This window comes from Neolewinella persica DSM 23188 (genome assembly GCF_000373105.1).
GTDB classification, from domain to species: domain Bacteria; phylum Bacteroidota; class Bacteroidia; order Chitinophagales; family Saprospiraceae; genus Neolewinella; species Neolewinella persica.
The window spans coordinates 115,343-173,013 of the sequence record NZ_KB890416.1 but is presented as its reverse complement, the minus strand read 5'-3'; the positions used below and the strand labels follow the sequence as shown (position 1 = coordinate 173,013).

Sequence of the window (57,671 nt, the reverse complement as noted above, 5' to 3'; positions counted from 1 at the left end):
TTGTCTACAGCAGATACGTCGTCAAGACGGAGGTAAGCAGCACAGATGTTGCCAGCGTTGGTTCCGTATACGAGGTCACCNGCTTCGTTACGCTCTACGCTAGGACCAGTGAATACCGGTGCAGTAGTGTCGCCAACTTTCACTACCTGAGTGAAGGTGCGAACGTCGCTTGGGTCACACCAGTCGATGACGGTGTAAGTACGAACGAATTTGTAAGTGAATGGGCAAGTAACGATTGGATCGCCATCGGAGAAAGTAACACCGATGTTACATACTGCCTGTCCGTCCATAAGTGGGAAGTTGCGACCGCCAATTGCGAGGAATGGGAAATCGTTAACCCGTGGTGCTGGGTAGTTAGCACGTGTTGGGTTAGCAGTACCACACTGCTCGTAGTTTACTACCTCTTCGATGTTATCAGCATCAAGGTCAGCAAGCGATGGACGCTCGAAAGTAAGCTCGTAAGAAGCAACGGCCGGAGCGTTTTCCTCACCTGAAGCAGATGGGCAAATAGCGATTTCAGTAGCCGTGAACGTGCGTGTGATAAGAATGTCATCACAGCTAGGATCTTCACCGTAAGTAACGATGTCGTTTACACAAACTTCAAGCTGATTTACACAACCGTCAGTAAAGATCGGAACAACGGGGTTGAGGGTACGAGCCAACAGGCGTGCACGAAGTGCAGATGCCATGGAACCGAAGACGGTAGAACCATCCTGAGCGTTAACAAGGTAGCAACGATCAACAGAAGTAGGCAGCGTAGAAACGTTGTTACCGTCGAAGTCGACACAAAGAAGGTCGATATCATCAGGAGTAACGTCAGCTACTGGAGAAGTCTTGTCTTCGCCACGTACAGTACCCCAGGTGGTAGTGAAACCAACTACTGGTGTAACGATATCGATTGGATCGAAAGAACTGTTGCTGATAGAGAAGGTATTGATACCTCCCTGGCCAAAGAAGCCGTCGTCAATGATACCAACACGAAGAACAGAACCTGCCTGTACTGGAAGGTCAGTGATCGAGCCCATGGCGTTTTCGTCGGTGAAATCGAGAATCGTTTCATCGAGGGGGAAACCTTCAAAGTCATACAGGATGAAACCGAAGTCAAAGCCTGGATCAATGCCCATGAAGTTGTAGTCAACGGAGTAAGCACCGTTAGCACTAAAGGTCATGTCAATAGAAATACCGTAAGCGTCAGTATTACCACCGAATGGGTCATTACCGTTACTTGCGATCTCCTTAATAAGATCAGTGTTTTGCGTAATGCCAGCGTTAGTATTTCCGGTAGCAGTACCACCCAGAAAGAAGAATCCGATGTCAACACCAGAAGCCTCAAGGGCATCAAAACCAACGATAGGTGCTGTAACCTGGACCTGGTCCATGGCGTCAACACGGTAAGTAAACTCACCACAACCGTCCACGATAGGACCATTTGCAGTGTTACCATCCATTACAGTGATGGTGAACAGTTCGTTTCCTGGACGGAAACCGTCGCCATCAACGTCGTAGTCCCCTGCGAGGACCATTTCAGGAATGACGAGACCTTGACACTCGTCGTTGAGTGTAAGGTTAAGGTTGGATATGCCAGCCAGATTGACTTCATACACCTGTGCTGTCAGCGCAAGGCTGCTAAGGCAGCAAATGGCCAACAGAAATAAATGTTTTACTTGCTTCATAAGATTACGATTAAAAAAGATTAAAAAGGTCGCCTCTTATAAGAGGCTTTAATATGGTTAAACTTCGCCAATCCTAGAGGATTGACTAATACTTGGGTCGCTTTTACCGCGTAAAGCTACTAAGATCAATTGGTTCCCACCAAACATACAGAAGATTTTAAGACAAAAAACCTGATAAATAGTAAACAAGTAGCGGCATAAAGACTTCAAAATAATCATAACTAACTTGTTTTCAGTGTTAACGGCTCCTCTAACCTTTTTTTTGCACCTGCGGCCCCGCCTGAAAGGAATTCAAAATTCAGTAATCAGGAGGCAGGTTCAATGATCAGTGCTCAGGAAGGAAGAAACCTGAATCCTAATCGTTAAATACTTAACCCTGACCGCTGGTCCCTGAGAACTAAATACTGACTACTACCCCCTATCCATATTTCCACCAACGCAAAGCGGCCCGTCCGGAAATCATCCGAACGGGCCGCTAAAGGGTCAGTCAGTACTTAGAGGCAGAGCTTAGAACCGTAGCGTCACCGTTTCACCGATACCACATCCTACTTTGATCTTGTCTCCTTCGTTATGGCCACGCTGGAAGGCCTCACTCTTAATGGGCATAGAGCCACGGTAGTTGGCGATACGCCTGTTGGCATCACCAGACACCTCGCTATCGACACGCTTGGCGTAGTTGTACTTATCCATTGCGGCAAGTACGGCCAGGCGCTGCTGGTAGGAGTCGCCACAGCTGCTGCCCAGGCGGGCGTAGATGTCACCGATCATGAGGTAAGGCTTACCCCAGTTAGGATTCAGTTCCGCAGCTTTATTGGCATTAGTACGGGCAGAACCGTACTGCTTTAACTTGCCAGATTGTACGGAAGCGATCTGGTAGTAGGCCTGTGCTTTCTTTTCGTTGGACTCCGCACTCTCAATGGCATCTTCGTAGCGCTTGATCGCCCCGGAGTAATCGCCCTCATCCATAAGGATACTGGCGTCGTAAAGCGGGTTGAGTCGACGACGCTCTACTTCCTGCTCATCTTTAAGGTTAGCATACATCGCATCGTAGGTAGCCTGTACCATCTGCACATCGGTGTCGGTATCTTCGCAGCCTTGTTCTTTCAGCTTACTAAGGATATACTTCACAATATCGTAGTCTGTCTTATTCTCCTCGAATTTCGGCATCAACTCTCCCTTGAAGTAGTCACAGTCGAAGATTTGATCGGCGAATTCCAGAACACTTGCATCGAGATTAGCTTTCGCATCCTCAAAGTACTGTTTGTAAGTGCCACCTTTCTCGATGTTGGCGTCGGCAAATTTGCTGGCCTGATCATACAATTCCCGAACCCGGGCATTGTCGATCTTCTCCGTCTTGAAGTAGTAGTTCAACAGCTGGCCAAGGGGAGCAAGTACAATGTACTCCGTATCGTCTCCACCTTTATCCATGGCCATCTTTAGCACGTCCAGGGCTTCCATGCTGTACCCCTGGAGGTAGAACATGTCGTAGCCTTTACGACCAAGGAGATAGGCCTCAGCATCCGGATAGCAGTTTAACTCCTCGTCATAAAAGGAAAGTAGCTTTTCCTGATACTCCTTCTTTTTCGCCGCATCAGTTTCCTTACTGGCTAAAGCACGGTAAAACAGGCGTCCGTCCCGGTAATGGAAGGGGCGCTGACCATCAGCTGCAGGAGCAATGGTGTAAGCGATCTCCCAATTAGAGAAAGCATTGTCGAATTCTTCGGCAGACATGGTGGAGAGGTCGGTCTTGCCTTTTACGAAGTTGCGGTAAGCAACGTGGGCATTTTCAGCCTTCTCCTTTTCGGAAGAATCGTTCCAGTTGGCACACTGAGCATTCAGTACGCTGGCGGAGGCACAGAGAACCAGCAGCAGAGCGATGGTGCGAATGAAGGTTTGCATGTTGGTTAATTTATTAGTTGAGTTTACGTTTGAAGAACCACGAGTTGTCGTTAAGCGAGAAGCCCATGGTGAATTGTATGTAGTTTTCGTCCAGGATGTTTGGAACCCCAAACTTACCAAATTCCACAGCAAGGTCAACAAAAGAGATTTGTTGGCGTGGTAAACGGAAAGGAAGACCTACTCCAAGCGAAACGGCGTTTCGTCTTGCCTGGACATCAGCCCCGTCTCCTCCCTGGATGGATCGGCCATCTTGCTCGAGCCGAAAACCGGCCCGGTAGCGGATGCGTTGCGCAAATTTATTGTAAGAATTGGCATTCGGTATATACTGGATGCCAAATGCAATCCTATTGGCGTCTACGAGCTCATCAGGTTGTGCATCATTGCGGTAATCACTAAAGGCACGATTGCCGTATTCGACGCCGACAAAGAATTTGTTAATGTCCTCAAAAGCGACACCTAAAGAATAGGTAGAAGGCAACCTGAGCGTACCTTTTTGTCCTGATTCGAAAATCAGGGTGTCACGGACGAACAGCTGGTTGTTCGGGCTGAAGCGGCGAAACAGTGTACTGGCATCGGTATTCAGATCATTGCCCAGGTTTCCGTTAAGGCCAACGATGATCCGTTTGCCATTAGGCAGCAATTCTCCCTTCTCGTTCTCTGACTTGAAGTTGTGCGTATACTGGAAGCCGTAGCCAAGGCTGGTTCCGGTAACGGCAAAGTCTTCAACGAACTCACTTGCCAGCGACTCGGTGATGTCCTCGAAAGTCACAATCCGGCTATTGGTGATCTTGCCAAAATTATAGTTGACGTTGACCCCGGCAGAGAAGGCTTTCCAGCGGAAAGCCGTCGACCAGGAAAAGCGGTAGGTTCCTCCGGTACCCTTGAGGGTATTGGAAGTCCGGCCAAAGTCCGTACTGTTTTCCCGTATCGCAAGATCGTAGCCAACATCATTTGTTGGCCGAAGCGTAAAGGCCATACCTGCATTCCAGATATTTTGCTGGCGATCCAGGTTCAGACTGATGGGATTACGAAGTGGGAAACCTAAAGACAGGTACCGCATGTTACCCTGCCAGGTATTGGCACTTCCGTTGCTGTCAGACAATTGGGCCGAACGGCCATAGCCGCCAACTTCGAAACTCGTCGACTGCAAGCTTGCCAGCGTGGCCGGATTTTCAATATTGAGGTGAAAAGCATCCTGGTAGGTACTTTCCAGGCCTCCCATACCGCTTTGAGCGGCAAAGAACTGATCAACGGGGTTACCGAGGCCGAAACGGCTGAGTGGACTGTTCAGCTTAGGCCGAATGTCAACAAAGTCCGTCACCTGACTATGGGCCACATTGCCGGAGACCCCGCACAGTAGCAGGAGCAGCAAAGGGAGCAGACTTGGTTTACGATTCGTTTTGAACATAGTATGACAATATTTGATTGAGTCCGCGCAGGACCAGATTGGGGTAAACACTAAAGGGAACACTAAGCTTTTCGGCCAGCCAATCCGCATCTCCTCCGGTCAGGAGTAGTTGCAGTTCGGGAAAATCGATCGACAAACGATGGTACAGTCCTTCTACTTCATAGACCAGGCCCATTTGCCCGCCATGACGAAGTGCCTTGTTGGTAGAGGTACCTACCCATCCCGGCGTTTCCGCAGGTTCGGGAAAAGGTAACCTTGCCGTAAAGTGATGCATTGCTTGCAGCCGCATGCGCATTCCCGGGCTGATGTTTCCACCAAGATAGGTTTGCGTTCCGTCGATCAGATCGAGGGTCATACAGGTGCCGGCGTCAACAATCAGTCTGGCCGAAGCCTTTTCAGGCGCGGACGCAGGTGCAGAAGAAGGTTGCAGGGCAATGCTGCCCGCTACCACTGCTATACGATCCTGCCCCAGTGTCTCCATCGTTTCATAGTTGGAGGCGAAAGGAAGCGCCAGGTTGGGACCGAGCGCCAGGACCGTAAGTTGGTCGGTGTTCCATTTATCCGTCCACTTAGTGGGTGGCACGTTTGCCACCGTGGAATAGATGATGTTTTTAACCCCATGGTTGGTTACCAGCCGGTCCGCCACTTCCCATTCCTGGTCCGTAAAGCGGGTTACCGGCCCGATCAGCTCCCCGTTGAGGAAGACTGCGGCCTTTACCGCAGAATTGCCAATATCGATGGCGAGTTGGTGATCAGTGGTTGTTCCCATCACATGATAGTCGGCCATAAGACGTACGGGCGGGTGCCTTAGGTTCTTAAGCCAACGTTAAAAATTTTGTTTAATGCTTAAAATGGCGAATTCCAGTGGTCACCATCGCCATATTTCTTTCATTACATGCGGCAATCGAGTCTTTATCCCGAATTGAACCTCCAGGTTGAACTACTGCCGTCACGCCAGCATCGTGGGCGATTTCCACACAATCACTGAAAGGGAAGAAGGCGTCTGAGGCCATTACTGAGCCAGCCACGTCAAATCCAAAGGCCTTAGCTTTAACGATGGCTTGTTTGAGCGAATCAACTCTGCTCGTCTGACCACACCCCATGGAGATCATCTGCCCGTCTTTTACTAAAGCAATGGTATTACTCTTAAGGTGCTTTGCGCACTTATTAGCGAATACAAGGTCGGTCACCTCTTCAGTGGTTGGTTTACGATCGGTAACGACGGTAAAGTCTTCGGCTCCTTCTGTCTTAAGGTCAGTGTCTTGAACAACTACACCATTAAGTAAGGTCTTGAAGCTACGGGTCTGTTGATCCAGGTGATGGTACTGTAACAGAATCCGCTTGCCTTTTTTGCTGAGTAATTCAAGCGCCGCATCGGTATAATCTGGAGCGATGAGTACTTCGTAGAAAAGTTTGTCTATTTCTTGTGCCGTAGACAGCTCTACGGGCTTGTTGGTGATCAGGATACCGCCAAATGCTGAAACATTGTCGGAAGCCAGAGCGGCTTCCCAGGCTTCCAGCTGACTCTTGCGTACCGCCATGCCACAGGCATTAGTATGCTTGAGGATAGCAAAAGCAGGGTCGCCACTTTCAAATTCCCGCATAATCCCTACTGCCGCATCGATGTCCACCAGATTATTGTAGCTGATGTCTTTGCCGTTCAGCTTCGTGAACATTCCTTCCAGACTACCGAAGAACGAAGCCTTCTGGTGCGGGTTTTCTCCGTACCGTAATGGCGTGGCGTGCATTTCGCTCACCTTAAAGGCAGGTAAGCCTCCGTCTTCGTTGAAGTAATTAAAGATGGCGGTGTCATAATGACTACTTACCGCAAAAGCCCGGCGTGCCAGGTTCCGACGATCCATCAAGTTCGTTACTCCGCCTTTCTGGTCCAGGACATTCTGAATCGTAGCATAGTCGTCCCGGCTCGGAACGATGACCACATCGCGGTAGTTTTTTGCAGCCGCACGAATCAGCGCGATACCGCCGATATCAATTTTCTCGATAATCAGTTCTTCTTCCTCCGTATTAGCAACCGTTTCTTCGAAAGGATAAAGATCAACGATGATCAGATCAATTTCGGGAATATCGTACTTATCAAGTTGCCCCAGGTGCTCTGGCTCGCGGCGGGCAAGAATGCCACCATGCACTTTAGGATGCAAGGTTTTTACGCGTCCGTCAAGAATTGAGGGATATCCAGTTAAGTCTTCTACCGGAACTACTCCGATTCCACGGTCCCGAATAAAGGTTTCCGTACCTCCAGTGCTGTAGATGGTAACCCCTTGCTGGTGCAGTGAATCGACGATGGGTCCCAGTCCATCTTTATGGTAAACGGAGACCAGGGCCGATTTTATTTTCCTTTCACTCATAGAAGGCTTGCGGTTTTGAGGCGCAAAGGTAATTAAATAGTCTTGTAGTCTTGTAGTTTGGTAGTCTTGTAGTGGGGCAAACACCAGCTCAGTTAGTAAAGCTTTCGCTTGTTAGTCAGCAGTCTCCTGGCGCAGGCGCTATTAGTACCAGTCAACAAGCCACCATTTGATCGTTCTGATCTTACGGGCCTGCAAGACTGCCGGAGTCCCTGACTACTTTACTCCCAACACCCATCCCTCATGCCGAAGCACCCGTTTTCGTTGTTGCTTCGTCAGCCCTGCTGGCCCCGACAACCAATCTGCGAGGCTTCCAGAAGCTTGTTCAGACTGCAGCCACTTGACGTAAGTCCTCACTTGGGCCCGGTCCGTTATCTTGTCCTTTCCCGTCAGGGGAAGCATGCTTGGGTATATTTCTGCATGAACCACCACAGCTCCTTCCGGCAGTTTTTTTGCAAACTTGGTTTCAAATGGCCATACATAGCTATTCGTGGCCAGTTCATTATCCCCGAAGCAGAGTTCGTGCACCCTCGGAATTCCCAACAGCGCCTGGCTACCTACACTTCCTGCATAAGCCAGCTTCCAACCCGGTTGCATTTTCGGTACTCTGAGTTCTACCAATCGCTTTTCGGCCAATACTGCCCTTTTATTGATGACAGGATAGCTAAAGTCTTTTTTAGCGCCCAGGAAGATACCACTCTGACCAATCGGGACACCCCAAAAAGGACCGCTTCCGACGCTGATTCTTCGATTCAGCTCCGCACCAACTGTGAACCGGTTATTAGTATTGTCCGAATGGTCAAGCGTCAAGCGTGAAATGAGTTTCCAGATGCGGTACCACGCTGGTTTCTTTTTTATCTTAAGTGCTTTAGCTAAGCCCTTGGGATAGCCAAGTACAAAATCCCAACCTACCAATACCCGCTTACCCGCTTTATGTAATCTTTCCAGTCGGCGGGTAACAAAATCGATACAAGTTTGCCGGGTCCGGAAATAACGCGTAGTCACCCTACCCGTAGCGGTACCCTCCCCTACCCAAATGGCATCTTTAGACGGCCGGGCAGGGCTCGGCCGGTTACGGGAACTCCAGTCAATAATGATGAAATGGTCAAATGCTTGCAAAATCTTAGGCTTGAACAGCCGAAGGTACTTTCTGATAACTCAAGGTAAAGAGAAAGCAACATTATTTTTAGCAGTCTAAACACCTATAAGTCAGGCCGTGATTCCGTACAGGGCTTCCTTCTTAGCGGCTATCTCCTTGGAGGTCAGGTAATCATCATAATCAAGGAGGCTGTCAATCATTCCTCCCGGAGCAATCTCAATGATCCGATTGGTAGAAGTTTGTACCAGCTTATGGTCATGGCTGCTCATGATAAGGCTCCCCTTGAAGTCTACCAATGCATTGTTCATCGCCGTGATCGATTCGAGATCCAGGTGATTGGTCGGCTCATCGAGTAGCAGGAAGTTGGGGGAGTTGAGCATCATTTTACTCAGCATACAACGCACCTTTTCCCCACCGGAGAGTACGCTGGAGTCTTTGTGTACTTCTTCTCCGGCAAACAACATCCTCCCCAAAAATCCACGGATAAATTGCTCGTCCTTATTTTGGGAATACTGGCGCAGCCACTCCACCAGATCCAGGCCGTTGGCCTCCTGAAAGAATTCAGCATTTTCGTTGGGCAGGTGCTGGAAGCTGATCGTTTGTCCCCATTCAATCGTACCGCTGTCTGCTTCGGTTTCTCCGGCCAGTACTTCATAAAAGGCCGTCAGAGCAGTTGCTTCGGAAGACAGCAGCGCAATCTTGTCTTTGCCGTTCATCGTAAAGGACACGTTACTGAACAGTACCGTTCCGTCCGGAGACGTCTTGCTGAGGTCGGTCACCTTCAAAATCTGGTCTCCTGGTTCACGTTCCGGCTGAAAAGCGATGAAAGGATACTTCCTTGAGCTGGGCTGAATTTCATCAATATTAAGCTTCTCCAGTGCCTTTTTACGGCTCGTCGCTTGCTTGGATTTCGAGGCGTTGGCCGAGAACCGCTGAATGAACTCCAGCATTTCGGCACGCTTCTGCTCCATTTTCTTGTTCTTGTTTGCCCGTTGCTGGAGCGCCAATTGGCTGGACTCATACCAGAAGGTATAGTTACCGGTGTAGATATTGGCTTTCTGGCGGTCAATGTCGACAATGTGGGTGCAGACCATGTCCAGGAAGTAACGGTCGTGACTTACAATGATGATCGTGTTCTGGAAGTCAGCCAGGAAGTCAGCCAGCCAATGTACCGTTGGGGCATCCAGGTCGTTCGTAGGCTCATCGAGGAGAAGCATATCGGGGTTACCGAACAGTGCTTGTGCCAACAGGACTTTTACTTTTTCAGGACCGCTGATTTCCTCCATCAACTTATAATGAAGATCTTCCCTGATGCCCATGTTTGACAGCAGTTCGGCGGCGTCGGAGTCGGCCGTCCAGCCACCCATTTCACCATACTTATTTTCCAGTTCAGCAGCGCGCATCCCATCTGCCTCCGTAGCTTCAGGATTCATGTAGATGGCGTTCTTCTCTAATTCCATGGCGTACAGAATCTCGTGGCCCATCTTCACCGTATCCAGTACGGTGTGCTCTTCGAAACCGAAGTGATTCTGGCTCAAAACGGCCATCCGGTTTCCTTTCTCCAGGCTTACCTGGCCACGGGTGGGGTCCAACTCGCCGGAAATTACCTTAAGAAAGGTAGATTTTCCTGCACCGTTGGCGCCAATGATGCCATAGCAATTTCCGTGAGTAAACTGTAGGGTGACCTCATTGAAGAGGACACGTTTACCAAATTGTACCGTCAGGTCATTTACATTCAACATAAGGCGGAGCGTTTTGCGGCCGCAAAATTACGCCTTTTTCTTTTGGCAGGAAAGTCCTTGATTATTAAGGCGTACTAATTGCCTGTGGGAGATAAGCTTCAATTGTGGATTTTTGGGTCTGAGGGTAGGTGTTTGGGCGGGGCCGCAGGTGCAAGGTAAAGGGATTAAGGCGCAAGGGAGAAGGATGTGGACTCGCCCTAAGGCTTTAGCATTTTCTCCTCCGCTGCACCATTCTGTTAGCGTAGCTGGAGAAAGTTCATCGCATGCAGGACGATAAGCGTTCAAAGTTCGCTTTTTCCAATACAATAGGTTCAACGTCCCCTACCCTGCCTCTTTCTAACCTTCCCTGCACCTACGTCCGCGCCAAAAAAAGCCCCTTATCTCCGATGAAAGAGATAAGGGGCTGATTCCTGAGCGTCAGGAGGAGTGCTTAGTTAATGATCACCCGGTGAGTTTCCGTCTGATCACCAACTGCCATGCGAACAAAGTATACACCTGCGGCAACTCCGGCAGACGGGAGGTTGATCACGCCCGTACCTGGTTGCAGGAAAATGCGTGGCCCGACCACGTTACCACGAACATCAAACAGCTGGATGCTGGCGTCGCCTTCATTGCTGGAGGCATCCGTCATTTCAATATGAATCATGCCTTCACGTGCCGGGTTCGGGAAAATCCGGCCCAGAGAATTAACCGGTCCGGCTAGTTGGATTTCAACTACGTTGGAGATCATATCGCCGTAAACGGGATCGATCATCCGAACGCGGTAGAAGGTCCGGCCGGCAAGCGGGCTTACGTCACCCTGGCGGAACATGGCCATATCATTGCCAGAAACAAAAGCTGGTACTACCTGATCGGCAATGGGGAGGAAAGAAATTCCGTTAACGGACCGTTCCACTTCAAATTCGTAATCAGTACCGTCGAAAGGAACTTCCCACTCAATGGTCACATCACGGGCCTCCAGGTCATTAATTACACCCTTGGCCGTAAGGTTGCCTCCACAGCGGTTAGGGTTATTCACCACCGCTACGTTGAACGTACGGGTACTGGTACAACCATTACGCGTAACGGTGAGGGTAGCACTGAAGGAACCGAAGGTTGCCCAGGTTGTTGTAACCGTTGGGGTAGACGCACTCTCCACGCTGGAGGACCCGGTAAAGTTCCAGGAGATACTCGCTCCATTACCAGGGTTAACCGCCTGGAAGATGGCTTCCTCGCCTACGCAGACTACATTCGGCCCGCTGATCTGAGCTACTGCATCATCACCGACTTCGACCGTCAGTACGTTACTTTCGAGATAGTTACAATTGTCCCGACGCACACAGCGGGTAAAGTAAGTTGTCTGGTAGACCGGCCCCGGTGCGAAGTTCGGGCTATTGGAGTTGGGCAGTGCCTGCCAGAAGGTAATATCCTGGCCAGGGTCCTCTACGTTGAACATCCAGAGGTACTGAATTTCTCCTTGTCCTCCGGTAGCCGGAGCAATCTCTACGAATGGCTGAGGGACGTTCCCCGGGCCACAGACTGTCTGGCTGGAAGCAATGGTACCAGGATTAATGATATTGGCGATACACGGAACGATGAAGCCAGCGTCAATTGTCAGGTCCATCTCGTCAGGTCCTACGGTGTAGAAGCCGGTCATCATCATGTCTCCCATGATATCACTGTCCGTTTCATCATTGCCGGAGTTTCCGGTAGTGGGCAGGAAGCCGTCCGGCGCGTCGAAGGTGACCTTGTAGGTGCCGGGAGGTACGAAGAACATGTACATACCCGTTTCGTCGGTGAACGCCATATCCATGTAGGTTCCGTCCTGGCTGGTTACGATGGCTTTGACGCCTTCAATACCTGGCTCACCGGGGTCCTGTTGTCCGTTGCCGTTGGTGTCTTGCCACACAAAGTCACCAATCTTGGCGGGGCAATCATCAACAACGATAAAGATGAGTTCTTCATCGGCGATACATTCATCCTCATCCTCAGGTACAAAACTGGCGGTAATAGTATTCTCGCCAGCCGGCAGCATTGAGGGATCAAGTTCTGACACAACTACGCCGTTTACGGTAAATATGACTTCCCCTGGAAGAGGTTCCCCGTTGATCAACCCGAACCCGTCAAGGAGTAATGGTAAATCAAATCGGCAAATTTCTTCAGGTGGTGCCGTAACGTAACGTACTACCGGATAAAAACACTGGTTTCCGATTTCGAGCGTGTAAGCACCATTAGTTAAAACAGTCGTGTATTCGAAGCTGTCGACCAACAGGAACTCAAGGGAATATACCGCAATGTTTCCATCCCGGATTTCCGTTTGGGGGATAACCGTTCCTACCGGTACCGGAATAGGCGCCAGTGGTGGGTCGGGGCTGTCCAGGAAGTACATGTTGGTATTAGACAGGATCGTCCAGGTCTGTCCGGGACTCGCCGTTACCTCCAGTACTTCAGTAAACTGTCCGTCAAAGTCAGTTGTGTTATTGTTCAGGCAGTTACAGGGGTCGGTAATGGCGCCACCGGGTTCGGCGAAGAAACCGGCATCAACGGTCATATTAAATTCACCGGGTGCCAGTGTGTATTGCTGGGTCATGCCATTCATCGCCGGATCACCGTCACTATCCGTAGCGTCGTCCCCGGTATTGGCAAGAGTGCGGATACCTCCCGGTGCTTCAATGAAAAGCACGGAGTAGGTTCCTGGCTCGAGGCCCATGAAGGAGTAGAAGCCGTCCATATCTGTACGGGTGGAATCGATGATCCCACCGGCTGCGTTTTTCAGATACACGGGGTAGTCGAAGATGCCCGGCTCGCCGTCATCTTGCTGACCATTGACGTTAAAGTCTTCCCATACGAAGTCGCCCAGTCCTGCCAATGCCCGGAGCGTGCCGGTGCATTCGGTGGTACAACCCGAGAAGTCAGTAACCGTAACGGAATAAGTACCTGAGGCTAAGCCACTAATCGTAGGCGTAGTTGCATTATTACTCCAGAGGTAAGTGTAAGGCTGGGTTCCACCATCGACGTTTACGGAAAGTACACCATTGGTGCCGTCGGTAGATTGCTGGTCAACAACAACCTCACAGGTCAATTCGGGTAACTCGCCCAGAACGATCCCAGCGGTTACATCCGTACATCCATTGGCATCGGTGACGGTGACGGTGTAGGTGTCGGCGGGAATATTGTTAATTACGTTTCCGGTAGCGCCATTGCTCCACAGATAGGTGTAAGGGGCCGTTCCTCCTGCGGGGAAAACCGTAATGGAACCTGAGTTGGTACCACCACAAACTATATCGGGATTAGTAATGGCCAGGGTAATCGCAGCCGGTTCGGTCACTTCGAAGGTGGCCATTCCCGTACATTCATTAGCATCCGTCACTGAGACGGTGTAGGTACCGGCGGGAACATTGGTCAGGTCTTCATTATTAGTACCGTTGCTCCACATGAAAGCATAGGTGCCGGAACCGCCAGAGACGGTAAGGTTAACACCTCCGCTGCTTTCACCGTTACAATTAACTGGATCCACAGTCCCTTCGATGAAGATCGGGTTCACCGTGCTTACGGTATAAGTCTGAACGAGGGTACATCCGTTGGCGTCCGTGATCGTCACGGTGTAGTTACCTGCGGCGAGGTTCATAATGTCCTCAGTGGTTTCACCATTACTCCATAGGAAGGTATAAGCTGGTGTACCAAATTCAGCCGTAAGGTTAATGGCACCGGTTGCCTCTCCCTGACAGGCAACCGGGGTAATTTGGGCAAATCCGTTAAGTGCGCGTGGCTCGCTAATGGTAACGGAAACTGATTTGGTACATCCGTTGGCGTCGGTTACAGTAAGTGAGTAAGTTCCTGCAGTAAGGCCACTCAGGTCTTCAGTTGTAGCACCGTTACTCCACAGGAAGGTGTAAGGTTGGGTACCTCCGCTGGTAGTTACGGAAATCGCTCCATCATCACCTCCTCCACAATTGACGTTGGTCGGCGTTGCGGAGAGGGTAATATCAGTAGGCTCAGTTATGGTAAAGGTGGCTGTTTCGGTACACTCATTACCATCGGTAACGGTCACCCGGTAGCTTCCGGCAACAAGGCCACTGATGTCTTCGGTTCTGGCACCGTTACTCCAACGATAGATGTAAGCAGGCGAACCTCCCATAACGGTAAGGTCAATAGCGCCATCGCTATCACCAAAACAATCAACATCCGTCGTAACGCCACTAAGGACGATGGCAGTTGGTTGGGTCACCGTGTAGGAAGCGACCAAACTGCAGCCACGGGCATCGGTTGCGGTAACGGTATAATTGCCAGCCGCCAGGTTATTCCGGACAGGGCCTGCAGAGCCGTCGTCCCAGACGTAAGTATAATTTGGGGTGCCGCCAGAAGCGGTAACGACAATACTTCCTGAGGCATCACCATTACAGGCCACGTTGGTCACATCACCCTGAAGGTCAAGTGCGGTTGGCTCAGAAATGGTAACGGAGGTATTAACCGTACAGCTGTTCACATCTGTTACGGTTACGCCGTAAGTTCCAGCGATAAGTCCGGTCCGGTCTTCGGTCATTGCTCCATCACTCCACAAAAAGGTATAAGGTGGCGTACCACCGGTCACGACGACCTGAATAGCACCGTCATTAAACCCGTTACAAGTAACGTTCGTAGGGGTAGCCGTAATCCGTAGTGGTGCAGGCATGCCGACCTGAACAGATCCGGTGGCCTTACAACCGTTGGCTTCCGTTACCGTAACGCCATAGACTCCTGGCAGAAGGTCAGTGATCGTTGCGGTAGTTCCGCCGTTTGACCACTGGTAAGCGTAAGGTTGATCTCCACCAGAAGCAGTTGCCGTTGCGGTACCGTCGTTTTCATCAGAACAAGTAGTTGGGGTACTGCTAAGCGAAACGCTCAGGTCAATAACTCTAACTGTAGCTGTAGCTGTACCCGTACAACCGTTTACGTCAGTAGCGGTGACGGTGTAGGTGCCTGCCCCAACTCCGCTAATGGAAGGGGTTGTTGCGCCAGTACTCCACTCGTAAGTATACTGGCTTACCGGTCCGTTTAACGGACTGGCGGAAAGGGTGCCGGTGGTATTTACGCCACAAAGCAGCCTGTCTCCCGTAATTTGTACTTCTACCTCTTCAGATTCAGTAATAACGTAGGTATCAACCAGGGTACACTCATTAGCGTCAGTAACGGTAAGCGAGTAAGTACCGGGGCCAAGAGGGCCGACTCCCTGGCCCGTGAAATTTCCGGGTTCCCAGTTATAGGAGTAAGGAGGTGTACCGCCACTGGGAGCAATACGGATAAAAGCATCTACTACACCCGGACAGACGGTAGCATCACCAAAGATGCTACCGGTAAGGGCGGTTGGTTCTTCAATAAGGGTAGTTGCCGTTGCCGTGCATCCCCGGCTGTCTGTGAGAGTAACGCGGTAAGGGCCGGGAGCAAGGCCAGTGATGGTTTGTCCTGCTTGTCCGTTCGACCAAATGTAGGTGTAAGGTGCAATGCCCCCAGATGGTGTTGCCGTAATTGCACCATCATCGGATCCATTACACTGAGCATCTACCTCCACGAGGCTGACGGTTGGCGGATCATCCGAGATGGAGGTACAGGCAACGTATCCGCAAAGATTAGCATCTACTACCGTTACACAGTAATCACCCGCCGGCACGCTGATACCACGGGTATCGGCTCCGGTAGACCAGTTATAGGTATAAGGGACCACTCCACCCTGAGGCTCTGCAGCAATGGTGTAAGGACCAACACATTGATCGGGGTCGGTGATGGTTGCCGTTACACGGGTTGGTTGCGTAATCGTAACGCTCCCCTGGCCCGTAGCCCCATTGGCATCCGTAACGGTTGTCGAGAAAGTTCCGGCATTCAGGTTACTGATGGTGGAGGTTGTGCCTCCATTACTCCACATATAGGAAAATGGGGGGGTTCCGTTGGTCACCTCAGCGGTTGCCGTTCCGTTAGACAACCCGAAACAAGGGATGTTCGTTCCGGTAACGTTTACGTTAAGTTGAGCAAAAACAGCGCTCGCCATTAAAGAAAGGGCGAGAATAATGACCCCTCGTCGAGGCCAAAGTAAGTGTAGATGTGTCGGCATAATGGAATTATGATTAAAGAAGCTAAATTGGGATGTGTAGTGTTGCCTTTTGGGATACAACACGTCTTAAATCGGTTTGACGCTTGCTGCCAAACATAAAACATGAATATTACCGGTTCCTGATCGGGAAGACCCGATCCACTGGTAATAAAGCTCAATACGTAAATAGTCTCTTAGCTCTTTTTTCGGCTTGCCCTAAAGCAAATTCTTCGACAAGGTAACCATTAGTCCTCATACTAGACAAATCTTAAATACCTCCCAATGTTCGTTCTTCTTTAAAAAAGAACGGGTCACATCCAGCTGCTTTGGCTGGATATGACCCGTTTGACAAATCGTAATCTCATGAAAATATTGCGAAAAAGGCGAGCCGAAGGCCCATAATCTCTGTGTTAGTGGTCAAAACGAGGGGGAGAAAACTTAGGGTAGTAAGTCGGCCGTTCCATTTGTCCGGGCCGACTTACTACCTTCGGCGAATCTCTGTGTATTTCCAAATTCCGACGCGTTCGCCGGTATTTGCTTTCGTTTGACAATACAATTATCGGGTGTTTATCACCCCGTACGAAAGACACATTAGCCTTATTGTGAATAAATAAACCCTAAAATAAATCACAAAAGCCTCACCATCAGCCTAATACGACATAAAATGTGAACACTATTTAACCAAAAGGATAGTGAAGGCCACGAAAAAAATCCTGCTTTTTTCATTTTTTTCTACCTAGCGGGCCTTTTTTAACATTTGCTCTTGAAAAATCAATACTTTTTTCAAGTTCACTACTACGGATAGCAGGCTAAACACTGACGTAGTGTTTAGCCTGCCTGAATACAGTCCTTAAGTTTTGAGTCGTTACCAATCCTGGTTTACCTGAAAAAGCATTACAAGTGTTATTGCTTCAATAGAATCATTACTTGTTCGGTGGTGTCTGCGCGCATACGAAGGACCAAACTATCCGAGGTGAGTTTTTCAACTGCCACAATACGTTCAGTAGCTGCAGCACGTGTGGTGTCCTGTGCAAACAAAAAACCATTATCGTAACGCCAGGTACCTGCCTCCTGGTAACGTAGCGTGGAACGGTAAGCGTAGCGATTGTTGGGCAAGAAGGAAAAACCAACCTCCGCAGGATCGAGCAAAAGACTATCTCCCCGTTGAAGCACCTGAGTAGCCTGCCACTTGCCTAACAGACGTACATCTTCGCGTTCGCCGCAATGGCAAAGTAAAAGCACCAACACGAGTAGTGTGGTATGCTGGAGTTTTGTCATCTAAAATATGGTTTCAATCGCAATGAATACGGCCGCACCTGCAGCAAAACCGATAAAGGCGAGCCAGGCAATTTTCTTGAAGTACCAAATGAAGTCGATCCGTTCCATACCCATAGCAGCTACGCCAGCAGCAGAACCGATGATGAGCATTGAGCCACCCGTTCCGGCAGAGTAGGCGATGAAATGCCATAGTGTATCATCCATGGCGTACTGATTCAGATCATACATACCCATAGAGGCAGCTACCAGGGGAACGTTATCAATAATTGCCGAGAGGAACCCGAGAATGAAAACTACTACATTCTGGTCCGGAATAACACTTTGCAGGCTTTCAGCTACTGCACGCAGCGCACCAACCTCGCCAACGGCAACTGTCTCCAACGAAGCAACGGCCATGAGGATGCCAAGGAAAAACAGGATAGAGGACATCTCGATCCGGCTTAATGCTTTATGCGCGGAGTAAGTTTCTTTACGTTCTTCCGTAAAGTCCTCCTCCGGGTGGATGTATTCTGAAACTAACCATACCACTCCGAGACTCAACATCATACCAATGTATGGAGGGAGGTGAGTGATTGTTTTGAAAATAGGGACAAATACGATCATTCCCAGGCCAAGGAAAAGCATTGTCTTGCTGGACAACAGACGCTCACTTTTCAACTCTTCTTTTGTCACATGAGGCTCGTCAGATAATATTTCTCCCTGAAATGGTTTCAGGAAGCTAGCGATAAAGAAAGGAACAGCAAAGCAAACGATAGAAGGTAAGATCAGGTATTCCATCAAACCTCCGGTGCTCACACGCTTTCCAATCCAGAGCATGGTGGTAGTTACGTCGCCAATTGGAGACCAGGCACCACCAGCATTAGCGGCAATAACGATAAGTGCGATATACCAAATGCGCTGTTCCCGGTCCGGGACCAGCTTTCTCAGTAAGGTTACCAGAACGATGGTAGCCGTCAGGTTGTCGATAATGGCGGAGAGAATAAAGCCAAGAACACCGACGATCCAGAGCAATTTTTTCTTGTTGCGGGTGCGAACCCACCCCTTAAGGATATCGAAACCGCGGTGGAGGTCGACAATCTCAACGATGGTCATTGCACCAATCAGAAAAATCAGGATCTCCGCAGTCTTTCCCAGATGGTGTAGTAAAGCAGCCATAAAACCTTCTTCGGCTTCGGCGTGGGTCATGGCGTGGTCTCCGCCATGATCGGCAAGGCTATAGAGGTGCTCGTGGCCATCAACCACATCCAGGGCTCCGGAATTAAACCCAAGGCTGAGCAGGGCCCAACAGATTGACCCCATCAAAAGGGCAGGTACGGTTTTATCCAGGCGGAGTGGATGCTCGAATACAATTACGACGTATCCAATAACAAAACAAGCAATAACAGCTGATAGCATAATGAGTGGTCTTCGTAGATGAGCAAGGCAAAAAAGAAAGAGCTACCAGATAGGTTGATCTTCCGACGCGGGCTAAACATACCGATAATTGAGCCAACAACAAATCGGTTGGTCAAAAAATGGGTCCAGAAGGAAATTTTATTTTCATTTCTGAGTCGAAAGGCTTTCCAGGCCCCGGTTTACCCATAAAACAAATGTGGTAACCTATGTTCAGGTTTTACACAAATTCTTCCCCGTAATCCGTTTCAGCACGGGCACGTAATGCTTTCATTTCCTGTTCCCGACTACGTGGAAAGACGACCAGTACATCCCCTTCATCGATGATCAGTAAATCATCCACGCCTCCGACGACAAGGAGTTTCCCTTCGGGCCCACGGATGTAAGAATTGTGCACATCATCCATGATTGTGTGGCTTCCGGTAACAACGTTACCGGCCCCATCCTTGGGACTTTCCTGATACAAAGCTCCCCAGGCACCAAGGTCCGACCAACCAAACTGGGCAGGGATGGTGAAAATATTCTCGGCGTTCTCCATGATGGCGTAGTCGACGGATATTTTTGGCGTCTGTGGGTAGAACTCGTCAATGAAAGACTGCTCCTCGGGGGTATTGTAGCAACTTGCTCCCTGAGCAAGGATGGCAAAGATTTCGGGGGCGTACCGCTCGTAGGCGTCAAGGACAGTTTTTGCCCGCCAAATGAAGATGCCGGCATTCCACAGGTAGTCTCCGTTTCTCAGAAAATTTTTAGCTGTCTCCGTATCGGGCTTTTCGGTAAAACGTTTAACGGGGTAGACGCCTTCCGCTCCCTGTTCTCCAATAAACTGAATGTAACCATAGCCCGTATGTGGCCGATCAGGCGCAATGCCAAGCGTTACCAGGGCATCGTTCCCGGCAGTGAAAGTCAAGGCCTTTTTGATATTGTCGGCAAAGAGACTTTCATTAACGATTAATGCATCGCTAGGGGCGATGACGATGTTGGCCTCGGGGTCGAGTTGCTGTAGTTTGAAGGCGGTGTAAGCGACACATGGCGCCGTATTATTCCTGCTGGGTTCGCAGAGAATTTGATTGTCTCCAATTTCAGGGATATGGTCTTTCACCTGTTTCTTGTACTTACCATTGGTGACAATGAAGATCTTATCGGCTGTAGTTACCTTCAGGAATCGGTCGAAGGTCATCCGGAGTAGACTGCGGCCGTCCCCCATGATGTCGAGAAACTGTTTTGGCTTGTCTTCGCGACTGGCTGGCCAAAAACGGGAACCGACGCCGCCGGCCATTATAGCTATGTAGGTGTGGTTGGACATAGATTAGGATTGTATGCGGACTTTGGCCGCGATGGTCTCCCCAGGCTCCACTCGTCTTTCCCTCCGGTGTGTCAGTGATTTATGCCACCGTTCAGGGTGTTTCCAGAAGTCATTCATCGCTACGCGCCCTACTCCTTCCGGGTAACCCCGGACTTCCGCTCGATGCTTCCTATCTCACGCCTTGCGGGTAGCCCACACTTCGCTCGATGCTTCCTATCTCACCACTTGCGGGTAGCCCACACTTCGCTCGATGCTTACTATCTCACCACTTGCAGGCACCCCGGACTTCGCTCGATGCTTACTATCTCACCACTTGCGGGTAGCCCGCACTTCGCTCGATGCTTCCTATCTCACGCCTTACGGGTAGCCCGGACTTCGCTCGATGCTTACTATCTCACGCCTTGCGGGTAGCCCACACTTCGCTCGATGCTTACTATCTCACGCCTTGCGGGTAGCCCACACTTCGCTCGATGCTTCCTATCTCACGCCTTACGGGTAGCCCGGACTTCGCTCGATGCTTACTATCTCACGCCTTGCGGGTAGCCCACACTTCGCTCGATGCTTACTATCTCACGGCTTGCGGGTAGCCCGCACTTCGCTCGATGCTTACTATCTCACCACTTGCGGGCACCCCGGACTTCGCTCGATGCTTCGCATCTTACTTCGTCCGGGGTTAAAACGGTTGGATCCCTCCGGGATCGTTAATTTTTCACAAAGGTAAGATTATTCGAGGAGGTCTGGCCGGCGATCCTTAGTACGTTGTAAGGCCTGATCTTCGCGCCACTTTTCGATTTTGCCCGTATGCCCGCTGGTCAGAATTTCGGGCACCTGCCGGCCCCGCCACTCCGCTGGGCGGGTGTAGACCGGAGGCGCCAACAGATCGTCCTGGAAGCTATCGGTAAGCGCGCTGGTTTCATCGTTGAGGACACCGGGCAAAAGGCGGCCGATAGAGTCCACTAATACCGCCGCGGCAAGTTCGCCACCAGAGAGCACGTAATCACCGATACTTATCTCCAGGGTGACGTATTCGTCCCTGATGCGTTGATCAATGCCCTTATAGTGTCCGCAGATCAGCAGCAGGTTTTCACCCATACTGAGGCGATTGGCCCGTTTTTGGGTATAGCGTTCTCCGTCGGGAGTAAGGTAAATGATCTCATCGTAAGTACGCTCCGCCAGCAATTTATCGATTAGCTCCGCCATTGGCTCACAGCGCATGACCATCCCGGCTCCTCCACCAAACTGGTAATCGTCTACCTGGCGGTATTTCCCCAATCCGTACTCCCGGAGGTCATGGATGGCCACCGTCAACAGGTCCTTGTCCTTAGCCCGCTGCATGATGCTGTGGGAAAGTGGGGAGGCCAGTAGATCGGGCAGGACGGTGATGATGTCGAAATGCAAAGGAATTAGTCTTGTAGTCTGGTAGTTTGATGGTCTTGTAAGCTGCCGCATATGGCAGGAACACAAGGCTAAAGAAGTAACGGTGTTCCCCTCCTATGCTCATACAACTGCGTTTGGCACCTGCGGCCGCGCCCAAAGTGACGTAAAGGTAGCTGGAAAAAGAAGATAGTGGGTAGTAGGTAACGGGTAGGGCTACCGCATTAGGCAGGAGGACACAAGACATGGGAGAGAACTAGGGCTCCCTCCTTACGCTCATAACTGCGCCTGGCACTTGCCCAGAAGCTATCGGGGCGCGCACCTACAACGTCCGCACACCCGCGCGGTACCGCATCCAGACGTTGTAGAGCAGACGAAGTGGCATCATCAACGCCGCGATGATCGCCCAAACGGCAAAGAAACGATACTCTGCCTGTAAATAACCATTGATGATCCCGGCAGTGTCCTTTGGCAGGTTTTGCACTAAAAAATCGGGGCCGTTATCATCAAAAAACCGGATAAAAGAATTGAAATACTGTACCATACCGAAGATCAGTGGAAGCAACAGAATGCTGAGTGCGCCTTGTACCAGCAGGTGATCCCGCAGCCAGCTGATGTTAAGAAAAAAGAGGTAACGCGTTAGGGTAATGGCCACAACGATGTACACCGCGTTGGCTGCCAAATAAGGAAAATCTGGCAGCTGAGTATAGATCGGGAGCAACATCAGGCCAGTCAATACAAGGGTAAAAGCCCACCAGAGGAGTTCGTAAAGCGCCGGCATTTTGGAAGAAGGAGAAGACATGGCGCGAAGATAGGTTACAGGTTGCAGGTTCCGGGTTGCAAGTTGCAGATTGCAACCTGAAACTTACAACCCGGAGCTTGCAACCTGAAACCTGATTACTATCTTCGCCCCATGACCATTAACGACCTTTTCCAATACGCACTTGACCATCCGCTGAATGTGGTCTTCTATTTTCTACTTATTCCCTTTGCGGCACTCCTGGCCGGTTGGATGGAACGGGAAGAAGGTCATTTGCCGCCATGGAATTACCTGTACAGTACGCTGGTTTACCTGGTTGCGGTACCCGCCATCCTGGCCGTCGCCTACACGATTTACAAATGGCTGTTTGAGCGGGGTAGCATCATGGACGCGAACATCATGCTACAGCTGCTCCCCATTGCAAGTATGCTGATCACTTTTTTCATCGTAAAAAAGCAAGTCCGGATCGAATCTCTTCCCGGATTCAGCAGGTTGTCTGGCCTGGTCATTATGATCTCCGCCGCCCTGATCTTCATGTGGTTCATTGACCGAGTACACATCGTCATCTTTTCCCACATGCCAATACAGTATTTGCTGATCATTTTCCTTGTACTGCTGGTGGTTATTCGGTTTGGATGGTCGCGGGTGGCTAAGTAGGATTCAGTAATCAGTAATCAGGATTCAGATTTTAGGATTCATGGCACAGGTTGCTGTAACCTGACCTATGATTGGTGACCACTAAACCCTGATTACTGACCTATAATGCCTGACTGCTGAACCCTGATACCTGACCACTGAATTTTGAATACTGAACCCTAAATCCTGACCACTAAATACTCTTTAGTCGTCTTAAACACGTCATTCTTCACAACTGAAGAACAGCTTTCTACGTAAACACCGTACTTTTCCACCCTATAACTCCCTGAAATGTTTTACCGTTTACTAGTAATAACACTACTCCTAACTGTTTTCATTCCATTATCTGCTCAACGTCTTGATTACCGCCAGGGAGAACTGATCGTTCAATTTGGCGCGGACGTAGATGCAAAGGCATGGATTACGGCAAAGTCTGAAATCACCGAGTGGAAACCACTCGGACAGGCCCTCAATGCTTACCTGATCAGCTTCGATTTTAGCCTGCACGGCGAAGAGCAGCTCCGCCAGCAGTACTGGCAGGACCCTGCAGTAGCCGCCGTACAGCTTAACCACCTGGTGGCGCTGCGCGCCCGGCCCAACGACACGCGGTACGATGACCAGTGGCAACACCTCAACACGGGACAACTCAACGGCGTCATCGGCGCCGACCACAACGTGGAACCGGCCTGGGACATCACCACCGGCGGTGTTACCGTCAACGGAGACACCATTGTCGTGGCGGTACTGGACGACGGGATAGATGTTGACCACGAAGACATCGTTGCGAACCTTTGGCGTAACCGCGATGAAATTCCTAACAACGGCATAGATGACGACAACAACGGCTACGTTGATGATTACCATGGCTGGAACACTTCCAGCCGGGAAGCGGGAGATGGTAATGTTGAAGCCGACGACGAAGCAGACCACGGCACACCTGTCGCAGGCATCGTGGGGGCCGTCGGGAACAACAACCTTGGCGTTACCGGCGTCAACTGGTCCGTTAAGTTGATGATTGTCAAGAATAACTTCAACTCCAGCGAGGCAGAAGTACTGGAAGCTTACAGCTTCCCACTCGAACAACGGCAACGCTACGACGAGACGAACGGCGTGGAAGGTGCCTACGTAGTCGCCACCAGCTCGAGCTGGGGCCGGAATTTTGGCCAGGTCGACGACAGTCCTATCTGGTGTAGCCTTTATGATCGGCTTGGGGCTGCGGGCATCCTCAATGCTGGCGCAACGGCCAATTTAAACATCGACGTGGAAGAAGAGGGAGACCTGCCCTCGAACTGTACTTCTCCCTTTCTGGTAACCGTGACCAACCTCAACACCTTCGATGTAAAAGTCAGGGGGGCGGCATTCGGCAACAAATCCATCGACCTGGGGGCCTACGGAGAAGATGTATTTACTACTTCAATAGGTAACAACTATGGGCCATTCGGTGGTACTTCTGCGGCGACCCCAAGCGTTGCCGGCGCCATTGCCCTACTCTATTCCGCCCCCTGCGAAGCCTTTGGGCAATTGCTGGCAGCTGATCCCGCAGCAGCAGCGCTGCGGGTGAGGGCAGCTATTCTTGATGGCGTACGCCCTAACGCCAGCCTTGCAGGCATCACCGTTACTGGCGGGCGGCTCGATGTGGCCGCCGCCCTTGACGAACTGCAGGCCGGACTTTCGACAAACAACATGGCCAGCTGTGACCTTTGCCTGGCACCCACTTTTTTCAACGCCCTATCAACGGAAGGCTCTGCCACCAGCATCATAGTTGACTGGCGGGCCATCGAGGCCCTCGGGGCCATTACCCTGAGTTACCGGCCGGCGGGCAGCACCGAATGGACGGCGGTAGCCAATGCGCAAGCCCCGTACGAAGTTTCAGGCCTGGCGACCTGCGTCGCCTACGATTTCCAGCTCACTGGCAATTGTGGCGATGGCCCCGTAACTTCGGAGCTAATAACTGTTTCCACTGATGGCTGTTGCGTCATCCCGGATGATTTCAGCGTTGCTGCCACGCAAAATCAGGTCTTTATTGCCAGTTGGACCGGATTACTGGCTGGCAGGTCGTACCGGGTGCGGTACCGCAAACTAGGAGACAGCACCTGGCTCACCCGCACCTCCATATCTGGCAGCCTAGGCATCGCCGGCGGTATTGATCCTTGCACCAACTACGAATTCGAATTTCAGACCAATTGTGATACACTGGTTACTGATTTCGGTAATCGGCTGACGGTACTCAGTACCGGCTGCGGGGCTTGCCTGGAACGCGATTATTGTACGCCGGATGAATACGATAATGACCTGGAATGGATTGCACATGTCAATGTTGGTAACATCCTGGTAAACGCCAGCGGGCCTGAACCTAATGGTTATCGTAACTTTGGTGAGGTCACCACCCGGCCCTTCGTTCGTGGTGGTGAGTACCCCATTGAGTTGACGCCGGATTTCAATGTAGGAACCGGTGTGGAAGGATTCCGCGTTTACGTTGACTGGAACCAGGACGGTATTCTGTCGAGTACCGAAGTAGCCGCAGAGATGGACAGCGGGCCAGGCGAATCCGCCAAAGCGGTCTTAACTGTACCAGAAGACGCCGCTCTCTTACTCACCCGTATGCGGGTGATCGTACAGTTTCGTGGTGTTAGCGCTTCCTGCTCTCCCGCTTCCGCAATGGGTGAAGTGGAAGACTATTGCATCAACATCATCGATGCAGACCCGGCCTGCCCTCCCCCTACCCGACTGGATGCCTCCTACGATGAAATGACCGAGCAGACGCTGCTCTCCTGGCGAGCCAGCGCTGCCGTCGGCGGCAGCTACCGCCTTCGGTACCGACTACAAAACACACAAGACGCATGGACTGAGGTAAACGTTAATGACATTTACCTTACGCTCAACGACATCAACCTCTGTGGCACTTACGACGTGGAGATCGCCAGTGTTTGTGGCGGTACGCCTGGTGAATTCCGAAACTTCATCTTCAATGATCAATGCACCGGCACGCGAAATAACCAACTACCGGCATCTGCCTGGAAGGTCTTCCCTAATCCGGCAGCCGGACAGACGACCGTCAGCTGGTCCCCGAACCTCCGTGCCGCAGCTTTACAACTGTTTGACGTACACGGCAGGGTGGTGAATGAAATACCCGCAGCCGGAAATGCACCAGCTACGGTTGACCTTTCCGGCCTCGCTGCCGGCGTTTACCTCTTACGCCTACGGACGGCTGATGGGCAAACGGGGGGGCGACGGGTAGTGGTTCGGTAAATCAGGTTGCAAGTTGCAGGTTGCAAGTTGCAGGTTGCAGGTTGCAGGTTGCAAGTTGCAAGTTGCAAGTTGCAAGTTTTCACGTTAGCGGCTAAGCCGTCGGGTGGGTTGTTGATCAAGTTGTAATTTTGCCGCATGTATCGATTCTTTCTCCTACTCGCCATCATCATTACCACTGCCCTTTGTTTATACATGGACGCAGCATGGTATGCCCCGGCGTTGGCTGCGGCAGCTCTTGGTGTTCTGCTCCCCGTCTGGCGACGGGGCGGTTTTTGGTTCGCCTTTTTGGGTGGTGTATTGGTTTGGGGCATTTACACCGGTTACCTCCACCTGGATTCAGAGGGTCGGTTAAGCGATCGCCTGGCGGTAACCTTTGGCGTCGGATCGGGCTGGGCCCTGGTCGGTATCACGGCTTTGTGGGGAGGGATTACGACGGGGCTCGGAGCCTGGTTTGGGGTGAGTTTGCGGAAAATCTTTGAAAAAACGCCCGTTAACCGAGCTTAAGCCCCTGCTGATTCCGGGCTTAGAGTAGATTTTAACGGTATAATAACCTGGTCCGTCTGAACGCGAGCTACGGCGTTTGGCTAAATTTCGTTTCTTTAGGGCGACTAAAAACGGATCATGGAATCAACTACTACTCGCCATCCGGAAGACGGAGGCAGCATTTTCGGGCACCGCCCGGGACTATTTGTACTCTTTTTCACAGAAATGTGGGAACGCTTCAGCTACTATGGAATGCGGGCTTTGCTTGTTCTATTCCTTACTTCTAGTCTGCTTGATGGTGGCTGGGAGTGGAGCCGTAGTGACGCATTACAGTTGTATGGTTGGTATACCGGCCTCGTTTACCTTACCCCCATCATTGGTGGTTTTATTGCTGATAAGCTTCTCGGTTATCGAAAAGCCGTCATATTAGGTGCCCTGATCATGACTTTAGGCCACTTGTTTATGGCCTTCGAGACACCAACGTTTTTCTACATGGGCCTTACCGGTCTGATTCTTGGAAACGGGCTTTTCAAGCCCAACATTTCCTCTATTGTAGGCCAGCTCTACAAAAATGATCCTGAACAGAAGGATGGTGCCTATACCATTTTCTATATGGGTATTAATGCCGGAGCCTTTATTGGTATTCTGCTGTGCGGTTATATTGGTGAAAAAGTAGGCTGGAGTTACGGTTTCGGCCTTGCGGGCATTTTCATGTTCCTTGGGATGCTGCAGTTTTTCTTTGCCCAGAAGATTTTTGGTAAAATCGGGCTTAGCCCAAAAGATAGTGCAGACTACGTCATGTCTGCAAAAGAAGCAGCTGATGAAGCAGAAGTTGAAGAGGAAGCACCGGCAAATGTCCAGCGTGACCGAATTATTGTCATCAGTATTTTCGCCTTTTTCACCGTATTCTTCTGGTGGGCGTTTGAGCAGGCGGGAGGCTCAATGACCATTTTTGCAGGAGACTATACCGACAGGGTACTTTCTGGAGGGGCTGCAACTACCTTCAAAGTAGTTAACACCTTACTTGTAATAGTCCCACTTGTGGTAATTACCTGGGTGCTGTTCAAACTTTTCCGGCTCACTTTTGGGAAGTACGCCATGTCTAACATTTGGCTGGCACTCAGTTTTGCTGCGATTTGGGTCATTGCGCTATGGCTCATCCAGAACGACTGGAACACCAAGGCTTATGAGGCCACCTACAACGATGTCAATGGTACTGAGCAATCAACCCTGATCCGGACCACCGATCAGCTCAATGCTGGCCAGGACGTTCAATTGGTCAATAACCGTACCATTTCAGTTGTCGACCTGGAAGAACTTGCAAAAGAAGGTGGAAAAATTGAAGAAAATTACCTGGTCGACGATAGTGGTAAAAAGGGGCTTGCTGCGCTGACGGCCTCCATTACCTCCTTTGAATCTGAATCCCCCACCGGCCTTTTCTGGACCGACGTTAATTATACCAACCTGACTTACCAGACCGCCACAGGCCCGGTTACCTCCCGCATCATCACCCCCACGGTGGAAGAAGGAGAAACGCCCCTTAAAGTAGGCGATCAGATCACCGTCAGTTTTGCTGATGAAATCAACTACAAGATCGTCGTTCCTGAAGGTGTACCGACAATGTCTGCGCAAGTCAAAAGCCAGAACACCAGCGAGATTGAAATTGCTGCCAGCTGGTTCGGCATTCTTAATTCCTTCTTCATCATTGTCTTCGCTCCACTATTCGGCCGTTTCTGGCAAACGGGAATTATCAAAAGTGGTCCGCTGAAATTTGCGCTCGGTCTTACCCTTGTTGGCATAGGCTTTGCCTTCCTTGCTTATGGCAGTTTGGGCATCCCACTTGGAGCCAAAACCGCTGGTGTAAGTATTTTGTGGTTAATTCTTGCCTACCTCTTCCATACGCTGGGAGAACTGTGCGTTTCTCCCGTTGGCCTCAGCTATGTTTCCAAACTGGCTCCGGTGCGACTCGTTGGCCTTATGTTCGGAATTTGGTTCATCTCCAACTTCATCGCTAACCTCAGTGCCGGCCTGACGGGCTCACTCATTGACCCAATTCTGGAAAGCAAGGGCCTTACCTTCTTCTTCCTGATCTTTACCGTAATACCAATTGCTGCTGCCGTCGTGCTCTTCCTTATCAATGGCTGGATGAAAAAAATGATGCATGGAATCGACTAAATCCGATGGTTTTCGCGGCCTGTCCATCATCGCTTTCGCGTTGATGGCGGGCCTCGCGCTGTTCGCAGCCGTCGTAACGTATTTGATCACCTCCGGCGCCCAAGTCGGGTCGGAGGCAATCATCTCCCCTCAAATGGACATCGTGCTGGTGGCCGGTTTTGGGTTGATGTGCCTGACGATGTCCCGATTTGTCTTCAGTAAAATACTGGAGAGTACTTCGCAGGAGCAGCGCCAGGACTACCCTACCGCCATAGCGCGGTACCGTACCGCCATCATCGTTCGGTTAGCACTCCTGGAAGGGCCCGGGCTCTTTGCCGCTGCCTTTGCTTTAGTCACCGGCAATGTTAACTTGTTGCTCGTCACCATTTTCATGGTAGCGATGATGTGGGTGGGCAAGCCTTCGGAAACGGAGTTTGCGGAGTGGCGGCAGAAGTAGGAGGCGCGGCCGCAGGTGCAGGGAAAAGATAAAGCGCTCGTCAAGGTTCCTTAAAGGAGCAAGCGTTCAGATACAGGGCCGGAGGTCCGTCTCTCGTAGCGAGGGGTGAGCTTGATCCGACGGATCGATGCTCACCCCTCGTTTTTAGTTGGTACCCGCCGCGTTGCCGGAGGCAAGCGCTATCGCTCGGGCGCGGAGCGCCCTTCGTCCGGGATTCATTCCCCCTTCTTAGTCTTCTCGAACTGCTCGACAACATACTTTTCCACGGCGGGGTAACTTATTATGCTTGCAGGTAAAACCATGATCTCAGGGCTGCGATAAGACAGCCAATTGTTTCGCAATTGCCGCTTACGTACCAATAGGACACCGTAAGGCTTGACGGTTACTTTGGAGAGCTCCTTGAATTCGAATGCTTTGAAATCCCGGTCCGAAAATCTAACGACTTTATTCGGAAAGAGCTCGTAGCGGTAGCGGCCGTGGTCGCGCAGATTCTTATGTCGCCGGGCCTGAATCATGACATAAACAATCCCAAGAAAAAAGCAAGGTAATAGTAAGGTGGCAAAGACATGGGAGATGGAACGAACGTAAAGACCGACAAAGAAAAAGACTAAAAGGACGAAGCATCCGACTTGGCTCCGCCGTTCGACAACGACCAATTTTTCCAACCATGCCTTCCAGTTAACGGACAGCAGGCCACTGCTCCCCGATTTGAAGTTTAGCGGCCGGATCTCCTCAAAAGCGTCATCGATCAAATCATCTCTGCTCATACCTCCTGCAATTCCACCAGCTTCCGGTAAGCGCCGCCTTTAGCCAATAGCCCGGCATGAGTCCCCCGCTCGATGATCCGCCCTTGGTCAAGGACGATGATTTCATCAGCCTTTTGGATGGTAGACAGACGATGGGCGATGACCAGTGCCGTTCGACCACTCATTAACTTTTGCAGCGCGTCCTGGACGAGGCGTTCTGACTCGGAATCCAGGGCAGAGGTGGCTTCGTCGAGGATGAGAATATCCGGGTTTCGGAGTATGGCCCGGGCGATGGTTACTCGTTGACGCTGGCCGCCGGAGAGTTTATTGCCCCGGTCTCCGATATTGGTCTGATAGCCATTGGGGCTGGCGATGATGAAGTCGTGCGCATTAGCGACCCGTGCGGCCTCCTCTACCTGAGCAGTGGTCACGTTTTCCATGCCAAAAACGATGTTGTTGTAGATCGAATCGTTGAACAGGATAGCCTCCTGGGAAACGATGCCGAAGCGGTTCCGGAGGTCGCGGAGCCGGTAGTCTCGAATGTCGTGGCCATCCAGGGTGATGCGGCCCCGGGTCGGGTCGTAGAAGCGGGGGAGCAGGTCAGCAATGGTGGATTTACCGCCGCCGGAGGCACCGGCCAGCGCCACAACCTTTCCCACTGGCAGGTCGATGCTGATGTCCTCCAGGATCATTGGTCCATCGGCGGAATACTGGAAGCTGACACCTTCCACTGCTAATCCAACTTTCATTGCATCCAGCGGCCGCGCCTCTTTGATCGAGTTGTCTGGTTGTCCAGTTGTCGGGTTATCAGGTTGTCGGGTTATCGGGTAGTTATCAGCCAGCGGATTCGGAATATCAAGTACCTCTTCTACCCTCCCCAAAGCTCCGAGGCCTTTTTGGATGTTGTACCAGGCCTTGCTGAAATTTTTAGCTGGGTCAATGACCATGTAGAACGCGAAGATGAAAGTCAGGAAAGCTCCGGCGTCCATCGTTCCGCTGAATACCTCCCGCGAGCCGTACCAAAGCAATAAAGCTACGGTCGCGATGCCCAAAAATTCCGTTAGTGGGCTCGACAAGTCCCTCCGCCACATCAGGCGGATGAGGCTGTGCCGGTAGCTGTCGTTCAGTTCTCCGAATCGCTCCGCCTGGAAGCGCTCTGCACCAAAGCTCTTAATGATCCGAAGTCCTCCGAGGCTTTCCTCGGTTCGGCTGACAATGTCCCCCAGTTTCTCCTGAACAAGGGTACTGCTCCGTTTGAGTCGCTTGCCCAGCCCACCAATCACAAAACCAGTAAAAAGCATCAGTCCAAAGACAAATACCGTAAGGCCCGGGCTGGCTAATACCATGTAGGTAAGGGCGCCAACGATGATGAATGGTTCCCGAAAAATAGCTTCCAATACATTGAGGATACTGGCTTCTACCTCCTGCACGTCGGAGGTAATTCTACTCAGGAGATTTCCTTTCCGTTCTTCCGTGAAGTAAGCCATCGGTAGCCCCAGCATATGGGCGTACAGTTCGTTTCGCAGGTCCCGAATTATGCCATTTCGTACCGGAGACATAAAAAACAGGGCAAGGTAGCGAAACAGGTTCTTGAGCAAAAAGGTGACTAAGATAAAGCCGCAAACGTAGGCTAGCGCTGTTTCTTTTCCTTTCTCCGTGATCCATTCACTAAGCAGGTAATTCATTTGCTGCTTGACGGCGGCCATGGAATCCAGGGCTTCAGCCGGCTGGGTCACCGGGTCTACCTGCTCGAACAACAAGTTCAGAAAGGGTTGAAACAGCGGGACCGCCAGTACAGTGAACACTGCCGTAAGGATATTGCAAAAGATGGCCAATGCAACGAGGCCACGGTAATTCGCCATGTAGCCTAACAGGCGACGGAAGGAAGACATATTGGTGCTATTGGTCTATTGGACTATTAGGGCTAATGGTCTGTTGATGGTTTCCGCCCATTGTTTTTTTTGCGCAGGGCAAAGGTACTATCTTTAGCCATCGTGCTTTTAACCAACGCGCCAACCAACCAATAGATCAACGGACTAACAGACTAATAGTCCAATAAGACCAATAGACTATCCCAATGGCAATAATCAAAAAATCCACGCTAACCTTCCTTAACCAACTGGCGAAGAACAACGACCGGGAGTGGTTCAATGAAAACAAAGCCGCTTATGAGGCTGGCCGTGAAAACGTTGCCGAATTCGCCCAGGCGCTAATGGATCGCCTGATGGAAACCGACGTTCTGTCCACCGAAAACGGTAAAAAGTCCATGTTTCGCATCTACCGCGACGTCCGCTTTGGCAAAAACAAGGACCCATACAAGACGAACTTTGCCGGGCAGTTCGTCCGTGATGGTAAGTTGCGGCGCGGCGGCTATTACTACAACGTCTCACCAATTGGTGACTGGCGAAGTTTTATCGGCGGCGGCTTTTATGGCATGGAGAAGCACGACTTGAAACGAATGCGCGAAGAGTTGGCCGTAGATGCTTCCGACCTTCGGGAGATCATTGCTGACAAAGACTTTGTCCGCATTTTCGGAGAGCTGCAGGGCGAGCAGTTAAAAACCGCTCCACAGGGCTACCCAAAAGATCATCCAAACATTGATCTGCTGCGCTACAAGCAATTCTATGCTGGCAGGGACTTTACGGACAAGGAAGTGCTGTCAAAAGATTTCCTGGACATGGCCCACGAGGCAACGCTTACCCTCCGCCCGTTTTTTGATTATTTCACTGATGTGCTTACTACTAATGCTAATGGGGAGTTGGTCGTATAGTGCGTTCGTCAGCTACTGAGTTGGCGAGTCAATGAGTCACTGAGTTGCTCCGCTGTTACCACTCATTTCGCTCCGCTCATTCGCCTGAAGTGAGTAAGCGCAGCGCCGCGAATGGTGCTTGCGGCAGCAACTCGGCGACTCGCCAACTCAGTGACCCAGCTACTTGACGAATTTCATCCGGTACTTGTGGTTAATCTCTCCTTTTTTAATCTTCTCCAGCTTCCGTTTCACCATCCGTTTTTTCAACGGTTTAAGCAACTCGGTGAACAGGATACCTTCAATGTGGTCGTATTCGTGTTGAATGACCCGGGCATTCATTCCTGAAAAGGTTTCGGTGTGCTCAGCGAATTCTTCATCCTGCCAGCGTATGGTTATCTGTTCAGGCCGTTCAACGTCTCCGGAGACATCCGGAATACTGAGACAGCCTTCTGAGTAGGAACAATCTTCACCGGTTTCTTCGAGGATTTGGGCGTTGATGAAGACCTTACGAATACCAAGGTGCTCCTGCCCTTCTTCAAGCATGGGTCCGCTGTCTACTACAAACAGCCGGATAGCACGGCCGATCTGAGGTGCTGCCAGGCCAACGCCATTAGCATTTTCCATGGTTTCCCACATGTCAGCAATAAGTTGTTCAAGTCCTTCGTAGTCAGAAGAAATCTCAACCCCCAATTTTTTCAGGACGGGTTGACCATAGGCATAAATAGGAAGTATCATGAGCTGATTGTTTTAGGGCCGCAAAATAGATTTATCGTTGGGATTCCATAAAGTCCTGTAGGATTATTGTTGCAGCAATTTTATCCACTCTTTCTTTTTGTCTACGCTTCATTTTAGGTACTCCGGCCTCAATCATGGACTGCATGGCCCTTTTGGACGTATAGAACTCGTCCTGGCGATGTAGCTTTATTTCGGGGTACAGTTTGGCGAATTTGCGCTCAAAGCCTACGACCTGAGCATTGATCTTATTGGGTGTCCCATCCTTATGGAAGCTTTCACCAATGACGAGATCACCAACCGGTTCACGGGAGAGATAATCCTGCAGCCAGTCCATTAGCTGCCACGTAGGCACAGTAGCGAGCCCCGTGGCAATAATGCGCAACGGGTCACTGGCAGCGATTCCACATTTTTTGGAACCGTAATCGATAGAGATTATACGTGTGATGGCCTGGAGTCTATTTTAAAAAATTGCAACATTAAATAGTAAAAATGGTTTTCTTCTTTACTTTTTCAAGGGTTCATGGTTTCTTCTAAAGAACGTAAAATTACTGCTATTAATCAAGATGCGGGGCGTTCGAATATTCGAACGCCCCGACAAAGTGGTCATTTAGTTGTAGAACGCTATTGAATTCATGTTAAAAAAGCAGCTCTAGCCTTCCGACAGTGGCGCCTCGTAATCTACGTCTTCCACCTCTCCGCCACTAAGCTTTCGGTAGATTCGCTTGATGCTACGACGCGTTTTATAGATCAACCACATCATTACCGGCACGACTACCAGGGTAAGGAAGGTAGCAAAGACGAGGCCGTAGATTACGGTAAGTGCCATTGGACCCCAGATCGCCGTATTGTCTCCGCCAAGGAAGTACTTGCCATCCCAGGTGGCGATGAAGCTGAAGAAATCGAAATTAAATCCGATAGCCAGTGGAATGAGGCCGAGAACCGTGGTAATTGCAGTTAGCAATACCGGCCGTAGACGCGTAGATCCACCTTCGATGATGCTTTCGCGGATATCGGAGAGTTCAAGGTCGGATATCTTCTCAAGGCCTAATCGGTCAACCTTATCCTTCATCAGCAGCGTCGTATAATCAATTAATACGATGGCATTGTTCACCACGACCCCAGCAAGGGAGATGATACCAACCCCCGTGAAGACTACCGAGAAAGTACCGCCGAAGAAGAAATATCCGAGTAGTACACCAATGGTAGACAGTACCACCGAAGTGAGGATAATGAACGGAGAAGAAAGGCTGTTGAACTGCGCCACGATGATAATGAAGATCAGGAACAACGCAAATACAAAGGCACCGAGGAGGAAACCAACGTCTTCCTGCTGTTGCTGCTGTTCTCCCGTAAACTCATAGGTAAAACCGCGGGGCAAATCATAGCCTTGCATCACCTGATCAATCTGCGGAACAATTTCGTTTCCGGTGTACCCATCGAGGACGTTGGAACTGATGGTGATCACCCGATCCAGGTCTTTACGCTTAATGGACGAGTAGGTAGAAGTATATTCCACATTAGCAACGGTACTGATGGGCACCTGGGTGATTCGGCCAGTGGCCGGATCACGGAAAGTGATCCGTTGGTTCAGCAGGCTTTCAATCTGGTTTCTGTCTTTTTCGTTAAGGCGCAGGAAGATGGGGTATTCATCTTCTCCCAACTTGTATTTGCTGATTTCCTTACCGTAGACGGAAGTCCGTAGAGCGCTAGCGATCTGAAAGGTAGATAAACCGTAACGGCGAGCCGATTCGCGGTCAATCTTGACAAGCAATTCCGGAACGCCAAGTTTCACATCGGCCGAAAGTTCCTCAATACCGGGGATTCCCTGAGCGTTGATGTAGTTGATTACTTCATCACCGAGAGGAATGAGCCGGTCCAGGTCTTCACCGGAAATCTCCAGGTTGATTGGTTTCCCCGTGGCAGGACCATCGGCATTCTTATCAACGGATACTTTTACACCGGGGACGCCTTTTACCGTTTGGCGAATTTCGTCCATCACCTTGGTTGTGCTTACACCTCCACGATCACGGAATGGAACGAAGCTCACCGTGATACGGGCTTTGTTTGGGGTAAAACCTGGCTCGGGTGGCGCATTAGGGTCGGAAGTATTTTCACCAATTTGGGTAAGTACTGACTCCACAATGTCTTCGTAGGGCGTCAACATCTCCATGATGCTTTGCTCCAGTTCCTTGGTCGCCGCGTCCGTAGCGGCAATGTCTGACCCAAGCGGTAATTCAACGAAGGCGTTGACGTAGAGCGGATCAGCACTCGGGAAGAACTCTATTGCCGGGGGGCTGATCGCCGTTAGGATAAAGGAAAGGAATAACAAGCCAATGGTACCTACCATTATCGACTTACCCCACCGGAGTGAGAAACTGATGGTACCCCGGTACCTCCGTTCGAGCCAGGGTAGCACCCGATCCTGAAAGAAAAAGGAAGCCGGACGTAGTAAGAAGAAATAAACCAGCGTAATGATGGTAGAAATGACCATCAGGTTGAAGAACCACGTGACACCGCCAAGCAGACCAATCAGGACGCCAAGAACCATCATCACCGCTGCCGTTATCAACGTAGTTCGCATCCTGCGGCCGCGCCCCTTCTTTGTTGCCGCCCGCTCGTCAACCTTCATGAAGGTCTTTGCCAAAACGGGGTTAATGACCAAAGCAACGATCAAAGAAGAAGACAGTACCAACATCAGCGTGATCGGGAAGTACTTCATAAATTCTCCGACAATGCCCGGCCAAACCGCCAGCGGGCTGAAAGCCGCCAGCGTAGTTGCCGTTGAGGCAATAATCGGCCAGGCAACTTCACCGGCACCGTACTTCGCCGCATTTCCGGATTTTTCGCCGTTCTGCATATACCGGTAGACATTCTCCACGATCACAATGCCATTGTCTACCAACAGGCCGAGGGCCAAAATCAGGGCAAAAAGTACTACGATATTGAGCGTTACCCCCGACAACCAGATCCACAAAATGCCCATCAGCATCGACAACGGGATGGCGATACCAACAAACAATGCATTCCGTAAGCCCAGGAAGAAGAGCAGTACCAGCACTACCAGAATTACACCAGAAATGATGCTATTCTCCAGGTTATCTACCTGATCGCGGGTGTTATAGGATTGATCGTTAAAAAAGCTGATTTGCAGATCAGTAGGCAGCCCCTTACGGACTTCAGCTACCGTAGCCTGCACACCATCAGCCGTAGTCAGCAGGTTTTCACCAGACTTTTTGATCACGTCCAGACTAATAACCGGCAGGGCATCTGCCCGGGCGATGGATTTGGGCTCTTCGTAGCCGAATTTAGTGGTTGCGATGTCACGCAGGTACACTAATCGCTGTTTTTCATTCTTGATGATGGTTCTCGACAACTCTTCAGCATCCTCATATTCTCCCACCACGCGGATGGCCCTGCGCATACCGTTGTTCTTGATCTCACCGCCGGAGAGCGTCAGGTTTTCGCTACCTACGGCATTTTCGATGTCCGCAAAGCTGATCTGAAGGCTTTCCATCTTCTTGACGTCGACGGCAATTTCGATTTCGCGCTCCTGAATTCCTTTTAGGTTGACTTCACTGACGCCATCGACTTCTTCCAGCTCGTCCTCCATTAATTCCGCATAGCGGCGGAGTTCTTCGGGTGGAAAATCACCACTCATGTTGACGGTCACAATCGGCAACTGGCTAAGGTTGATTTCCAGCACGGTCGGCTCAACGTCGAGGTCGCTGGGCAGTTCAGGCTTAGCCTTGTCTACCGCATCCTTAGTCCGCCGAACGGCATCATCAAAGTCTTCATCGGAGTTGAACTCGACGGTAATGACCGAAAAGTCCTGTACACTCGTGGAGCGGATGACCTTGAGGCCATCGACGCCCTGGAGCTCTTTTTCGAGTGGGCGGGTAACGAGGTTCTCGATGTCGGCCGCAGAGTTTCCAAAGTAAGGTGTATTGATGTACACCTGTGGGAACTCCACCTCGGGAAACTGCTCCTTCGGTACCTGATCATAAGCATATAAGCCGAAGATCAGGATCATGACGGTGAGCAGAAAGACACTGGTCGAGTTGTCTACCGCGAGGTTGGTTAGAGAGAAGGTTCTTTTATTCTGTTCCACTTTTTATAGTCTTGTAGTCTGGTCGTCCGGTAGGCTACCGCACGTGATAGACGTGAAAGTATTGGAGTATTGGTAGTATTTTCTGGCGGGTCTGCATGACTACCAGAGAACATGACTACCAGACTACTGGATAGGGTTCTGGCTAAGGCTGATTTTCTGCCCATCCGTCAGGCCGCGGGAGCCTGCCGTGATGATGCGGTCTCCGACCTTCAGGCCTGATTCAATGATGGCTTTATTGTTGTAACTGGCACCAGTTTCAACATAAGCTTTTTTGGCTACGGTACCCTTTTCCACTTCATCAACGGCCAGGAAAACGAACCGGCGGCCATCAATTTCCTGCTGAATCTGATCCTGGCTTACAACAATCAGGTCGTCACCGGAGAAATCAAGGACTTCCACCTCGGCCAATAGGTTGGCTTTCAGTTGGGAGAGGTACTTGCCGGGCACATCGATTTCCACTTCAAAAGTCCGGTTAGCCGGGTCCACCGTTTTACCGATCCGGCTTATTGGCGCTTCAAATTCGAGGTTGAGGGCGGGTACTTTGACCTTCACCTTCTGACGAAGTTTGACCTTGGACAGCAGGTCTTCGGAGGCGTCAGCGACTACGTCCAGGTCATTGGTACTCAGGATGGACAGGATCGGTGCGCCGGGGGAGGCATTTTCTCCCTGCCGCATCATTACCTGATCAACCGTTCCGGACAAAGGCGCGTAAACGTTTCGCTTACTGGTCTGTACGTCAATCGACTCCAGTTGCTTCTGGATACGTTCGTAGCTGTTTTTTGCCTGGAGATACTGAATTTCGGAGCCGATGTTCTGGTCCCACAGTCGTTTCTGACGTTCGAATACCGTCTCTGCCAGTTCAGCGGCTTTTTCAAGCTCTGCACGTTGGGTAGTGATGTTTTCCACATCAAGGACGGCCACCAGTGCGCCTTTGCGAATATTATCGCCGACCTCATACTTCATACTGAGGATACGACCGGGCAGCTGCGGCGTGGCCATAGCCGTTTCCGCCGCACGGATGGTTGCCTGAACTTCAGCGTAGTTTTCAAAAGAGCTGATTTTAACCGGTTCGTAAGCCACGAGCGTACCTTTTGGCGCCAGACTGGGGTCTTTCGCAAAGATGTCCTTTTCCAGCGTTTCAACTTGCTGGGTCAGGGTGCGAAGCTCGGCCTTTTTGGTCTTGAGGTACTCCTTCTTTCCTTCGAGGTCATCAGGAACGACGTCGGCATCAGTGGCGGGGCCGCAGGATGCAAGGAAAGTCAGGAGGAGCAGGGGGAGGAGGTAGAGTAATGTTTTCATTTGGAGGGGTGGGGAGCCCTGACTTAGATCGATGCTGTGCATTTCTCTTCGCCCGGGGTTAAAAGGATTCGATCCCTCCGGGATCAAATCATAAAGTGGCGATCCCGGAGGGATCAAATCGTTGTGGCCCCGGATGGAATGAGATGCACAGCATCGAATGGAATCCGGGAAGGAGGCGCGAAGCGCCGAAATGGAGTGACAAGGTTAATTACGGCCCAGAGCAAGGAAGAGATCTTCCTTAGCCACCAGTGTTTCGTACAGTGCGTTGAGGTAATTGGCCTGAGATTCGTACAACGCCTGTTCTGCCTGTACAATTTCGATACTGGAGCCTACGCCTTCGCGGTACTTCACCTGGGTAACATCGTAGATGCGTTGGGCCAGGTCGAGGTTACTTTTGGTTACCGCCAGGCGATCGTTATTTGCCGTGAAAGTGGCACGGGCATTCAGTACTTCGAGTTGAACGCTACGTTGAGCGTCGTTCCGTTGGTTGATGACCTTCTGCGTGGCCAGTTTCGCGCGCTCTACCCGGGCCTTCCGTCCGCCAAAGTCATAGATGGGGACACTTGCACTCAGGCCAAGGACGACGGTTGGTGCCCAGAAGCCATCAGAGAAGCTGTTGCCCTGAAACTGGTATTGGCCGGAAACCGTAGCGTAAACCGTTGGCAGGTAAGCGGACTTTTGGAGTTCCTCGTTAAGCCCCTGCAGCTCTATGGTCTTATCCAGCAAGCGGATTTCAGGACGCTGTTGAAACGGGATATCGGAGGTTAGGGCCGCAACTTCGATGCTTGTTTCCAGCTTATCCAGGTCGTCCTCTACCCGCAATGGTTCGTCCATCGGGTAGTTCAGGGTGAATTTCAACGCCCGTAGCGCATTCTCCGCCTGGCTGCCTACCTGGTCCCGTTGGCTGCGCAGGTTGTTCAGGCTGAGCACGAGGCGATCTACATCCAGTTGTTCCACGAATCCGGCCTCGTACTGTGCGTTGGTTTCGTTGAGGAGCTTTTCCAGGTTGGAGATGTTGCGATCCAGAATAACCACGTTGGTTTTAAGCAACAGGACGGGGAAGTAGGCCCGGGTTACCTGGCTGCGTACGGTCCGTTGGGTATTTTCCAATTGCAGGTTGTAGTATTCGCCGCTGGAGCGCGCTGCGCGCAACCCTACGAAGAAACTACCGTCAAAGAGCATGCTTCGGGCAGCGATCCCGGCCGTAAGGCTATTCTTCAGCTGGAAGGCGATGCTCGTGGGCGCGTCAGGATCTCCCATGGCAAAGGCTTCCGGCAACGGCAACACCGGTACTTTGAGAAAGTGGTTGAAGTCAACCGAGCCGTTGATTTGCGGCAAGCCCGTACTCAGGCGCTCTTTTACGTTCTGCTCCGCGTCGAGGATATCGACCTGGGCGTTACGGATAGCATTGCTGTTGCTCATGGCGTAGTCCACGGCCGTCTTAAGGCTAAATACGGGCGGAGCTTCTTCCTGAGCTGTAAGCCGTAAACTGCCGGTGGCCAAAACCGCCAGGAGAGCGGCGAGGCACAACAAGCGTTGGTAAATTGAATTCATTTCGGTCAATAATTGTGGTAGTGCGGGGTATTGGGGGGCTGAGGTTTCTCACCCGAAAAACTCTATGAGTTCATTAATGGATGGAAATGAGGGAAAAGTTTTATTCGAGTGCTTCCTTATTCAGGTATTTATCCAGCCGTTCCCGACCAAATTGATTTACGATCCCATGAAAATGGTAGCGACTGAGCTGGCTGATGATGTCCGAAATCGGGCGTTCCCGGGCTGGAAAAACGTTGGTATCGATTACCGACATCATCATCGAGCTGTAAAAGCGGGCAATCACCAGAGGATCGAGATCGTCCCGGTAAATACCTTCTTCGAGCCCACGTTCCAGATTGGCCGCCAGGGATTTGCTGAATTCCAGGTGGTGGTTTTGAACCAGGCCCTTCCAGATCACGGGGTAGTATTTTTTCAGATCCCGGAGCGTAGCCGGAGACATCGCCCGCATCTGGCGGATGAAATAACGGCTGTTCCGCAGGAACTCGTCCATTGCATCAACTGCCTCTTCCCGGTTTTTAGCCAGGGTCCGCATATCTTCCTGGTACTCGTCCTCCATTACAAGTTGAATGAGTTCTTCCTTATTGGAGACTTCTACGTAGATCGTCTTCTTGGACACCCCCATCTCTCGGGCGATGTCGTCCATGCTGATGCTTTTAATCCCGAGGCGCATGAACATGTCATGCGATGTACGGATCAGTTGTTGCCTGGTGGTTACTGCTTTATTCACGGTGAGAAGAACGGCGGAAACTTTAGATGGTTCAATAGTTTCCAATGTTTCTTCCGTTTCTGAAAAATTAGCAGCTTATTACCCAAATTGTAATGTTAGAGTCAGTGAATAGTGCTCGTTTGCACCTTACAACACCTAAAGTTACGCCTTAAAGTTTTAAATAAAAAAATAACCTACATAAAATTTAATTTTCCGGAAGCGATGCCCCTTCCCTACCCTAGAAAGGTCCAGACACGCCCGGCGGCCTTCGCCTCTCCGGCTTTACCGATGCCGGGTAGCGGTACTATTGGGAAAGAGAAGAAGAGTCTTTGACATCTTTTTACAAAGTTGGACCAGCCCTCCTCCCCTTGCTCCTTTCCTCCCTTAACATGGCACCCGCGACCCCGCCCAAAACGTTATCTTTGAGTACCCGTTAATACAACTTTTATGAAACACCTAAGCCTCCTTTTACTGCTGCCCTTCCTTTGGGGTTGCGAAACATCCGACACCCTTCCTCCACCTGAATTCTCCATCCGCGACTCACTGAAAACGGCCATCATCACCATAGAAGTCCCGGGTTTCGATGACGCAACGGATCCCAACACGGTCACTGCCTACTGGAGCGTTGAGCATAGCCAAGACCGAGAAAACCATCAACTTTTCCTTGACGCCTCCGGCCGCACATCATTTGAAGTCGTCCAGAACATCATTCGAAACTATAACCTAATTTACGGAGATAGTTTCCTTGAATTTCTCGTCCGACCCTGCGAAGATTTAACCCTACACCTTGTGCGTGACACAACTGGCGGTTACCAACTACGCGCGCCCGATGCGCCCTTTACCGACCAGGCCATCGAAATCGTAACTGCACTGGCGCCACCAGACTGGCCCACCCGGGATTCCTTGTCAAAGGGCATTATGGGCCTTGATGCCTTAATTGCCTTCAACCAAGACATTGCGGAGCAACGCAGGCGCCGGCTCGCAGACCTTTGGGCTACCGGAAAGTATACGGACCCTGCACTACTGGAATATGCCAATACGTATATTAAACATCAGATTCGGACTGATTTGAATTTTTCGATGATAGAGGGGGATGAATCGTTCAGTGCAGACAGTCTCAAAAGGAAATATCTAATGGTGAACGCCGCGAAGCCTTTTCCTGAACCTACCATCATCACCAATGACATGATCAGTGATCTGCATTATGAGCATATGGCCGTTACCAGCTTTGCCTATAATCCCGTCAAACATTTACCAAAGGAAGAGAGAAAAGCCCTTTACTACGCAGCATCCCGAAAGCTAATTGACAGCCTCTACGAAGGCTATCTCCACGACCTTTTTCTAACCAGAATTTACGATTTACAGTTACTTGTTGAAAAGCCAGCACCCACCCTCGTTGAAGACGCCAAAAGTTTCGTTCGCACTACTCCTTACCCTAGCCTTAGCGGGCCCATCAGAGAAAAACTTAGTATCCTTTCCGGAGAAATAGAGCCCGTTAACCTTTATGAACAACAACTCCCGAGTATTCCAGAAGGGATGGACAACCCCATACCGGACATCCTTGCTGCGCACGCAGGCAAGGTCATCGTGCTCGACTTCTGGGCGACCTGGTGCTCGCCCTGTATCGATGAAATGAAAAACGATTACCCCGGCTTCATCAAGAAGTATGACCCGGAACAACTTGTCGTAGTATTTTTGGCCCGAAGCAGTGCCGAAAACATTTGGCAGGATCAGCTTAGCAAGTTGGAGTTTTCGGCAGTCCATCTGCGGACCAACAAAGAGCAGACCACAGTATTGAATAAGCTTTTCGGCATCAGCGGAATCCCGCATCACGCTATTTTTGACCAACAAGGCAAATTGGTCAAGGCAAAAACTGGCGGGCCAGGGTACGGGCTGGCGGATGAGGTGGATAAGCTGTTGGGCTTGTAGTTTTTGGCGCGGCCGCGGGATGCAAGGGAGCTTATTGAGAGCAGTAACATCATACCCTCTCATACCTTGCCCGGACCAACATAAAAAAACCATAAGCCAGCATCCCCACCCCGGTAACAGCTAACAGCGCAGAGCCCAAATCTCCCCCTTGCAGGGTACCCAGCGCCTCTCCGATGCCGCGAAACTGGCTGGCGTCTGAAAGTGTGGCGGCCCGAAAAAGAAAGTAGGCGATGATGCCGTAAACAACGCATCTGGCCGTCAGGCCGATACGGCCCGTAGTACGAAAAGAGTCTTCTTGTTCCTGGCTGATTTGCTGCTTATTGATCCCATCCATATGCTTGTCCGTAAATGCCCGGTACAATTGATAAGCCCCAACTCCGACGACAACGGCTGCCACGATGCCAACCAGTTCCTGCCCGTAGGGTTGCTCCAGCAACAGCCCCACCATATCCTTTTTACCACCACTATTTCCACCACTTCCGTTCAGGCTCTTGAAGGCGTAGACCGCCAACAATCCGTAAGTCGTACCACTAACCGCCCAGCCAATGCGTTTGACTATCCCCTTGGTATCATTCTCCGCTGATGCTGGATCGCCGATCGCAGTGTACCAACGCCAAACAGCGTAAGACGCTAAGCCGACTCCTACTAAAATGGTAAATGCCTGCCCAAAGGGGTTATTCCCCAGCCAATCAATAATGGCCTTAGGACCGTTCGTGTTCCGAGCTGCGCCCACTACGGTTGCCACCGCAAAACCACCAATCAATAAATACAATAACCCCTTGGTGACGTACCCTGCCTTAAATAATCGGTTCTTGGTGGTATTGGAAAATTGCATCACGAAGTCTTTTATTCATACAACCAGCCTTCGGCTACTGGTTGTTCGTAAATTGGGAGGGTTTATGTATTGTAGGCAAAGACATCCATTCCTAATTTTAAACCCAAGTCAACCCCAACGGTTAACTCACTAATGAACCTAAAGCATATTCGTGAACGCATCACCGGTACGCCGGACGCCGATACGGCGACCGACTTCGGCCTGGGGAGCAAGGTGGCCCGCAGCCCCGGTACCCGGCTGATCAACAACGATGGATCCTTCAACGTCGTAAGGCGAGGCCGGTCCATTTTCGCTCCTTACCAGAACCTGGTGGAAATGGGTTGGGGGCGGTTCCTGCTCATCACGTTGGCCTCCTACATAATGATCAACATTGTCTTTGCCGCAGGATTTCTGATCATTGGCACGGATTCGCTCTCCAATATTTCGCAGTACGATCCTTTCTGGTACCGGATGCTGGGGGCTTTCTTCTTCAGCGTCCAGACGTTTACGACCGTAGGTTACGGCAGCCTGGCGCCCATGGGCATCGCGGCTAATGCCCTGGCAGCCTTCGTCGCCCTGTTCGGCTGGATCGCGCTCGCCATTGTTACCGGTTTATTCTACGCGCGCTTCGCGCGCCCACAACGGCTGATCCTGTTCTCCGAAAAAGCCATCGTGGCCCCGTATGGAGAAGATGAGCAGGTGAGCAGTATTCAATTCAGGATTGCCAACAAACGGGACAATAACCTGATCAACGTCAGTGCCCGCGTCATCCTTACCTGGCTGGAGGGTGACCGGCGGCGCTTCGCGCCGCTGGAACTGGAGCGGGACAACGTCCCGCTTTTCCCCCTGAACTGGACGGTCGTGCATCCCATTACTGAGCAAAGTCCTATCTACGGCTGGAGCCAGAAAGACTATTGCCGTCGCCGGTCAGAGCTTCTGATCATGATCAATGGCTACGACGAGACTTTTGCTCAGTCCGTTCACATCAATAATTCCTACATCCACGACGAAATTGCCTGGAACGTAAAGTTCGAGCCGATGTACTTCGAACGGGAGATGACGACGGAGTTACACCTAGACCGGATCCATCATTTTAGTTCGGTGGAGGAGGAGTAGGCGCCATATCGGGGTTGATTGGCGCCTACTTTCCATCAATAAAAACGCGGGTATTATTCGTTACTCCCCAATGCTTTACGAATGTTACTCCGTTTAGCGGATTCTTTAGTGGGATCCTTTTTATCAATCCAGACACCGTCGGTCGGGCGCAATTCGGCAACGTCCTTGTATTCAATGCGATCAAAGATATATTTTGATTTAAAGTCTTTTTCAAGGCGAGCCTCCAGAATAAGCCCGGGTAGGCCAAACAACCGGTGGGGACCATAAGGTAAAGGTATTTCGGTAGTGAACCAGACAGTAGCCTTGCCCCACGCTACATTTTTATCCATACCGGTGGCCTTTTGTACCCGGTATTTGCCAATGGTTTTAAACTCATCATGGATTTCCCATTCATAAGGAGTCTCCTGGTAATCCCAGAGCACGTATTTCTTCTTCTTAGCGTCCTTCATGCGTTCTACTACTTCCATACTCTCCATGTTAAGGTACCATGACTGATCCCGAGCCTTGTAGGTTACGTCATACCCTTCATCGGAGACCGCTTTAAGTTTTGGATTTTTTTCAATGTACAGGCATTCCGAACCATCGAACTTCAAAATTTCGGTACGTTCTGCATCCCAGGAGCTGTAGACTTTTTTGTAGATAATTTCTCCACTCTGCTGAGCATTTAAAGCAGAAGAAAAAACGAGAAATAATAGGGCTGCGAATTGGGTTAACAATTTCATGACTAATAGATTTAGAGGTTGATTACCTCCCATGATTAAGAAGTGGAAGGCAAGTGAACAAAAAGGTTAAGGAAGCCCCTGCTGGTCGAGGAATCAGACCGGGGCCAATGGCCAGGCACTTAGTTAAGGTCGAACGTTAGTCCGGCCTTCAAATAGCGGCCAAAAATGTTTCGATTGTCGTTGAAAAAGAAGCCCGAAGAGGTACCTTGGGTGGCGATTGAGCCGGCGTCAAAGAGATTATTGACCAGCAGATTTACCCGACATTTTTTCAACTTAAAAGATAGATCGGCATCGACCAGGAACAGTTCCGATTGTTGTTGCCCTGCAAAGCTGGCGTATCGCCAGTTTACCGAAGCCACAATTTTTCGTTTATTGAAGTAGTGGATTTGACGAAAAGCTGTATTCCAAATTACCTGCCGGTTTATTGCGGGACTAATCTCACTGAAATACCGTGCACCTACTCTTTTAAAATCCAGGCGAAAGTTGTGGGGCATATTTTTAAAAGTGGTTGTAGCCTTCAGGTTGGTTAAGCCGACCCGCGTTTCAACCCGAAAGATATCCTCTTCGCCAGGCGATCGGTTTTCATCCTGATTAGCGATATAGCTTTGCTCCAACCTTAACTGGATTGGAAAATCGTTGAATACTTTGGCCACCTTTAGGAGGCCTACTGCATACCTTGAAGTGAGTTGATCGTAGGTTTCCGTCAATAAAGGGAATGATGCGGTGTTAAAGCCTGACCCGTTGCGGGCCTGCCCTGCGATACCCGACAGCTCTACACCGATGCCCAAATCATCGAGGGCCCAGCTGTTGGCGGAGAACTGCAGCACCTGTTCAATACGGGGGCGTAATTCGTTTACTCCAGGTTGACCGATCGTTTGAAAACCGATCAAATCCTGCCCTAACAATAATTGTGCCATTGAGAACCGGGAGGTCTGTCGGGAATAGTTAAGGTTCAGGCTTTGCTCATCCCCCAGATCGACGTTCGCTTGTGTATTGATTTCAAAAAGGCCAGTGCTTGCAGAAGTCCCTTCGATTAACGTTGGGTAACGGTTAAAGCTGTAACCAAACTTATTGCTTAAGCTAAATTGCCCAAAATTGGACGTAAGTTGAATGAAGGGGAAGGCTTGCTGGTACCTAAGCGTAGTCAAGTTGCTTATAAAGGGGCTATCTTCTAAGAACTCGCCCTCGTAAAGAAATTGTTTTTCTCCTTCTAATTGATCCTGAAGTAATCTCAGCCCAGTCTTTACTTGTTGGCCTGCCATCAAAAATTGGTAAAATCCATTCGCGATAGTCCGGCTACCTATCACCGGGATTCTTTGTTCCACCACAAAATCATTCGTTTCAGGTATTCCAAAAATTGTTCCGTCCCGTACCCCCTCCGATTGAAGTGTACGATCCTGTTGGACAGTAAAGCGATTGTAAAATGCGTCTAATTGAAACCCAGATTGCTCGCCCGTCTTCCGCTCCAAAAGAAAATTGTGATAGATAGAGTTTTCCTGATCAGCAGATCTGAAGCTTTGCGTACCGATAGTCCCACTCAATGCATTCAGTATATTAGTAGACTCCGTAAAGACCGCATTGAAATTATAGGTAGCTTTTAAGCCTGGGCGATCCAGTTTGAGTTCCGCTTTATTCTTAGAGCCCGCGATACGGTTACCACTTTGCTCATTAAAAACAAACGTGTCCCCTCCAACGATCTCCGTTTGGCTTGCATCACGTGAAGAAGATACGTCGTCCAGGTAATTGTAAGAGCCAAGGTATAAATCAAGATCAGGAGACAAGCTGACTTTTGCGGACAAGCCTACGGAACCTAATTCAAATGCATCAGCTTCTTTAAAGCCGTATAACTCCGATTGGTATTCCGGGTTTTCCCTCACCCGGCTAAAATCCGCAGGGACATCAAAAATAGCAGCATAAGCCTCCTTTCCAATATTCTTAATTCTTGACAGTGATATGGTTTGATCACCAAACCGGTCATATTCAGTAACCAGGTGTAATTTCACTTTCTCGTTCAGGGAAAAGATATTGGCGACTCCTCCGGGGCTGAGTTCAGCATTTTCTTCGTAACCAATGGTGGGCGATAGCCGACCAAAAAGGGAAGTAGAAAAATCATCTTTCAACTTAATGTCCAGAACTACGAGATCTGCATTACTCAACAACGACTCCCGAATCCGTGCATCCTTTTCCTTGAATCTGACTTCTACACTTTTTACTCTTTCGTGGCTAAGGCCCCGGGTAAGTAACCCTGCTCCTCCGTCCGTAATTTCTTCTCCATTGACCAACACCTTTCCTACAGCTTTACCCTTAACTTTTATCCCACCATTTGACAGAATTTCGAATCCCGGAATTTTGCTGAGTACTTCTTCTAAAGTCTGATCAGTTTCATCACTAAAAGAGGCTACGTGATAAATCGTAGTATCTTCCTTCACAACGATCGGCGGCATTTTCGCCACTACCCGAACGGAGTCAATTGTAAATTGCTGAATAGCAAGACTCAAATCCACTTTTATTCTTTTTGTATTATCGTTTGCTACAACGATCTCGCGCTCTACATTCCGGTGGGCAAGGCTATTGGTTCTAAGCACATACACCTGTTTCCCCATCGGTAACTGAAGCTGATACTTACCCGCTTCGGAAGTATAAGTATGCGCAATAACTTTATTCGAAGGGTAGCTGTATAAAACTACCTGGACAAAGGCCTCTCCTTTCTTGGTTTCCTCTCCTGAAACCGTTCCATATACGGACAACTGTGCATTGCACCAGTACCCGGTAAGCAGTAAAAAGACAAGCAGGAATAGCCTTTTCATTTTAATTATTTTTAATTGAATTTATTCGTAGAGGTATCTTATTCTATCTCAGACGGAGCACCTCAATAGGATTCTTTAATGAAGTATTTGATTATGGGTGGTGCCAAAAATGGCACCACCCAAATCATTCGTGCAGGGGCGACTTGCCTGTTTCCTACTCCTGGTCGTCTGCAGGCGCTTGCTCTTGATCAAGACCACTGAGCTCGCTACACTTACAGAACCAACAGGAAAGCGTTGTTCCGTCAGGACGCTCAATTTTGCAGTGGAGTGCTTCCGGGTCTCCATCTATATCGCCAGTCACAATGGTGGTGACAATTTTCGAAGTCTCATCTCCCGGGCCACCGTTAGCATATACCGGCGTAACGGCGAAAGTGAACATGAGGAGTCCGGCGGCAAAAAGTGTACTAAAAATGCGCTTCATGATAAAATATTTAAAATGGTTAAAAAATCCCTTTCGGGTTAAATGATTATTCTTGATTGGGGATTACCCATAGTTCTTGACTGGTGGTTTACATTAGGCTCTACTATAAGGAAGGCCAATTGTAAAATTTCAAAAAATCAGTACGTTAGAAATGACCTTCCCTTTTAGCTACCGTAAAGATGCGTGTGGGGCATTAACTATTAAGAGACATTTTCACGAGGAATCTTACCCGCAGATTTCACCCTTACATCAATAGTCAACCCACTACACCTGTCGCACTTCCTGCTTGCAAGCGGTGCCTACCTGTGTGCCTCGAATCCTTTTGTGGGCTTCCAACCCGCCCGGAAACTGTGCAAAAACCAGCCTCGTCCAGCATTGGATAAGAACCTTTCCTGAGGTGATATTCCCCTCGCTTCCATCCCAGAGCTTTGACGACCAGGGGTGATAAAGACAAGTTTGTTGGCGCAGTAAAAAAATCATTAAAGAAATACCTTGACTGCGGCTCCATAAAGATCGAAGACCTGATAAAATGAATCAACAGGCGACCGGTCTGTAGGTCGGTACGGAGATAGGCCATTACCTTATTGGACCGATTGTCAGGAAGTATTTCCCCTTTGAGACTAATAGCATATTCGAGGCTACTTGAAACTTTCGATACCAGGTTCATTTCAACGAGAACACCGTTTTGGCAATTCTGTAGGAACAGGTTATAGGCATTATTCATGGCGTTGCTTATTTATTTGATTAGTGAGTCAGACCTTATTGGTAAGGGGCATGAGTATGGTGTAATAATTCTTGGTGAATTGGAGCGCGTATACTCCCTTCCGCAGAAGAAATTTCTTACCTCCATTTTTAGCGAAAAAGGAACTAACGTCTACCGGTTGACGGACCTCTATCTCGCAGCGAGCAAAATGATACTTTTCCCGTTCTGCACTTAACCTACCTCTTTCAATCAGCAGGACACAGTGATTAGGCTGCGGACGTAGCAACCAACCGTTGACGGTTTCCCCTTTACAAGCCTGGCGCTTACTTACGGAAACCTCACCGTACTTTTCTACCCGGCAAATTCCGTGAAATCGGCAGTCCTGACTTGGCATACCCAAGACAACGTCGGCCCGTTGTCCCCGCTGTACCGCCAAGTCCGTTATCGGCATCAGGCGTTCATAAGAGGAAAGCGGCGCGATATTGGTATAAATAGGCTGTGACATTTTTTTCGATGTTGTTAGCGAGGAGGTTGTTTGCTGTTGATGGTGTAAAGATGCAGGGAGGAAATGGCTGACAAAAGGACAATACTCAATTCATTCTTACCCGCAGATTTGATGAGATCCTCTGACTTAGAGTTCTGTATCAGTAATAATTATTTGAAAATACTCTTGCTCTTCAACTGACATTTGCTCATACTCAGCAGAAGTAGAAATGATGTTCAGGGAAAGCAAAATGGAAACGATCAGTGAAATCATGGTTTAAGTATTTATTGGTTTTACTGTTAGAATTATTTACACTGTAAAGTTGCCCCTCCTTCTACTTACCTACCATGACAGACATGCACTCTTTTTTACCCACAGAATTATGATTCCCACCGTAAGCAGCACGAAAAAGCCTAATAAAAACAGGCACTTACTACTCATTACAGGCAGAGAAGCCTTACCCCCAGCCCTATGGTTTACTCCAAATATCAGCGCCTAATTAATTGGCAGCAACGATTTATTTTGTCGGCATCAAAAACTAAAAGACCATCTTTTTATTTATCTATCAAGCCTATTACATGAATCATGAAACACCTATTAGAATTAGTTGGCGTCCTCAACCGCAACAAAACCAAGTCCATCTCCATCATCGGCAGTGGACAGCAAACGAAGCTTGATCGTTTCTACTATTTGTTGACTGAAAATAAAAACCTTACCGATGACGAGGCATTCCCGCTACTTTATGATGATGAGGGTCAGCGCAATGCTTACTATAAACTTAAGCATCAACTCAGAGAGCGTCTTTTTAATACCGCCTTTTTTGTCGATGTTAAACAGGCCAAGTTCAGCAGCAGAAAAAAGGCCTTTCTGGAATGCCAATCACTCCTCTGCCTGGCCAACAACCTCAATGCATTGAGGGCATATTCTAACATGGCTGCCGTATGCAAAAAAGTCCTCACCATAAGTGAAAAATTCGAGTTTACTGCTGAGCACCTGAATGCTGCGACTAAGCTATTAAACTACTATAGTATCAGAGGAAAGATTAAGGAATCGGCCCAAATGATCGATCTTATTCAACGATTAACGTCCCTCTTCCTTAAAGAAACGCACGCAACGGCTTCATGGGCAAAAATCACCTTGAAATACGTAACTGATCGCTCTCCAAAATTAGAAATATCAGAGGAGGCAAGGAAGTACGTAAAAGAGATTGACAACATAGAATGTGACTCTAGCTCTCAACGCTTAGACTATCTGACTACGTCTATGAAAATGTCGGTTCACATGGCTTTGGGAGAATACACACATGCAGTCTCCATCATTAAACCAGTGTTAGAAAAGTTTGCTGAATATAAATTCATTGATGCTTCTTACTTCCACGGCCTGGCCATTAATTTAATAGCTTGCTATATCCCTCTAAAGTACTATCAGGAGGGAGAGGAGACACTATTAAAGATTTATAACCAGGTCGAATCAGAGTCATTCAACTGGTTCAAAGCAAGAGAACTGCATTTCATCCTCCTGCTACACACCAAGCGCTACGCGCAAGCCAGCGATCTCCACAAGAACACTACTACCCGAAAAAAATACAAGAAACTCCCTGGTTATCTTCAGGAAATCTGGATCATCTACGGTGCCTACCTCCGTATTTTAGCCAACGCAGGCAGGATTGAACTGACCCCTGAAAAGAAAGCCAATCCTTTTCGCATTACCCGCTACCTGAACAGCCTTCCAACCTTTTCAAAAGACAAACGTGGGCAGAACGTCCCCGTTCTCATTTCCCAGATCTCCTTGCTGCTACAGCAGCAGAAACTTGATGAAGTGGATGATCGTTTTGAGGCCGTCGGTAAATACCGTAGCCGCTACGCGGGGGTAGAGAAAAATTTCCGTGGCAACGTCTTTCTGCACATGCTCCAGCTAATCGTAAAAAATAATTTTGATCGGTCGAGAATTGAAAAGCGAACGGCTGAACTACGCGCGTTGTTGGACACCGTCAAGATCGACATCACCAGCCAGGGCTACGACCAGGAGATTCTCCCCTACGAAGACCTTTGGGAGATTATTTTAGAGGCGCTGTGAAGTTTTAGAAGGTATTAGTGAGGAATAAATACATCGTTCTAGGCCGTAAGCGATAGGACTGGGTATAGCGCTGGTAGATGGAGATATTACGCTCTTCAATAGTTCTGACGTTTAGGATGTTTCGAATACCTCCTCCTACGCTGAGTTCTTGCTTGGTAAAATCATGGTTAATCACTGAAGAACGGTACCGAGAACCCTCGATACCGCTCCACAGACTCAGAACTGCCATTTCAATATGCCTTACAGCTAGGTGGATTAAAATTCGAAATGGCTTCTGTTGAATATGTTCCTAAAATCCATACTAGGGAGTACCGAATTGGCAGTTGCCATAAGATCTGACGGCAGAATCTACATCGCGACTATAGATAAGTCTAGCCTCTTTTCGACACCAGCCTCGCACCAGCCAATCGGCATCTTCGGCACAATGTTCGTAGTTATCTTGTAATTCCTGGTCAGCCGCAGCAATGGATACTTGAAAAGGTCTCAGACAATCCACAAACTTTGTTTTCTCAGCGTTTACAAAACCAATAGAGACAGGCCCGGCAAGGAATAGAATAAGAATAAATTAGTAATGAATTTCATAATTTATGGATTAGTAGGTGGTTTGAAGGCAACGGTGAAATCTAGCATAAGCAGAGGCAATCTGTATTGTACCAATTGCCTGACAGCCTCCAGGCTGCCGTGAATCAACGCTGCTGCTGTACATAGAACCACCGTGGTACTTATAGCTGCCCGGTCATTGGTCAGTCGGTCAAAGCAAGGGGTGCCCTTATTTGCCGATCCATTAGCGGACATTGCCCCATCGGTAATTGAATAAAGGTCTTCGAATTCAGCGTTAATTCTTTTGTTCAGCTGCGCAAAAACTGCTTTTACGTGTTCTTCGCTGGAGCCACTAACGGGGACCATTTCGAACATGGAGCGCAGGTAATCAGTCTTTTCAGCATTATATAATATATTCAACTGCTCCTCAACGGCAGATTCATCTGCCTTCCCGTCCAGGCCAGCGGAAATTATGGTCAACACGTTCTGAAAATGTTCGTCAGCAATCACCGCATCCGTGAATTGCTCTACCGTGACGCTGGCTTTTTCAGAAATGATGTTTTTGTCTTCCTGACAACCGGACATAGAAAAGAATAGCAAAGCGAACATAGCAAGGTGCTGTAGCCAACGTCTGTATTGAATGGAATCAATTTATAAAGTCATAATAAATAAATTTAAACGCACCTACTCTATAAACACCCGGTTTTCAGCATTCCCCGGCTGCAACGCCTCGTCCCTTCTCATTCAGTGATGGACCAACAGTGCACGGTAAAAGTAGACCCTTCGCCCCCCGGAGGACAAAGACGAAAAGACCCGCCTTGTTCTGTAAAATTAGCCTTCGAAAAAACGCTGTAAACGCGTAACAAATTGATTTACAGATATTTAAACCCAAACATAGCAGAGGCCCCACATGCTCATGCGTGAAGGAATACCGACCTTTTATATTAAAGGGCTTCTTAAGCGCGTGAAGTATTGTTGGGCTAACCGGCCACTACACGACGCTGCGCATTCCAAACCATTATTCCCGCGAAGACAACGGCCACTGCACCCGCAACCATTCCCAGCACCGGCGTCCCCGCCCAATGCTTTATCGTCAGCGCAATGAACGCCCAGACGACTACACCTGCAAACGCAGGGTCCCGGTAACGAAGACTGGTATAACCAGCAATTAACGCTGCAACGACGATCATGATGATGGTCCAGGTCACCTCGGATACCCCGAAACCGTCCCACCCATAAAAATGCAGCGCAGAACTGACGTTGAGTACCGTCGCCAACGTAACCCAGGCAAAGTAGAGACTAAAAACGAGACGCTCCAGCCAATAGCTCCGGTCTGCTTTGGCGGCTTCGATAGTCCGCAGCAACCGGTTGATCTCAAACAGGGAAATCAGCATAAAAACGATGACGGCCACCGTAAGCCACTGCCAGTCATAAGAGGCAAAAGCCAGCCAAACGCCGTTGGCCACCACATTGGCGGCGAACCATTGACGCAGCGGAATCCAGGCAGGATGGTTCTCCCGTTTTTTGAACAGTTGAAAGATGGGAAAAATGATCAGCCCGGTATAAATCGGTGCCCAAATAGCAAAAGCGTACGGGGCAGGAACAATGAGTGGATTGGTGGCGGTCGAAGTTGTCCCGATGGGATTAGGGCCCAGGTTCCCCGAGGCATTCAGCACATAGAGAACCAACATAACAAGCATACCAACGAGGGCAAGGAAGCGGGAGGAAGAATGAGACATAAACAGACCGTTTCCGACTAAACGGAAGATAAGAAGTAGTAGTTCAGCTTTTCCACGGATGGGCCTTAATCAATAGAAGAACCACCTGCTTTGCCCCAATGACGGCTCAGACCATAGCCTTCAAATACCAGGGTGGGCTCCGCATCAAAATATGGCAATTTCGGATTGGCATTAAGGGAAAGTGCAAAGTGCATCTGGCCGACAGGATCAATAATTACCGTAGTGCCGTTGGTGATAATGACCAGGGCGGAGTCAATGGTGATGGGGAACAGGTAGTCCATGTCCGTTGTATCCTCTCGTTGCAAAGAAATGCGGAGCTGCTCTTCGTTACTGATGAGCGCTTCCAATTCATTTTGATCGTTGATTCTTAAGGTGACAAGAGCGTGGGTCACCCGGGCCGCATTTGCCGACGATACCTGCGCATCATGCCCTCCCACGTAGGCATCGATGATCCCAGCGTAATTTGTCTGTGCGGCAAGGCCGATAGTAAACAGACAGAGGAGGCCCAAAGTAAATAAGCGGGGTAATAAAGACACGTTTGATTGTTTAATCCGGACCTTAAAACGATGGGGAGGGATTACTATTGCGCAAATGAATGGTTGAATGAACGAATGGGTGAATGGCTGCCGCTGGTGCTACTCATTGCGCTGCGCTCATTCGCCCGGGCGAGCAACGAACGGTACCTGCGGTAGCCCATTCTTCCCTTCTTCATTCTCCCTTCTCAGGTGAGCAAGCGCAGCGCCGCGAACGGCCCTTGCGGCAGCCCATTCTCACATTCAACCCTTCTCTCCTTCTCTACATCTGCCCAATCAGCCCCAACCCAAGATCAATCAACCGCTCCACCGTTTTAGCCGGTTGCTTACTGAAAGTACCCTCTGCACGGTTGGCGAGTAGCGCGGAGACGGAGGCAGCCTGGTGGCCCAGCGCCGTCGCCAACCCATAAATACCCGCAGTCTCCATCTCGATGTTGGTTAGCCGAAGGGCATCGTGCCGCCAGCTGCGCATGCGGCTGAGTAGTTTTGGGTGTAACCCCGAAGGCAGCCGCAGGCTTCGCCCCTGAGGAGCATAGAACCCGGCGGCAGTCATGGTCATGCCCCGGGCCAGATCGGAATTCGCAAAAACAGCCGGTAAATCAGGCCGGACGACCAATACGGGAGTGGGCAGTTGCACGCCTCCGTCTTCCAGATGCTCGTACAGAGAAATTGCGGCTTCGTCCGGTTCCCCACCGGAGAGGTAGAAAGGCAGCAGACCGTCGGCTGCCAGGGCTGCTTCAGACAGTACGAAGCTGTCTAGTGGCAGATCAGTCTGAAAAGAACCACTTGTCCCCAATCGGACGAACCTCAGTTTAGTAATATCCCCTTTCACCTCGCGCCGGGTCAGGTCAATATTGAACAGGGCATCCAGCTCGTTAAAAACGATGTCGATATTATCCGTCCCGATACCCGTCGAGATCACCGTCAGGCGCTTTCCGTCCAGCTCTCCGGTATGGGTAACAAATTCACGGGCTTCAACCTTCAGTTCTACTTTGTCAAACCGGCGCGTGATCGCCCGTACCCGTTCGGGGTCGCCAACGGTGATGATCGTTTCAGCAACCTGGCCGGGTAGCAGATCGAGGTGATATAGAGCGCCGTTTGGGCGTAGGATGAGTTCGGATGACTGGATGATGATGGGATAATTTTAAATGATGAACGGTGGTGTGACGGTAAAATAATTTGATTCTCTCCGACAGTCTGCTAGCGCCAGCTGACGAACCACAATTGTATGTGGTTGTTTGGCTAACTTAAAACCAATAAGTCAGTGCTGGAGGACAAAGCTCTGCGAGCTAAATCCTGAATCCTGCTCACTGACCCCTGATTGCTAAATCCTGATCACTGAATCCTTACTCCTGCTCACTGCTCACTAAGCAACGCCTTAATTGCCGCCTTCAACGTGCGCTCCTTGATTTCACTACGGAAATAGTGATTTACGGCAACCCCTTTATGCAAGAGGATAGCCTGCGGACTGGAGTGCTCAACGCCGGTTTTCTCCGCAATCTCCACCTTCAGCTCGGGCGTATACTGCACAGTAATACCGTAAATTTCCAGGTCATGCTTTGAGTGAGCAACCTCTATCTGGGCCGCCCCGCTAAACGGGCAGTTATCGCTATGTTTGAACAGTACCACCGGTTGTTGGTGGCTGGCTTCTAGCGCTGCGGCAAAATCGGCGGAGGATTTCATGGTATGGAACATGGGCGTAGTCTTGTAGTCTTGTAGTCTTGTAGTCTTGTAGTCTTGTAGTCTTGTAGTTCGAACGCGTAGCGGGCTGTGGTGTTTTAAGTTTGTTCGTAAAGCTTGGTCGTCAACCTGCATTATGACGCGTATAGGAAGGAGCAGAGGGCGCGGCCGCAGGTGCCAGGAAAAGTTTTTAAGCGCAGGGCCAGAGTCGTCACCATTGGATGGGTTTCCATTTAACTCCCTGACTATTTGACGCGCTGACTATTTGACTCTCTGACTATTTCCCTAACTTCCGCCCATGATCATTTCCGCCAGACTCTCCGCCCTCCGCCAGGCCATGCTCGAAACCCAGATCGACGCATACATTGTTCCAAGCACCGACCCCCACCAGAGCGAGTATCCTGCTCCGCGCTGGGAGGCACGGGAATGGTTAAGCGGCTTCACGGGCTCGGCCGGCACGCTGGTTGTTACACAGCACGATGCCAAATTGCTTACCGACAGTCGGTACTTCCTTCAAGCCACAACGGAGTTGGAAGGCTCGGGTATCGAGCTATTAAAAGACCACCGCGAGTCTGGCGTGTTTCCTATCGAAGAATGGCTTGGGGCGACCCTGATGGACGGCCAGACGGTCGGCACCGACGGCCGGGTCACCAGCCTGCGCAGCAGCAGGAGACTCCGCAAGAAGTTGGCCGAGTACGAATTAAACCTTGTCCTCGACGAAGACCTCCTGCGGAGAATATGGTCAGACCGGCCCGCAGTCCCTAATCGTAAGATTTTCGAGCACACCCCGGATTTTAGTGGAGAACCGTGGCAAGACCGGCTCGGCCGGCTGATCGATTGGATGGCCGGGAAAGACCTGGATTATTATGTTATCTCCGCCCTTGACGAAGCCGCCTG

41 protein-coding genes (1 of these 41 cut by a window edge) are annotated in these 57,671 nt (G+C 50.1%); 10 read left to right on the top strand and 31 right to left on the bottom strand.

The window, feature by feature from the left end; genetic code table 11:
• Nucleotides 1-2,180: 2,180 nt before the first annotated feature.
• The 12 genes from B036_RS0104295 to B036_RS0104235 all read right to left on the bottom strand — a co-directional run bounded on the left by B036_RS0104295 (nt 2,181) and on the right by B036_RS0104235 (nt 22,376).
• Complete coding sequence (locus B036_RS0104295; RefSeq protein WP_020567457.1) at nt 2,181-3,572, bottom strand: hypothetical protein; 1,392 nt, start codon at nt 3,570-3,572, stop codon at nt 2,181-2,183.
• A gap of 13 nt (nt 3,573-3,585) precedes the next feature.
• A complete protein-coding gene (locus B036_RS0104290; RefSeq protein ID WP_020567456.1) occupies nt 3,586-4,980 on the bottom strand; it encodes a hypothetical protein in 1,395 nt (464 codons plus the stop codon).
• Nucleotides 4,961-5,749: a type III pantothenate kinase gene (locus tag B036_RS0104285; protein ID WP_044101811.1), complete on the bottom strand. Its 789-nt coding sequence runs from the start codon at nt 5,747-5,749 to the stop codon at nt 4,961-4,963. The genes B036_RS0104290 and B036_RS0104285 overlap by 20 nt, the downstream gene beginning before the upstream one ends.
• Nucleotides 5,750-5,819: 70 nt before the next feature.
• Nucleotides 5,820-7,346 (bottom strand): bifunctional phosphoribosylaminoimidazolecarboxamide formyltransferase/IMP cyclohydrolase, encoded by a 1,527-nt coding sequence (gene purH, locus B036_RS0104280; protein ID WP_020567454.1) that lies wholly within the window; start codon nt 7,344-7,346, stop codon nt 5,820-5,822.
• Nucleotides 7,347-7,559: 213 nt separating this feature from the next.
• A complete protein-coding gene (locus B036_RS0104275) occupies nt 7,560-8,462 on the bottom strand; it encodes a hypothetical protein (protein ID WP_020567453.1) in 903 nt (300 codons plus the stop codon).
• 90 nt (nt 8,463-8,552) lie between these two features.
• The gene (locus tag B036_RS0104270) at nt 8,553-10,184 is read right to left on the bottom strand and encodes an ABC-F family ATP-binding cassette domain-containing protein (protein ID WP_020567452.1); all 1,632 of its coding nucleotides are present in this window, start codon (nt 10,182-10,184) and stop codon (nt 8,553-8,555) included.
• 430 nt (nt 10,185-10,614) lie between these two features.
• On the bottom strand, nt 10,615-16,248 hold the full coding sequence (locus B036_RS31625; RefSeq protein WP_083926125.1) for an SdrD B-like domain-containing protein: 5,634 nt from the start codon (nt 16,246-16,248) through the stop codon (nt 10,615-10,617).
• 882 nt (nt 16,249-17,130) lie between these two features.
• Nucleotides 17,131-17,505 carry a hypothetical protein gene (locus tag B036_RS28015; protein WP_020567450.1) on the bottom strand — a complete coding sequence of 125 codons (375 nt, stop codon included), beginning with the start codon at nt 17,503-17,505 and terminating at the stop codon, nt 17,131-17,133.
• On the bottom strand, nt 17,506-18,900 hold the full coding sequence (gene nhaD / locus B036_RS0104255; RefSeq protein ID WP_020567449.1) for a sodium:proton antiporter NhaD: 1,395 nt from the start codon (nt 18,898-18,900) through the stop codon (nt 17,506-17,508).
• Between the two features lie 217 nt (nt 18,901-19,117).
• Nucleotides 19,118-20,200 (bottom strand): mannose-1-phosphate guanylyltransferase, encoded by a 1,083-nt coding sequence (locus tag B036_RS0104245; RefSeq protein WP_026231683.1) that lies wholly within the window; start codon nt 20,198-20,200, stop codon nt 19,118-19,120.
• A 723-nt stretch (nt 20,201-20,923) separates the two neighbouring features.
• Entirely contained in the window at nt 20,924-21,598 is a 675-nt protein-coding gene (trmD, locus tag B036_RS0104240; protein WP_020567447.1) for a tRNA (guanosine(37)-N1)-methyltransferase TrmD, read from the bottom strand.
• 298 nt (nt 21,599-21,896) lie between these two features.
• A complete protein-coding gene (locus tag B036_RS0104235; RefSeq protein WP_026231682.1) occupies nt 21,897-22,376 on the bottom strand; it encodes a hypothetical protein in 480 nt (159 codons plus the stop codon).
• Nucleotides 22,377-22,487: 111 nt separating this feature from the next.
• Here B036_RS0104235 and B036_RS0104230 point away from each other — a divergent pair, with 111 nt between their 5' ends.
• From B036_RS0104230 to B036_RS0104210, 5 genes are all read left to right on the top strand, one after another.
• Nucleotides 22,488-22,991, top strand: a complete 504-nt coding sequence (locus tag B036_RS0104230; RefSeq protein WP_020567445.1) for a hypothetical protein — start codon at nt 22,488-22,490, stop codon at nt 22,989-22,991.
• A gap of 270 nt (nt 22,992-23,261) precedes the next feature.
• The gene (locus tag B036_RS28010) at nt 23,262-26,219 is read left to right on the top strand and encodes a S8 family serine peptidase (protein WP_020567444.1); all 2,958 of its coding nucleotides are present in this window, start codon (nt 23,262-23,264) and stop codon (nt 26,217-26,219) included.
• Nucleotides 26,220-26,354: 135 nt separating this feature from the next.
• Entirely contained in the window at nt 26,355-26,723 is a 369-nt protein-coding gene (locus B036_RS0104220) for a hypothetical protein (RefSeq protein WP_020567443.1), read from the top strand.
• Between the two features lie 117 nt (nt 26,724-26,840).
• Nucleotides 26,841-28,877: a peptide MFS transporter gene (locus B036_RS31620; RefSeq protein ID WP_020567442.1), complete on the top strand. Its 2,037-nt coding sequence runs from the start codon at nt 26,841-26,843 to the stop codon at nt 28,875-28,877.
• The gene (locus tag B036_RS0104210) at nt 28,864-29,313 is read left to right on the top strand and encodes a hypothetical protein (protein WP_020567441.1); all 450 of its coding nucleotides are present in this window, start codon (nt 28,864-28,866) and stop codon (nt 29,311-29,313) included. Before B036_RS31620 ends, B036_RS0104210 begins: the two co-directional genes overlap by 14 nt.
• A gap of 215 nt (nt 29,314-29,528) precedes the next feature.
• On the opposite strand, the gene B036_RS0104205 is transcribed toward B036_RS0104210, so the two are convergent.
• Nucleotides 29,529-30,080, bottom strand: coding sequence for a hypothetical protein (locus B036_RS0104205; protein WP_020567440.1), 552 nt, complete (start codon nt 30,078-30,080; stop codon nt 29,529-29,531).
• Nucleotides 30,077-31,951, bottom strand: coding sequence for an ABC transporter ATP-binding protein (locus B036_RS0104200; RefSeq protein WP_020567439.1), 1,875 nt, complete (start codon nt 31,949-31,951; stop codon nt 30,077-30,079). Before B036_RS0104200 ends, B036_RS0104205 begins: the two co-directional genes overlap by 4 nt.
• Nucleotides 31,952-32,136: 185 nt before the next feature.
• Between B036_RS0104200 and B036_RS0104195 the strand changes: the two genes are divergently transcribed.
• Complete coding sequence (locus B036_RS0104195; protein WP_020567438.1) at nt 32,137-32,829, top strand: DUF2461 domain-containing protein; 693 nt, start codon at nt 32,137-32,139, stop codon at nt 32,827-32,829.
• A gap of 159 nt (nt 32,830-32,988) precedes the next feature.
• Here B036_RS0104195 and def read toward each other — a convergent pair whose 3' ends face one another.
• The 6 genes from def to B036_RS0104165 form a co-directional block, all read right to left on the bottom strand.
• Nucleotides 32,989-33,543 carry a peptide deformylase gene (gene def / locus B036_RS0104190; RefSeq protein ID WP_020567437.1) on the bottom strand — a complete coding sequence of 185 codons (555 nt, stop codon included), beginning with the start codon at nt 33,541-33,543 and terminating at the stop codon, nt 32,989-32,991.
• Between the two features lie 31 nt (nt 33,544-33,574).
• Complete coding sequence (locus B036_RS0104185) at nt 33,575-33,925, bottom strand: RuvX/YqgF family protein (protein ID WP_245557439.1); 351 nt, start codon at nt 33,923-33,925, stop codon at nt 33,575-33,577.
• 267 nt (nt 33,926-34,192) lie between these two features.
• On the bottom strand, nt 34,193-37,651 hold the full coding sequence (locus B036_RS0104180; protein ID WP_020567435.1) for an efflux RND transporter permease subunit: 3,459 nt from the start codon (nt 37,649-37,651) through the stop codon (nt 34,193-34,195).
• A 123-nt stretch (nt 37,652-37,774) separates the two neighbouring features.
• Nucleotides 37,775-38,950, bottom strand: a complete 1,176-nt coding sequence (locus tag B036_RS0104175) for an efflux RND transporter periplasmic adaptor subunit (protein WP_026231680.1) — start codon at nt 38,948-38,950, stop codon at nt 37,775-37,777.
• 204 nt (nt 38,951-39,154) lie between these two features.
• Nucleotides 39,155-40,504, bottom strand: coding sequence for a TolC family protein (locus tag B036_RS28000; protein WP_020567433.1), 1,350 nt, complete (start codon nt 40,502-40,504; stop codon nt 39,155-39,157).
• Between the two features lie 100 nt (nt 40,505-40,604).
• A complete protein-coding gene (locus B036_RS0104165; protein WP_264758363.1) occupies nt 40,605-41,231 on the bottom strand; it encodes a TetR/AcrR family transcriptional regulator in 627 nt (208 codons plus the stop codon).
• A gap of 426 nt (nt 41,232-41,657) precedes the next feature.
• On the opposite strand from B036_RS0104165, the gene B036_RS0104160 reads away from it, so the two are divergent.
• Complete coding sequence (locus tag B036_RS0104160; protein ID WP_020567431.1) at nt 41,658-43,139, top strand: TlpA family protein disulfide reductase; 1,482 nt, start codon at nt 41,658-41,660, stop codon at nt 43,137-43,139.
• Nucleotides 43,140-43,188: 49 nt separating this feature from the next.
• Here B036_RS0104160 and B036_RS27995 read toward each other — a convergent pair whose 3' ends face one another.
• Nucleotides 43,189-43,974 (bottom strand): DUF1206 domain-containing protein, encoded by a 786-nt coding sequence (locus tag B036_RS27995; RefSeq protein WP_020567430.1) that lies wholly within the window; start codon nt 43,972-43,974, stop codon nt 43,189-43,191.
• Nucleotides 43,975-44,106: 132 nt separating this feature from the next.
• Between B036_RS27995 and B036_RS0104150 the strand changes: the two genes are divergently transcribed.
• On the top strand, nt 44,107-45,069 hold the full coding sequence (locus B036_RS0104150; RefSeq protein ID WP_020567429.1) for an ion channel: 963 nt from the start codon (nt 44,107-44,109) through the stop codon (nt 45,067-45,069).
• 53 nt (nt 45,070-45,122) lie between these two features.
• Here B036_RS0104150 and B036_RS31615 read toward each other — a convergent pair whose 3' ends face one another.
• The 5 genes from B036_RS31615 to B036_RS0104125 all read right to left on the bottom strand — a co-directional run bounded on the left by B036_RS31615 (nt 45,123) and on the right by B036_RS0104125 (nt 50,227).
• On the bottom strand, nt 45,123-45,791 hold the full coding sequence (locus tag B036_RS31615) for a GLPGLI family protein (RefSeq protein WP_020567428.1): 669 nt from the start codon (nt 45,789-45,791) through the stop codon (nt 45,123-45,125).
• A gap of 119 nt (nt 45,792-45,910) precedes the next feature.
• Nucleotides 45,911-48,598 (bottom strand): peptidase associated/transthyretin-like domain-containing protein, encoded by a 2,688-nt coding sequence (locus B036_RS0104140; RefSeq protein WP_020567427.1) that lies wholly within the window; start codon nt 48,596-48,598, stop codon nt 45,911-45,913.
• 154 nt (nt 48,599-48,752) lie between these two features.
• Nucleotides 48,753-49,019: a hypothetical protein gene (locus B036_RS0104135; protein WP_020567426.1), complete on the bottom strand. Its 267-nt coding sequence runs from the start codon at nt 49,017-49,019 to the stop codon at nt 48,753-48,755.
• A gap of 256 nt (nt 49,020-49,275) precedes the next feature.
• Nucleotides 49,276-49,743: a hypothetical protein gene (locus B036_RS0104130; RefSeq protein ID WP_020567425.1), complete on the bottom strand. Its 468-nt coding sequence runs from the start codon at nt 49,741-49,743 to the stop codon at nt 49,276-49,278.
• Nucleotides 49,744-49,771: 28 nt separating this feature from the next.
• A complete protein-coding gene (locus B036_RS0104125) occupies nt 49,772-50,227 on the bottom strand; it encodes a hypothetical protein (RefSeq protein ID WP_026231677.1) in 456 nt (151 codons plus the stop codon).
• 564 nt (nt 50,228-50,791) lie between these two features.
• On the opposite strand from B036_RS0104125, the gene B036_RS0104115 reads away from it, so the two are divergent.
• Nucleotides 50,792-52,282 (top strand): hypothetical protein, encoded by a 1,491-nt coding sequence (locus B036_RS0104115; protein WP_020567422.1) that lies wholly within the window; start codon nt 50,792-50,794, stop codon nt 52,280-52,282.
• A gap of 585 nt (nt 52,283-52,867) precedes the next feature.
• Here the strand turns inward: B036_RS0104115 and B036_RS0104110 are convergent.
• From B036_RS0104110 to B036_RS0104090, 5 genes are all read right to left on the bottom strand, one after another.
• On the bottom strand, nt 52,868-53,431 hold the full coding sequence (locus B036_RS0104110) for a hypothetical protein (RefSeq protein ID WP_026231676.1): 564 nt from the start codon (nt 53,429-53,431) through the stop codon (nt 52,868-52,870).
• A gap of 371 nt (nt 53,432-53,802) precedes the next feature.
• The gene (locus B036_RS0104105; RefSeq protein ID WP_026231675.1) at nt 53,803-54,561 is read right to left on the bottom strand and encodes a hypothetical protein; all 759 of its coding nucleotides are present in this window, start codon (nt 54,559-54,561) and stop codon (nt 53,803-53,805) included.
• Between the two features lie 65 nt (nt 54,562-54,626).
• Complete coding sequence (locus B036_RS0104100) at nt 54,627-55,097, bottom strand: hypothetical protein (RefSeq protein ID WP_157472029.1); 471 nt, start codon at nt 55,095-55,097, stop codon at nt 54,627-54,629.
• A gap of 259 nt (nt 55,098-55,356) precedes the next feature.
• Nucleotides 55,357-56,106, bottom strand: a complete 750-nt coding sequence (locus tag B036_RS0104095) for a nucleoside phosphorylase (RefSeq protein WP_245557441.1) — start codon at nt 56,104-56,106, stop codon at nt 55,357-55,359.
• Nucleotides 56,107-56,450: 344 nt separating this feature from the next.
• A complete protein-coding gene (locus B036_RS0104090) occupies nt 56,451-56,777 on the bottom strand; it encodes a monothiol bacilliredoxin BrxC family protein (protein ID WP_026231673.1) in 327 nt (108 codons plus the stop codon).
• 295 nt (nt 56,778-57,072) lie between these two features.
• On the opposite strand from B036_RS0104090, the gene B036_RS0104085 reads away from it, so the two are divergent.
• Nucleotides 57,073-57,671, top strand: the 5' portion of a protein-coding gene (locus B036_RS0104085) for an aminopeptidase P family protein (RefSeq protein ID WP_020567414.1). Its footprint extends 1,189 nt past the window's final position; 599 of the gene's 1,788 nt are visible here — the first part of the coding sequence; the start codon lies at nt 57,073-57,075; its stop codon lies off the right edge, out of view.

Coding starts and splice junctions, on each gene's coding strand:
- B036_RS0104295 (WP_020567457.1), bottom strand. CDS start 3,572: ATGCAAACCTTCATTCGCACCATCGCTCTGCTGCTGGTTCTCTGTGCC.
- B036_RS0104290 (WP_020567456.1), bottom strand. CDS start 4,980: ATGTTCAAAACGAATCGTAAACCAAGTCTGCTCCCTTTGCTGCTCCTG.
- B036_RS0104285 (WP_044101811.1), bottom strand. CDS start 5,749: ATGGGAACAACCACTGATCACCAACTCGCCATCGATATTGGCAATTCT.
- purH (WP_020567454.1), bottom strand. CDS start 7,346: ATGAGTGAAAGGAAAATAAAATCGGCCCTGGTCTCCGTTTACCATAAA.
- B036_RS0104270 (WP_020567452.1), bottom strand. CDS start 10,184: ATGTTGAATGTAAATGACCTGACGGTACAATTTGGTAAACGTGTCCTC.
- B036_RS31625 (WP_083926125.1), bottom strand. CDS start 16,248: ATGCCGACACATCTACACTTACTTTGGCCTCGACGAGGGGTCATTATT.
- B036_RS28015 (WP_020567450.1), bottom strand. CDS start 17,505: ATGACAAAACTCCAGCATACCACACTACTCGTGTTGGTGCTTTTACTT.
- nhaD (WP_020567449.1), bottom strand. CDS start 18,900: ATGCTATCAGCTGTTATTGCTTGTTTTGTTATTGGATACGTCGTAATT.
- B036_RS0104245 (WP_026231683.1), bottom strand. CDS start 20,200: ATGTCCAACCACACCTACATAGCTATAATGGCCGGCGGCGTCGGTTCC.
- B036_RS0104235 (WP_026231682.1), bottom strand. CDS start 22,376: ATGTCTTCTCCTTCTTCCAAAATGCCGGCGCTTTACGAACTCCTCTGG.
- B036_RS0104230 (WP_020567445.1), top strand. CDS start 22,488: ATGACCATTAACGACCTTTTCCAATACGCACTTGACCATCCGCTGAAT.
- B036_RS28010 (WP_020567444.1), top strand. CDS start 23,262: ATGTTTTACCGTTTACTAGTAATAACACTACTCCTAACTGTTTTCATT.
- B036_RS0104220 (WP_020567443.1), top strand. CDS start 26,355: ATGTATCGATTCTTTCTCCTACTCGCCATCATCATTACCACTGCCCTT.
- B036_RS31620 (WP_020567442.1), top strand. CDS start 26,841: ATGGAATCAACTACTACTCGCCATCCGGAAGACGGAGGCAGCATTTTC.
- B036_RS0104210 (WP_020567441.1), top strand. CDS start 28,864: ATGGAATCGACTAAATCCGATGGTTTTCGCGGCCTGTCCATCATCGCT.
- B036_RS0104205 (WP_020567440.1), bottom strand. CDS start 30,080: ATGAGCAGAGATGATTTGATCGATGACGCTTTTGAGGAGATCCGGCCG.
- B036_RS0104200 (WP_020567439.1), bottom strand. CDS start 31,951: ATGTCTTCCTTCCGTCGCCTGTTAGGCTACATGGCGAATTACCGTGGC.
- B036_RS0104195 (WP_020567438.1), top strand. CDS start 32,137: ATGGCAATAATCAAAAAATCCACGCTAACCTTCCTTAACCAACTGGCG.
- def (WP_020567437.1), bottom strand. CDS start 33,543: ATGATACTTCCTATTTATGCCTATGGTCAACCCGTCCTGAAAAAATTG.
- B036_RS0104175 (WP_026231680.1), bottom strand. CDS start 38,950: ATGAAAACATTACTCTACCTCCTCCCCCTGCTCCTCCTGACTTTCCTT.
- B036_RS28000 (WP_020567433.1), bottom strand. CDS start 40,504: ATGAATTCAATTTACCAACGCTTGTTGTGCCTCGCCGCTCTCCTGGCG.
- B036_RS0104160 (WP_020567431.1), top strand. CDS start 41,658: ATGAAACACCTAAGCCTCCTTTTACTGCTGCCCTTCCTTTGGGGTTGC.
- B036_RS27995 (WP_020567430.1), bottom strand. CDS start 43,974: ATGCAATTTTCCAATACCACCAAGAACCGATTATTTAAGGCAGGGTAC.
- B036_RS0104150 (WP_020567429.1), top strand. CDS start 44,107: ATGAACCTAAAGCATATTCGTGAACGCATCACCGGTACGCCGGACGCC.
- B036_RS31615 (WP_020567428.1), bottom strand. CDS start 45,791: ATGAAATTGTTAACCCAATTCGCAGCCCTATTATTTCTCGTTTTTTCT.
- B036_RS0104140 (WP_020567427.1), bottom strand. CDS start 48,598: ATGAAAAGGCTATTCCTGCTTGTCTTTTTACTGCTTACCGGGTACTGG.
- B036_RS0104135 (WP_020567426.1), bottom strand. CDS start 49,019: ATGAAGCGCATTTTTAGTACACTTTTTGCCGCCGGACTCCTCATGTTC.
- B036_RS0104130 (WP_020567425.1), bottom strand. CDS start 49,743: ATGAATAATGCCTATAACCTGTTCCTACAGAATTGCCAAAACGGTGTT.
- B036_RS0104125 (WP_026231677.1), bottom strand. CDS start 50,227: ATGTCACAGCCTATTTATACCAATATCGCGCCGCTTTCCTCTTATGAA.
- B036_RS0104115 (WP_020567422.1), top strand. CDS start 50,792: ATGAAACACCTATTAGAATTAGTTGGCGTCCTCAACCGCAACAAAACC.
- B036_RS0104110 (WP_026231676.1), bottom strand. CDS start 53,431: ATGTTCGCTTTGCTATTCTTTTCTATGTCCGGTTGTCAGGAAGACAAA.
- B036_RS0104105 (WP_026231675.1), bottom strand. CDS start 54,561: ATGTCTCATTCTTCCTCCCGCTTCCTTGCCCTCGTTGGTATGCTTGTT.
- B036_RS0104090 (WP_026231673.1), bottom strand. CDS start 56,777: ATGAAATCCTCCGCCGATTTTGCCGCAGCGCTAGAAGCCAGCCACCAA.